At 38.0% G+C, this 57671-nt stretch carries 51 protein-coding genes (1 of these 51 running past the window's edge); 32 read left to right on the top strand and 19 right to left on the bottom strand.

The window, feature by feature from the left end:
* The 5 genes from purF to purD form a co-directional block, all read left to right on the top strand.
* On the top strand, positions 1–1029 hold the 3' portion of the coding sequence (gene purF, locus ACERII_RS14050; protein ID WP_373643104.1) for an amidophosphoribosyltransferase. 384 nt of this gene lie to the left of the window's left edge; the window shows 1029 of its 1413 coding nt (coding positions 385–1413); the start codon falls outside the window, past its left edge; its stop codon occupies positions 1027–1029.
* Positions 1030–1044: 15 nt separating this feature from the next.
* The gene (gene purM / locus ACERII_RS14045) at positions 1045–2079 is read left to right on the top strand and encodes a phosphoribosylformylglycinamidine cyclo-ligase (RefSeq protein WP_373643103.1); all 1035 of its coding nucleotides are present in this window, start codon (positions 1045–1047) and stop codon (positions 2077–2079) included.
* On the top strand, positions 2076–2657 hold the full coding sequence (purN, locus tag ACERII_RS14040; protein ID WP_373643102.1) for a phosphoribosylglycinamide formyltransferase: 582 nt from the start codon (positions 2076–2078) through the stop codon (positions 2655–2657). The genes purM and purN overlap by 4 nt, the downstream gene beginning before the upstream one ends.
* A 3-nt stretch (positions 2658–2660) precedes the next feature.
* Positions 2661–4199: a bifunctional phosphoribosylaminoimidazolecarboxamide formyltransferase/IMP cyclohydrolase gene (gene purH, locus ACERII_RS14035; RefSeq protein ID WP_373643101.1), complete on the top strand. Its 1539-nt coding sequence runs from the start codon at positions 2661–2663 to the stop codon at positions 4197–4199.
* A 188-nt stretch (positions 4200–4387) separates the two neighbouring features.
* Positions 4388–5671, top strand: coding sequence for a phosphoribosylamine--glycine ligase (gene purD, locus ACERII_RS14030; RefSeq protein WP_373643100.1), 1284 nt, complete (start codon positions 4388–4390; stop codon positions 5669–5671).
* Positions 5672–5916: 245 nt separating this feature from the next.
* Here the strand turns inward: purD and ACERII_RS14025 are convergent, their stop codons facing one another.
* Positions 5917–6213 carry a YgaP family membrane protein gene (locus ACERII_RS14025; RefSeq protein WP_373643099.1) on the bottom strand — a complete coding sequence of 99 codons (297 nt, stop codon included), beginning with the start codon at positions 6211–6213 and terminating at the stop codon, positions 5917–5919.
* A 109-nt stretch (positions 6214–6322) separates the two neighbouring features.
* On the opposite strand from ACERII_RS14025, the gene ACERII_RS14020 reads away from it, so the two are divergent.
* From ACERII_RS14020 to gatB, 11 genes are all read left to right on the top strand, one after another.
* Entirely contained in the window at positions 6323–8071 is a 1749-nt protein-coding gene (locus tag ACERII_RS14020) for an adenine deaminase C-terminal domain-containing protein (protein ID WP_373643219.1), read from the top strand.
* Between the two features lie 38 nt (positions 8072–8109).
* Positions 8110–9192 carry a DUF3048 domain-containing protein gene (locus ACERII_RS14015; protein ID WP_373643098.1) on the top strand — a complete coding sequence of 361 codons (1083 nt, stop codon included), beginning with the start codon at positions 8110–8112 and terminating at the stop codon, positions 9190–9192.
* A 110-nt stretch (positions 9193–9302) separates the two neighbouring features.
* Positions 9303–9608 (top strand): YerC/YecD family TrpR-related protein, encoded by a 306-nt coding sequence (locus tag ACERII_RS14010; RefSeq protein ID WP_373643097.1) that lies wholly within the window; start codon positions 9303–9305, stop codon positions 9606–9608.
* Between the two features lie 1152 nt (positions 9609–10760).
* The gene (gene pcrB / locus ACERII_RS14005; RefSeq protein WP_373643217.1) at positions 10761–11447 is read left to right on the top strand and encodes a heptaprenylglyceryl phosphate synthase; all 687 of its coding nucleotides are present in this window, start codon (positions 10761–10763) and stop codon (positions 11445–11447) included.
* Positions 11448–11515: 68 nt separating this feature from the next.
* On the top strand, positions 11516–13807 hold the full coding sequence (gene pcrA / locus ACERII_RS14000) for a DNA helicase PcrA (RefSeq protein ID WP_373643096.1): 2292 nt from the start codon (positions 11516–11518) through the stop codon (positions 13805–13807).
* Entirely contained in the window at positions 13776–14009 is a 234-nt protein-coding gene (locus ACERII_RS13995) for a hypothetical protein (RefSeq protein WP_373643094.1), read from the top strand. Before pcrA ends, ACERII_RS13995 begins: the two co-directional genes overlap by 32 nt.
* An 84-nt stretch (positions 14010–14093) precedes the next feature.
* Positions 14094–16094 carry an NAD-dependent DNA ligase LigA gene (gene ligA / locus ACERII_RS13990; protein WP_373643093.1) on the top strand — a complete coding sequence of 667 codons (2001 nt, stop codon included), beginning with the start codon at positions 14094–14096 and terminating at the stop codon, positions 16092–16094.
* Between the two features lie 43 nt (positions 16095–16137).
* Positions 16138–17367 carry a CamS family sex pheromone protein gene (locus ACERII_RS13985; RefSeq protein ID WP_373643091.1) on the top strand — a complete coding sequence of 410 codons (1230 nt, stop codon included), beginning with the start codon at positions 16138–16140 and terminating at the stop codon, positions 17365–17367.
* 236 nt (positions 17368–17603) lie between these two features.
* Positions 17604–17894 (top strand): Asp-tRNA(Asn)/Glu-tRNA(Gln) amidotransferase subunit GatC, encoded by a 291-nt coding sequence (gene gatC, locus ACERII_RS13980; RefSeq protein WP_373643090.1) that lies wholly within the window; start codon positions 17604–17606, stop codon positions 17892–17894.
* Positions 17895–17910: 16 nt separating this feature from the next.
* A complete protein-coding gene (gatA, locus tag ACERII_RS13975) occupies positions 17911–19365 on the top strand; it encodes an Asp-tRNA(Asn)/Glu-tRNA(Gln) amidotransferase subunit GatA (RefSeq protein WP_373643089.1) in 1455 nt (484 codons plus the stop codon).
* Positions 19366–19378: 13 nt separating this feature from the next.
* Positions 19379–20812 carry an Asp-tRNA(Asn)/Glu-tRNA(Gln) amidotransferase subunit GatB gene (gene gatB, locus ACERII_RS13970; protein WP_373643087.1) on the top strand — a complete coding sequence of 478 codons (1434 nt, stop codon included), beginning with the start codon at positions 19379–19381 and terminating at the stop codon, positions 20810–20812.
* Between the two features lie 682 nt (positions 20813–21494).
* On the opposite strand, the gene ACERII_RS13965 is transcribed toward gatB, so the two are convergent.
* Together ACERII_RS13965 and ACERII_RS13960 are read right to left on the bottom strand one after the other, a co-directional pair.
* Entirely contained in the window at positions 21495–21914 is a 420-nt protein-coding gene (locus ACERII_RS13965) for a hypothetical protein (protein ID WP_373643086.1), read from the bottom strand.
* Positions 21915–22027: 113 nt separating this feature from the next.
* Positions 22028–23059: a hypothetical protein gene (locus ACERII_RS13960; RefSeq protein ID WP_373643084.1), complete on the bottom strand. Its 1032-nt coding sequence runs from the start codon at positions 23057–23059 to the stop codon at positions 22028–22030.
* A gap of 816 nt (positions 23060–23875) precedes the next feature.
* Between ACERII_RS13960 and ACERII_RS13955 the strand changes: the two genes are divergently transcribed.
* Positions 23876–24637 (top strand): hypothetical protein, encoded by a 762-nt coding sequence (locus ACERII_RS13955; protein WP_373643082.1) that lies wholly within the window; start codon positions 23876–23878, stop codon positions 24635–24637.
* Positions 24638–25010: 373 nt separating this feature from the next.
* Here ACERII_RS13955 and ACERII_RS13950 read toward each other — a convergent pair whose 3' ends face one another.
* Positions 25011–27119: a peptidoglycan DD-metalloendopeptidase family protein gene (locus ACERII_RS13950; RefSeq protein WP_373643081.1), complete on the bottom strand. Its 2109-nt coding sequence runs from the start codon at positions 27117–27119 to the stop codon at positions 25011–25013.
* Positions 27120–27124: 5 nt separating this feature from the next.
* The gene (locus ACERII_RS13945; protein ID WP_373643079.1) at positions 27125–28108 is read right to left on the bottom strand and encodes a hypothetical protein; all 984 of its coding nucleotides are present in this window, start codon (positions 28106–28108) and stop codon (positions 27125–27127) included.
* A 435-nt stretch (positions 28109–28543) separates the two neighbouring features.
* Between ACERII_RS13945 and ACERII_RS13940 the strand changes: the two genes are divergently transcribed.
* Positions 28544–29053, top strand: coding sequence for a hypothetical protein (locus ACERII_RS13940; protein WP_373643078.1), 510 nt, complete (start codon positions 28544–28546; stop codon positions 29051–29053).
* A gap of 152 nt (positions 29054–29205) precedes the next feature.
* Positions 29206–29559 carry a hypothetical protein gene (locus ACERII_RS13935; RefSeq protein WP_373643076.1) on the top strand — a complete coding sequence of 118 codons (354 nt, stop codon included), beginning with the start codon at positions 29206–29208 and terminating at the stop codon, positions 29557–29559.
* 223 nt (positions 29560–29782) lie between these two features.
* On the opposite strand, the gene ACERII_RS13930 is transcribed toward ACERII_RS13935, so the two are convergent.
* From ACERII_RS13930 to ACERII_RS13915, 4 genes are all read right to left on the bottom strand, one after another.
* Complete coding sequence (locus ACERII_RS13930; protein WP_373643075.1) at positions 29783–30292, bottom strand: GNAT family N-acetyltransferase; 510 nt, start codon at positions 30290–30292, stop codon at positions 29783–29785.
* A 98-nt stretch (positions 30293–30390) separates the two neighbouring features.
* Positions 30391–31539 carry an amidohydrolase gene (locus ACERII_RS13925; RefSeq protein WP_373643074.1) on the bottom strand — a complete coding sequence of 383 codons (1149 nt, stop codon included), beginning with the start codon at positions 31537–31539 and terminating at the stop codon, positions 30391–30393.
* A gap of 161 nt (positions 31540–31700) precedes the next feature.
* The gene (locus ACERII_RS13920; RefSeq protein ID WP_373643073.1) at positions 31701–32558 is read right to left on the bottom strand and encodes a dimethylarginine dimethylaminohydrolase family protein; all 858 of its coding nucleotides are present in this window, start codon (positions 32556–32558) and stop codon (positions 31701–31703) included.
* Between the two features lie 139 nt (positions 32559–32697).
* On the bottom strand, positions 32698–33177 hold the full coding sequence (locus ACERII_RS13915) for a hypothetical protein (protein ID WP_373643072.1): 480 nt from the start codon (positions 33175–33177) through the stop codon (positions 32698–32700).
* A 569-nt stretch (positions 33178–33746) separates the two neighbouring features.
* Here ACERII_RS13915 and ACERII_RS13910 point away from each other — a divergent pair.
* Together ACERII_RS13910 and ACERII_RS13905 are read left to right on the top strand one after the other, a co-directional pair.
* Positions 33747–34661, top strand: coding sequence for a diacylglycerol kinase (locus ACERII_RS13910; protein WP_373643071.1), 915 nt, complete (start codon positions 33747–33749; stop codon positions 34659–34661).
* Positions 34662–35243: 582 nt separating this feature from the next.
* The gene (locus ACERII_RS13905) at positions 35244–35438 is read left to right on the top strand and encodes a hypothetical protein (protein WP_373643070.1); all 195 of its coding nucleotides are present in this window, start codon (positions 35244–35246) and stop codon (positions 35436–35438) included.
* A 320-nt stretch (positions 35439–35758) separates the two neighbouring features.
* Here ACERII_RS13905 and ACERII_RS13900 read toward each other — a convergent pair whose 3' ends face one another.
* Positions 35759–36667, bottom strand: coding sequence for a hypothetical protein (locus ACERII_RS13900; RefSeq protein WP_373643069.1), 909 nt, complete (start codon positions 36665–36667; stop codon positions 35759–35761).
* A gap of 310 nt (positions 36668–36977) precedes the next feature.
* Here ACERII_RS13900 and ACERII_RS13895 point away from each other — a divergent pair, with 310 nt between their 5' ends.
* From ACERII_RS13895 to solA, 5 genes are all read left to right on the top strand, one after another.
* The gene (locus ACERII_RS13895) at positions 36978–37931 is read left to right on the top strand and encodes an ABC transporter ATP-binding protein (protein ID WP_373643068.1); all 954 of its coding nucleotides are present in this window, start codon (positions 36978–36980) and stop codon (positions 37929–37931) included.
* Between the two features lies 1 nt (position 37932).
* Positions 37933–38892: an ABC transporter permease gene (locus tag ACERII_RS13890; protein ID WP_373643066.1), complete on the top strand. Its 960-nt coding sequence runs from the start codon at positions 37933–37935 to the stop codon at positions 38890–38892.
* Positions 38893–39090: 198 nt separating this feature from the next.
* Positions 39091–39300 (top strand): hypothetical protein, encoded by a 210-nt coding sequence (locus ACERII_RS13885; protein WP_373643065.1) that lies wholly within the window; start codon positions 39091–39093, stop codon positions 39298–39300.
* Between the two features lie 9 nt (positions 39301–39309).
* On the top strand, positions 39310–40569 hold the full coding sequence (locus tag ACERII_RS13880; RefSeq protein WP_373643064.1) for an ATP-binding protein: 1260 nt from the start codon (positions 39310–39312) through the stop codon (positions 40567–40569).
* Between the two features lie 194 nt (positions 40570–40763).
* Positions 40764–41897 carry an N-methyl-L-tryptophan oxidase gene (gene solA / locus ACERII_RS13875; RefSeq protein WP_373643062.1) on the top strand — a complete coding sequence of 378 codons (1134 nt, stop codon included), beginning with the start codon at positions 40764–40766 and terminating at the stop codon, positions 41895–41897.
* An 85-nt stretch (positions 41898–41982) separates the two neighbouring features.
* Here the strand turns inward: solA and ACERII_RS13870 are convergent, their stop codons facing one another.
* The 5 genes from ACERII_RS13870 to ACERII_RS13850 all read right to left on the bottom strand — a co-directional run bounded on the left by ACERII_RS13870 (position 41983) and on the right by ACERII_RS13850 (position 47037).
* Positions 41983–42531, bottom strand: coding sequence for a hypothetical protein (locus ACERII_RS13870; protein ID WP_373643060.1), 549 nt, complete (start codon positions 42529–42531; stop codon positions 41983–41985).
* A gap of 69 nt (positions 42532–42600) precedes the next feature.
* Entirely contained in the window at positions 42601–43845 is a 1245-nt protein-coding gene (locus tag ACERII_RS13865) for a DUF418 domain-containing protein (protein WP_373643058.1), read from the bottom strand.
* Between the two features lie 299 nt (positions 43846–44144).
* Positions 44145–44597 carry a DUF948 domain-containing protein gene (locus tag ACERII_RS13860; RefSeq protein ID WP_373643057.1) on the bottom strand — a complete coding sequence of 151 codons (453 nt, stop codon included), beginning with the start codon at positions 44595–44597 and terminating at the stop codon, positions 44145–44147.
* 201 nt (positions 44598–44798) lie between these two features.
* On the bottom strand, positions 44799–45143 hold the full coding sequence (locus tag ACERII_RS13855; RefSeq protein ID WP_373643055.1) for a DUF5665 domain-containing protein: 345 nt from the start codon (positions 45141–45143) through the stop codon (positions 44799–44801).
* Between the two features lie 526 nt (positions 45144–45669).
* The gene (locus ACERII_RS13850; RefSeq protein WP_373643053.1) at positions 45670–47037 is read right to left on the bottom strand and encodes an MATE family efflux transporter; all 1368 of its coding nucleotides are present in this window, start codon (positions 47035–47037) and stop codon (positions 45670–45672) included.
* Positions 47038–47339: 302 nt separating this feature from the next.
* Here ACERII_RS13850 and ACERII_RS13845 point away from each other — a divergent pair, with 302 nt between their 5' ends.
* Positions 47340–47801, top strand: a complete 462-nt coding sequence (locus ACERII_RS13845; RefSeq protein WP_373643051.1) for a helix-turn-helix transcriptional regulator — start codon at positions 47340–47342, stop codon at positions 47799–47801.
* Between the two features lie 36 nt (positions 47802–47837).
* Positions 47838–48272: a hypothetical protein gene (locus tag ACERII_RS13840; protein ID WP_373643050.1), complete on the top strand. Its 435-nt coding sequence runs from the start codon at positions 47838–47840 to the stop codon at positions 48270–48272.
* An 82-nt stretch (positions 48273–48354) separates the two neighbouring features.
* On the opposite strand, the gene ACERII_RS13835 is transcribed toward ACERII_RS13840, so the two are convergent.
* The 3 genes from ACERII_RS13835 to ACERII_RS13825 form a co-directional block, all read right to left on the bottom strand.
* On the bottom strand, positions 48355–49308 hold the full coding sequence (locus tag ACERII_RS13835) for an ArsA family ATPase (RefSeq protein ID WP_373643049.1): 954 nt from the start codon (positions 49306–49308) through the stop codon (positions 48355–48357).
* 17 nt (positions 49309–49325) lie between these two features.
* Entirely contained in the window at positions 49326–49577 is a 252-nt protein-coding gene (locus tag ACERII_RS13830; protein WP_373643047.1) for a cory-CC-star protein, read from the bottom strand.
* Between the two features lie 114 nt (positions 49578–49691).
* Positions 49692–51437 carry a carbon starvation CstA family protein gene (locus ACERII_RS13825; protein ID WP_373643046.1) on the bottom strand — a complete coding sequence of 582 codons (1746 nt, stop codon included), beginning with the start codon at positions 51435–51437 and terminating at the stop codon, positions 49692–49694.
* Between the two features lie 203 nt (positions 51438–51640).
* Here ACERII_RS13825 and ACERII_RS13820 point away from each other — a divergent pair, with 203 nt between their 5' ends.
* The 3 genes from ACERII_RS13820 to ACERII_RS13810 all read left to right on the top strand — a co-directional run bounded on the left by ACERII_RS13820 (position 51641) and on the right by ACERII_RS13810 (position 54428).
* A complete protein-coding gene (locus ACERII_RS13820; protein ID WP_373643045.1) occupies positions 51641–52198 on the top strand; it encodes a hypothetical protein in 558 nt (185 codons plus the stop codon).
* A gap of 102 nt (positions 52199–52300) precedes the next feature.
* Positions 52301–53677, top strand: coding sequence for a 23S rRNA (uracil(1939)-C(5))-methyltransferase RlmD (gene rlmD / locus ACERII_RS13815; RefSeq protein WP_373643044.1), 1377 nt, complete (start codon positions 52301–52303; stop codon positions 53675–53677).
* A 148-nt stretch (positions 53678–53825) separates the two neighbouring features.
* Positions 53826–54428, top strand: coding sequence for a transglutaminase-like domain-containing protein (locus ACERII_RS13810; protein WP_373643215.1), 603 nt, complete (start codon positions 53826–53828; stop codon positions 54426–54428).
* Between the two features lie 339 nt (positions 54429–54767).
* Here ACERII_RS13810 and ACERII_RS13805 read toward each other — a convergent pair whose 3' ends face one another.
* Entirely contained in the window at positions 54768–55997 is a 1230-nt protein-coding gene (locus ACERII_RS13805; protein ID WP_373643043.1) for an AraC family transcriptional regulator, read from the bottom strand.
* A 674-nt stretch (positions 55998–56671) separates the two neighbouring features.
* Here ACERII_RS13805 and ACERII_RS13800 point away from each other — a divergent pair.
* A partial coding sequence (locus ACERII_RS13800) for a cadherin repeat domain-containing protein (protein ID WP_373643042.1) occupies positions 56672–57671 on the top strand: 1000 nt, incomplete at its 3' end.

Here is a 57671-nt window from a genome sequence, read left to right as displayed (position 1 = left end):
GGAAGTATTTTTCAAACCACTTCCGACACAGAGGTAGTTGCACATCTTATCAAGCGTAGTGGCTTTGAGGATGTTGTGGATCAAATTAAAAATGCATTAACAATGGTAAAAGGTGCGTATGCGTTCATGTTTATGGTTGAGGATAAGCTCATTGCTGCTCTTGATCCAAACGGACTTCGCCCATTATCCATCGGTCGTTTAGGGGATGGATATGTACTGTCTTCTGAAACGTGCGCGTTTGACATTATTGGTGCGACATATGAGCGAGAAGTAGAGCCTGGTGAGTTAGTTATCATTGATGACGAAGGACTTCGTAGCGAACGTTTTTCATCTTCACCAAAACGTGCCATCTGTTCTATGGAGTATGTGTATTTCGCAAGACCAGACAGTAATGTAGATCAAATTAATGTGCACCAAGCACGTAAGAGTCTAGGAAAACAGTTAGCACAAGAGCATCCGATTGAAGCGGACGTTGTAACAGGGGTACCTGATTCCAGTATCTCCGCAGCTATTGGTTATGCAGAGCAATCTGGGATTCCATATGAGCTTGGTTTAATTAAAAACCGTTACGTTGGAAGAACATTTATTCAGCCTTCTCAAGAGCTACGTGAGCAAGGGGTTAAAATGAAGCTTTCGGCAGTACGTGGTGTAGTAGAGGGCAAACGTGTTGTCATGATCGATGATTCTATCGTTCGTGGTACAACAAGCCGTCGTATTGTAAAACTATTGCGTGAAGCCGGTGCGAAAGAGGTTCACGTTCGAATCAGTGCACCACCTATTAAGAATCCTTGTTTTTACGGAATTGATACTTCTACGAGCAGCGAACTAATTGCTTCTGTGAAAACAGTAGAGGAAATCCGTGAGGAAATAGGTGCAGATACGTTAGAATTTTTATCAGTTGAAGGATTAATGGACGGAATCGGTCGTTCAAAGGAAATGGAAAACTGCGGCCAATGTCTTGCTTGTTTTACGGGCCAATATCCAACAGAGATTTACCCAGATACAGATCATCCACAAGAGAAATGTTAAGGAGAGGGATAAAACATGTCAAAAGCTTATGAATCAGCCGGTGTAAATATTGAAGCAGGCTACGAAGGGGTTCGTCGTATAAAGAAGCATGTAGAATCCACAAGACGCCCGGAAGTGTTAGGGGCACTTGGAAGCTTTGGAGGATTGTTTGACCTTTCTTCCTTTTCTTATAAAGAGCCAGTTCTTGTTTCTGGAACAGATGGAGTTGGAACGAAGCTATTAATCGCACAAGAAATGGGCAAACATGACACGATTGGTATTGATGCCGTTGCTATGTGTGTGAATGATATTGTTGTTCAAGGTGCTTCTCCATTATTTTTTCTAGATTATTTAGCGCTAGGGGTAAATGATCCGGAAGTAGTGGAGCAAGTAGTTTCTGGTATTGCAGAAGGCTGTCGTCAATCCGGTGCTGCATTAATAGGTGGAGAAACAGCGGAGATGCCAGGTCTATACAAACCAGAAGAGTATGATGTTGCTGGATTTGTTGTAGGAATAGCTGAAAAAAGTGAGTTATTTGATCCTGCAAACGTGTCGGAAGGTGACGTGTTGATTGGGGTTTCATCAAGTGGGGTCCATAGTAACGGTTTCTCACTTGTGAGAAAAATCGTTTCTGAACACGGTCTGAAGTGGTCTGATACGTTTGAAGGAACAAACAAAACAGTTGGGGAAGTCTTCATCGAGCCTACCCGCATTTATGTAAATACATTAAAACCATTTTTTCCCACAAAGAAAGTGAAGGCTGCGGCGCATATCACAGGTGGGGGTCTGATCGAGAACGTGCCACGTATGCTGCCTGATGGGTTAGGTGCGGAAATTAATGTGGATGCATGGGAAGTTCCAGCGGTGTTCCAATGGTTAGTAGAGAAAGGAAACTTAACTCAGACTGACTTGTATGAAACGTTTAATGCGGGTATCGGACTTGTGTTAACGGTGAAGTCGGAGGATGTGGAAGAGGTTCTTGCTACGCTTCGTGAAAACGGAGAGGAACCTGCTGTAATCGGTGAAGTGGTTGCGGGTTCTGGTGTTAGCTTTCGAGGAGCGGGTGTATGATGAATCTTGCAGTCTTTGCTTCTGGAAATGGTAGTAATTTTGAAGCGGTGATGGAGGCTGTGAAAAGTGGTGCTGTCCAAGGCGAGGTGAAGCTTCTTGTTTGTGATAAGGAGCAGGCCTTTGCTATTGAGCGCGCGAAGAATCACGGAATTCCAACGTTTGTTGCTAGCCCAAAGAAGTATTCTTCCAAGGAAGCGTATGAAACAAATGTGTTGAAGCAATTACATGAAAATAATGTGGAGCTTATTGTATTAGCTGGCTATATGCGGCTCATCGGCTCCACCCTTTTACATGCGTTTGAACATAGAATTTTAAATATTCACCCTTCTTTATTACCTGCGTTTCCTGGACTTGATGCGATCGGTCAAGCGTTTGATGCGAAGGTGAAGGTGAGTGGGGTAACGGTACATTATGTGGATGCAGGGATGGATACTGGTCCGATTATCGCGCAAGAGTCGATTTATATAGAAGATGGGGATACAAGAGAAGACGTGCAGCGTAAAATTCAGCAAGTAGAGCATCAACTGTATCCAGCAACGATACAAAAAGTTATCGAACAAATAACAAGGGGCGTGTAACTAGTGAAAAAGCGTGCATTAGTAAGTGTTTCAGACAAAACAGGGATTATTCCTTTCGTACAGAAGTTGGAAGCATTAGGTGTGGAGATTATTTCTACTGGGGGTACGAAAAATGCATTAGCGGAAGCTGGTGTGAAGGTAATTGGTATCGAAGAAGTGACTCAATTTCCTGAAATGATGGATGGACGTGTGAAAACATTGCACCCGAATATTCATGGTGGATTATTGGCTCGTCGTGACCTGGAATCACATATGGAAGCTGCAAAGGAACATGGAATTGAAATGATCGATTATGTAATCGTAAATCTATATCCGTTCCAGCAAACGATTGAAAATCCTGAGTCTACGTTTGCAGATGCGATAGAGAATATCGACATCGGTGGACCTTCTATGATTCGTTCAGCTGCGAAAAATCATGCGTCTGTAGCGATCATTGTGGATGCTGCTGATTATGATGTGTTGGCAGAAGAGTTAGCGGCTAATGGGGAATTGTCTGAAGATACAAAGCGCAAGCTAGCTGCAAAAGCGTTCCGTCACACAGCAGCTTATGATGCTCTCATTGCTGAATATTTAACGAAGCAAGTTGGCGAAGAAACTCCTGAAAAGCTGACTGTTACGTATAATTTAAAACAAACACTTCGTTATGGGGAGAATCCTCACCAAAAAGCGAGCTTTTATGAAAAGCCGTTAGGAAATCCTACATCTGTGGCACGTGCAACCCAGCTTCATGGAAAAGAGCTTTCTTATAATAATATTAACGATGCGGACGCTGCTCTTGCTGTCATTCGTGATTTTGTTGAGCCAGCTGTATGTGCAGTGAAGCATATGAATCCTTGTGGAGTTGGCGTTGGGGAAACAGTGTATGATGCTTACATGAAGGCGTTTGAAGCAGATCCTGTATCAATTTTCGGTGGAATTGTTGCATCGAATCGTACTGTTGATGCTGCAACGGCAGAAAAAATGAGTGGTATTTTCCTTGAGATCGTTATTGCTCCTAGTTTTACAGAGGAAGCATTAGAAATCTTGACCCAGAAAAAGAATATTCGTTTGTTAACAGTAGAGATGGATGTGACTGGACAACCTGTTGAGCAGTACGTGAAAAGTGTTGCTGGTGGTGCATTGTTGCAAGACGAAGATACATTAAGCTTTGAAGATGTAGAGATTAAGGTTGCAACAAAACGTGAGCCAACGGAAGATGAATTAAAGCAATTGAAAATGGCGTGGAAAGTTGTTAAGCACGTGAAGTCAAACGCAATTGTATTAGGAAAAGCAGATCAAACGATTGGTATCGGTGCTGGTCAAATGAACCGTGTAGGTGCTGCGAAGATCGCTCTCGAGCAAGCTGGTGACCAAGCTGTAGGTGCTGTGTTGGCTTCTGACGCGTTCTTCCCAATGAATGATACGGTAGAAGCTGCTGCAAAAGCGGGAATTACAGCAATCATTCAACCAGGTGGATCTGTAAAGGACCAAGACTCCATCGATAAAGCCGACGAATACGGAATCGCTATGGTATTCACAGGAGTAAGACACTTTAAACATTAATTAGTTGGTTTTTTGGATTTGATGGACTTGGTAAGGGTGGTTTAGCAATAAGAGAGGTTGTTTCAGAGGGAAGATAGTAGTTTGATCCCGGCTGTTGAGACAGCCTTTTCTTCATAAGGACGAAAACAGGTTGAAACCGAGGTAGAATGTCCTTATGAGGCAGAAAACAAACAAGAGGAGCGATCGTTTTGAAAGTATTAGTCATTGGTAGCGGTGGCCGTGAACACGCATTGTGCTGGAAACTAAAGCAATCAAAAAAGGTAACTGAAGTTTTTGCAGCTCCTGGTAGTGACGCAATGGTTGATGACGGCATCACTACTGTAAACATAGCTGAAAGTGATCATTCAGGTTTAATTCACTTCGCAAAAGAAAATGGTGTTGGATTAACAGTTGTTGGACCAGAAGCACCATTAGTAGCAGGTGTTGTGGATGCATTTCAAGCTGAGGGATTGAAAGTCTTTGGTCCAACAAAAGCAGCAGCAACTCTTGAGGGAAGTAAGCAATTTGCAAAAGAAATTATGAAGAAATACAACATTCCAACTGCAGCATACGAAGTTTTTACAGAGCTAGAAGCAGCAAAAGCATATGTAGAGAAACAAGGTGCCCCTATCGTTGTAAAAGCAGACGGTCTTGCTGCTGGTAAAGGGGTAATTGTTGCAGAAACAGTAGATGAGGCGTTAACTGCGTTAGACGATATTATAGGTGCTCGTGCATTTGGTGATGCAGGCTCATCTGTTGTTATTGAAGATTGCTTACGAGGAGAAGAGCTTTCTTTAATGGCGTTCGTTCATGGTGAAACGGTAATCTCAATGGTGCCAGCGCAAGATCATAAACGTGCTTTTGACGGTGACGAAGGTCCAAACACAGGAGGAATGGGTGCTTACTCTCCAGTTCCGCATATTAGCAGTGATTTAGTGGCGGAAGCAGAGGAGACGATTCTTCGGCTTATGGCGAAAGCGATGGTTGCAGAGGGCGTTCCGTTTACTGGTATATTATATGCCGGGTTAATGATGACAGAAGAAGGACCGAAAGTAATCGAATTCAATGCTCGTTTCGGTGATCCAGAAACACAGGTTGTTTTACCACGTTTGGAGACGGATTTAGTACAAGTACTTGAGTCTGTAATGGCAGGAGAAGAACTTGATTTGTCTTGGACAGAGCAGGCTTGCGCTGGAGTAGTCTTAGCTTCAGAAGGCTATCCAGGCTCTTATCCAAAAGGGGTAGCTATGTCTGTTCCTACTGTGGATGAGAGTACAGGTTTGAAGTGGTTCCACGCTGGTACGAAGAAGGATCAAGAAGGTCACCTTGTAACAAACGGTGGTCGTGTTATCCTATTATCTACGCTAGGTGACGACTTAGGAACTGCATTAGGAAGCACGTATGAGGTTTTAGATGCTAGTGAGTGGCCAGGATTGTTCTATCGATCCGATATTGGGCATCGAGCAGTGAAGTTGTCTGGCGGGGAAAAATAAAGTACGATTATAATCACCTTGGGATTTCCTTTTCTGGAAGTTTCAAGGTTTTTTATGTGGATTCGCTTGTTCAAGAGAGGTGTGTGTTTCTAATTAATTTGATAATCTAACAAATGATAATGGGAACCTTACAATTTTTCGGTGAATTTGTTTCAATTGAAGGTTGAAATCTAACAATTGGACACTTGGCACGTGATAATGAAAAATCCCCGCTCAAAGGCGGGGATCAAAGCAAATAATATCATTTATGACGGATTCACTGTAACATCCACTTCATAACCATCGTCACCTTCCCCATAATCCAAAGGTACTTCGGCTGTATTGTTGTTATTTTTAATTAAATGTTTGTTCTCATCATACAAATAAGTTATAGGACAAAAACGGGTAATACCTTCTGCAACTTTCAAGGCACCCATGATTGCTGCGAAGATTGGTAATGGTTCATTACGGTGTCGAACGAGCTTAGATGTTGACCAAGCTAGTATTGTAAACCCACATGTGATACGAATTAATGCATTTAATGTTCCAATATTTGATCTCATTTCAATTGTACCTCCAAAATTTAATAATTTTGTAATATAATCTTTTAACGATGTAAAGGAGAAATATGATACCATAGTAAAAAGACACAGAAAGAATTAGGTGATGAGTATGGTAAAGGGTTTTTCACATTATTGGACGAAAAGTCAAATTCGTCAGCAACTAGAAGTCATTCGTGGAAATATTGCTCCTACGAAGGTTATTACCAATGCTCAATGGTTGAATAGTATAAGGAAATGTTGGATGCAAGGGAATATTTGGATATACCGCGATCGCATAGTGTACGTTGGTGATCAATTACCAACTAAAACGACAAGTGAGACGGAAATAATTGATGCTTCAAATAAGTTTGCAGTTCCAGGGTATATAGAGCACCACGCTCACCCATTTCAATTATATAATCCCCTAACGTTAGCTCAATATGCATCTGAACGGGGAACGACAACGTTGATCAATGACAACTTGCTATTTCTTTTACATTTGAACAAAAAGAAAGCGCTTACTTTGTTAGATAATCTACAAAAGACTCCCGCAACGATGCTTTGGTGGGCAAGATATGATTGTCAAACCGAGCTGAAGAATGAAGATGAGATATTATCTTACAGCACGATGAAGGAATGGTTAGACCATCCTTATGTCGTTCAAGGCGGAGAGTTAACAGACTGGCCTGGTGTGTTGCAGGGGGATGATACGATTCTGCATTGGATGCAAGAAACAAAGGATATTCGCAAGCCAATCGAAGGTCACTTCCCTGGTGCTGGTGAAAAAACGCTAACACAAATGGCTTTATTAGGTGTGAATGGAGACCATGAATCCATGACGGGGAAAGATGTGTTACGCCGCTTAGATATGGGAATGACAGCATCCTTACGTCATTCGTCGATTCGACCAGACCTACCGAAGCTGCTTCAGGAATTACAAAAAGAAGGATTTAACTCATATGATAAGCTTTTGATGACAACAGATGGTTCTACTCCTGATTTTATGGAAAAAGGTGTTATGGACTATTTAATTAAGATCGCAGTTGATAATGGAGTACCGTTTATCGATGCTGTTAATATGTGTACTTATAACGTTGCGAAACACTATCACATGGATGATGTTTTGGGAATGATTGCACCAGGTCGCATAGCTAACATAAATCTTCTATCTTCCTTGGAGCGGCCGTTGCCTGAGAGTGTTTTAGGAAAAGGACAGTGGCTAAGAAAAGAGGATAAACCTTGTTTTCCAAAAATGGAGTTTGACTGGGGAAACTATGATTTACAGCCTATGCAAATAGATTGGAACATTACAAAAGAGGATCTTCATTTCTCTATTCCTGTTGGACTTGAAATGACAAATGAAGTTATTTTAAAACCGTATCGAATTGATCAAGACTTAACATTAGATAGCTTACGTGAAGATACGGACGAGTGCTTTTTCATGCTGCTGGATCGCAAAGGGAAATGGTCATTCACTACAGCTATAAAAGGGTTTGCAAGAAACATTTATGGAATGGCAAGTACTTTTACTAGTTCTGGGGACATCATTTTAATGGGGAAAAATAAGCAGGGGTTATTGCATGCGTTTGAAGCTTTAAAGAAGCAACAAGGTGGAATTGTGTTAATTGACAAGGGTGGACCTGTTGTATCTATTCCGCTAGAACTTTCCGGTCTCATGTCTGATAAGCCATTAGAGTTAATGGCTGAAAAAGAAAGAGAATTAAAGACAGCTTTAAGAGAACGCGGATACGGGTACGAGGATCCTATCTATAGTTTGCTATTTTTTACAGCTACTCACTTGCCGTATATCCGTGTAACTCAAAAAGGTATTTTTGATGTGAAAAATAAAAAGGTACTCTTTCCCTCTATTATGCGTTAAACTAGTAAAGAGGTAAGGAAAAGAAAGGTGCGCTTAATATGAAAAGAACGATGGCATTGTTCGTTGGTTCAATGATGCTAATGTTCACACTCGTCGCTTGTAGTTCTTCTAACGAGGAAGTTGACATGGCGGGGGAGGAAGTAGAACCCTTAGCAGAACCCAATCTTCCTGAGAAAGATTCTGCTGAAATTGAAGAACCGGAACCATACGGATTTTTCCCATTAACGGGTGTTGAAATCGAGGAAGGTACCGACATTGATTACAGGGCATTCGGTGTGATGGTAGAAAACTCTCTCTCTGCAAGACCTCAATCAGGATTGTATCAGGCGGATGTTGTTTATGAAGTATTAGCCGAGGGTACTATTACAAGATTGTTGGCTTTCTATCATAGTCAAAAAGCAGATCGAATTGGACCAGTAAGAAGTGCACGAGACTATAATGTTTACTTAAATAAAGGGTATGATGCAATCTATGTTTCTGCTGGAGGAAGTCCTGCTGCTTTTTCCTTAGTAAATAGTGGATATGTAGATTATATAAATGGTTTAACATACGATGGTAGATTTCTGCATAGGTCTTCGGATCGCGTAGCTCCTCATAACTTATATACTAGTTATGAAGATCTAGCTGCTGCAGTGGAAGCTATCGGGTTTGAATTTGAGAGGGCAGTTCCTGATGCTCTTATATTTAAAAATCAATTGGATGAGATAGAGGGAAAATCGGCCATTCATTTTGAAGTGAAATACGGAAGTACGAACAATAATGTTCAATTCGAATATGACGAAGAGTTAAAGAAATATAGACGCTCTAATGGAGGAATTCCCACGGAAGATTTGGAAACGGGAGAACTAGTTACTCCGAAAAATGTCTTTATTGTAGAAGCACCCCATCAAGTTATCCCTGGTGATAATGCTGGAAGACGAGATATTGACATTGAAGCTGGGGGAAGAGCTTATTTAATTCAAGAAGGTATGTTACAGGAAGTAATGTGGCAAAATGTTGATGGTATTATCTTACCTTTTCGCAATGACAAACAGCTTCCATTCTTACCTGGACAAACATGGATAAATCTCGTGCCATCAGGAAATGGTGGACTCGATTCATATGTAGAAATTTTTAATTAGTGGTATCTCTACTAAAATAAATTCGGTGTATATATAGGAGTAGACAAAATTATAACGTGTTTTTCTGTCATACTCAGACCTAATTGTAAGTGATAGGAAGGATGAATGGAATGCAGATTGATAAATTACGTGGAAAAGAATTGGATCAATTATTCAAATCAATTTTAAGTCTTAAAGATTTAGAAGAATGCTATCTATTCTTTGATGACCTTTGTACAATGAATGAAATACAATCCCTAGCTCAACGCTTAGAGGTTGCTAGAATGCTCATGGAAGGCTACACATATCAACGTATTGAGAAAGACACAGGAGCAAGTACTGCTACCATTTCCCGAGTGAAACGTTGTATTAACTACGGAAATGATGGGTATCAAATGACGTTGGAGCGAGTGAAAGAGGATAAAGCTAGCTTGTAATTTTATTATGATGTTGAATATGTTCGTGTTTCATACAAAAATTGCATCTTCTCACAATGTTGAGAGAGGATGCGATTTTTTTTGTGGTTGTTGGGATAACGGTATTTCCGTAACAAATTGGGAAGTGCACATAAAATTTGTAGAATTCGCACATATAAGTGGAAATTTCGCACATATAATTGCGGAACTCGCACATATAAGTGGAAATTTCGCACATATATTTGTTGATTTCGCACATATAATCGGGAAACTCGCACATATAATTGCTCAACCCGCACATATATTTTTTGAAAAAAAGAAAAAAGTAAATTTTGTTTTTTAAGGAAGGACAGTACATAGATAGGGAACACAGATTGAGGTAAGAAATCATGATCTCAGTAGAAATCTTGAGAAATAGTATAGAACGAGCAAGGTAGAGCGCACTTCTCCCCTTCAAATCGAGAAAGTGCACATATACTTGCGCAATTCGCACATATAAGTGGAAATTTCGCACATATATTTGTTGATTTCGCACATATAATCGGGAAACTCGCACATATAATTGCTCAACCCGCACATATATTTTTTGAAAAAAAGAAAAAAGCAAATTTTGTTTTTTAAGGAAGGACAGTACATAGATAGGGAACACAGATTGAGGGAAGAAACCATGATCTTGGTAAAAATCTTGAGAAATAGTATAGAACGAGCAAGGTAGAGCGCACTTCTCCCCTTCAAATCGAGAAAGTGCACATATACTTGCGCAATTCGCACATATAAGTGGAAATTTCGCACATATATTTGTTGATTTCGCACATATAATCGGGAAACTCGCACATATAATTGCTCAACCCGCACATATATTTTTTGAAAAAAAGAAAAAAGCAAATTTTGTTTTTTAAGGAAGGACAGTACATAGATAGGGAACACAGATTGAGGTAAGAAATCATGATCTCAGTAGAAATCTTCCGATATTCAGTGAAGAAACACGAAGCCACACTTAAAATACATTAAGCAGTGGAAAAAAACTGCACCGAGCAGGAAAGACTAATCCTCCTCTTACGTCAATCTAAGCAAAAAATTGGTTATAGTCATTTAATGAGGAAGTTGTCATTTTTTGATATACTATTCAGCAGAGCAAACTAGTTGAAGTTAATAGAAAAGTTGGTGAATGCCATGCTTGAGTATCAAGAATGGAAACATGTTTTTAAAATAGATCCAAATAAGGAACTTTCAGATGAAAACCTAGAGTTACTTTGTGAGTCAGGGACAGATGCAATTATTGTTGGTGGTAGTGACGGGGTGACGGAAGAAAATACAATTGATTTATTAATGAGGATCCGTCGTTTTTCGGTAGCCTGCGCACTGGAAGTCTCGAATTTATACTCTATTGTGCCAGGTTACGATTATTATTTAATTCCCTCTGTCATCAACACGGACAATGCAACGTGGATAAAAGGATTGCATCATCGTGCATTAAAAGACTATGGAGCAATTATGAATTGGGATGAAGTTCTTTCAGAAGGATATTGTGTTCTAAACGAGGACTCAAAGGTTGCGCAGCTAACAGATGCAAATACAAATATTGATGAAGAAGATATCATTGCCTATGCAAGAATGATAGACAAGCTTTTTCCAATGCCAATTTTTTACTTGGAGTACAGTGGTAAATACGGAGATCCAAGCATCGTTCGAGCTGTGAACCATGTTTTAGAAGATGCACAATTGTTTTACGGTGGTGGAATTAAGACGGTAGAGCAAGCAGAAGAAATGGCGGCATATGCAGATACGGTTGTCGTTGGGAACATTATTTATGAAGATATAACAAAAGCTATCGATACAGTAAAAGCTGTAAAGGAGTAATTGTGCAGAAACAAATAATGAGATAAAATAGATATAAATAGAACGTACGTTTGGATGGTGGTTATATAATGAGGAATGATTTATTAAGTGGATTAAATAAAGAGCAAGGGGAAGCAGTAAAGCACGGAGACGGTCCATTATTAATTATGGCTGGTGCGGGAAGTGGAAAAACAAGGGTACTTACACATCGAATTGCCTATCTAATTGGTGAAAAGGGCGTGCCCCCATGGTCCATATTAGCGATTACTTTTACAAACAAAGCTTCACGTGAGATGAAGGACCGTGTAGCTAAGATCGTTGGCACTACAGCGAATGATATTTGGATTTCCACGTTTCACTCCATGTGTGTAAGGATTTTACGACGTGACATCGATCGAATTGGTGTGAGCCGTAATTTTACAATTCTTGATTCTGGGGATCAACTGACTGTTATTAAGAGAATGATGAAAGAATTAAATATTGATGTGAAAAAATTTGAGCCACGCTCTATTCAAGGAACTATTAGTTCGGCAAAAAATGAATTGAAAACTCCGAAGCAATATGAAAAAACGGCAGCTGGACCATATGAAAACACGGTTTTAAAAGTATATGAAGCATATCAGAAAGAACTAAAACGAAATGATGCTCTTGATTTTGATGACTTAATTATGATGACAATTCGACTATTTAATGACGTACCAGAGGTGTTGGAGTACTACCAACGTCGTTTTCGCTATGTCATGGTGGACGAGTATCAAGATACGAACCGAGCCCAATATACGTTAGTTAAAATGATTGCTGACCGCCATCACAATATTTGTGTGGTAGGGGATTCAGATCAATCCATATACCGTTGGCGAGGAGCAGATATTCAAAACATTTTATCCTTTGAGAATGACTATCCTAATGTAAATGTGATTATGCTCGAGCAAAATTATCGTTCTACGAAAACAATATTGCAAGCCGCAAACCAAGTGATTGAAAATAACATGAATCGTAAGCCGAAGAAGCTTTGGACTGAAAACGATGAAGGAGACAAAATCGTTTATTATGAAGCGGATTCCGAGCATGATGAGGGACGTTTTGTTATCGGTAAAGTAAAGGACGCAATAGACTCAGGACGTCATCGCCCATCAGAAATTGCCGTTCTTTATCGTACGAATGCTCAATCCCGTGTCATTGAGGAAATGTTTGTGAAGTCATCCTTACCATACACAATTGTTGGAGGAACAAAGTTCTACGATCGTAAAGAGATTAAAGACTTACTAGCGTATTTACGACTTGTAGCGAATCCAAACGATGACATAAGTTTACGACGAATTATTAATGTACCTCGTCGTGGAATTGGTGCGACTACATTGGAAAAAATAGAGTCATATGCGGGGCTGCGTGATTTATCTCTTTATGAAGCTTTATTGGAAGTTCGCCAAGTAGGTTTAAGTGCACGGTTTGAAAAATCGTTAGCAGAGTTTGGGGAGCAAATCAAAGGCTGGACACAAATGCAAGACTACTTGTCTGTAACCGAGTTAGTGGAAGAGCTTTTGGAGAAAACAGGCTACCGCGAGATGTTGAAAAATGAAAAAAGTTTAGAAGCAGAAGGTCGTTTAGAAAACATCGACGAGTTTTTATCCGTAACAAAGGAATTTGAAGAAACAAGTGAAGATAAAACACTTATTGCGTTTTTAACTGATTTAGCTTTAATCGCAGATATTGATAAGGTTGGCGACGATGGAGAAGTGGAAGATCAAGTGTTGCTTATGACGCTCCATTCTGCAAAAGGTTTGGAGTTTCCACTCGTATTTTTAATTGGACTAGAAGAAGGGGTATTCCCACATAGTCGTTCTCTTATGGAGCCAGAAGAAATGGAAGAAGAACGACGTCTTGCTTACGTAGGTATCACTCGTGCGGAAAAACAATTACATGTAACACGAGCCAAGATGAGAACATTATTTGGACGTACAAATATGAATCCACCTTCTAGATTTTTAAGTGAAATACCTGAAGACTGCTTAGATTGTATCAATAAGCCAAATACAGATTCCATGCCAGCGTGGATGAAACCATCCCACGGTGGAGGCGGTGGTTTTGGTTCTTCATCACCAGCTTCAAGACGAGGTGGAAGAAGCGCTGCTACTACAGGGGCGGGAATTACTGCTATGAAGCCGCCAACTAGAACGGTAACTGCACGATCTAGCACAACGGTAACAGGTGGCCAATCCTTCGACTGGGCAGTTGGTGACAAGGCTGCACATAAAAAATGGGGTGTGGGAACGGTTGTAAGTATGAAGGGTAACGGAGAAAACGTTGAATTAGACATCGCCTTTCCGGAAGTAGGAATTAAACGATTGTTTGCGAAGTTTGCCCCAATCACGAAACAGTAGAATAGATAGCATAGCGATAGGCTACCATGCTAATGGGTTAATTGATAAAGTCAGAGGGAAAGCGAACCTTTCAGAAGCGTTTTTGCTTGTGAAAGGTACGATCAGAGGGAAAGCGAGCCTTTTAGAAGCATTTTTGCTTGTGAAAGGTGCGATCAGAGCGAGAGCGAATGGTCCGAAACGAAAGGGGCAGCAATCAAAGTAATACTAGATTAGTTTGGCTACCATTAAAACGAGAATAAATCTTCAGGGCTGACAACGTAATAATGAAAAATAAGGTGGGAAGAACATGGCCGAAGCGAAACACGAAATTGATCGCTTAACAGACATGCTAAATGATTACGCATATCACTATTATGTATTAGATCAACCGAAGGTGTCCGATGCAGAATATGACATGCTATTAAAGGAACTAATTGCACTAGAAGAAGCAAATCCTGAATTAAAACGAGAAGACTCTCCTAGCGAAAGAGTGGGGGGGCAACCACTCGAGCATTTCAGTAAAGTACAGCACGACACTCCGATGTTGAGCTTATCTAATGCGTTTAACGAAGACGATTTACGTGATTTTGACCGACGTGTAAATCAAAATCTAGGACACGAGGCAACGTATAGTTGTGAGTTGAAAATAGATGGTCTGGCAGTAACATTAAAGTACGAAGAAGGTAGATTCGTTTTAGGTGCAACACGTGGAGATGGTACAACAGGGGAGGATATTACGAGCAATTTAAAAACGATTCCGTCTATCCCTTTACGATTGAAAGAGCCTGTAACTATTGAAGTCCGTGGAGAAGCATTCATGCCGAAACGCTCCTTTACTAGATTGAATGATGCTAGGGAGAAAAATGGAGAAGCATTGTTTGCAAATCCGAGGAATGCTGCAGCAGGTTCGCTTCGGCAATTAGATCCTAAAATAGCTGCAAAGCGTAATTTAGATATCTATATTTACTCTGTGGGCAGCATTTTGGATCGCCAAATTCCTTCCCACCATGAGGCACTAGAATATGTTAATAAACTTGGATTTAAAACCAATGACCAGCATAAGCATTGTAAAAACATAGATGAAGTGATTGACTATTGTAATAGCTGGCTAAGTAAACGAGCTGACCTTCCATATGATATTGATGGCATTGTAATTAAAGTGGATAGCTTGGCAGATCAGCAAGAACTAGGTTTCACAGCAAAAAGTCCTCGATGGGCTACTGCCTTTAAGTTTCCGGCAGAAGAAGTTGTTACAACCCTTCGTGACATAGAATTAAGCATTGGTAGAACAGGGGTTGTAACACCAACAGCCATTTTAGACCCTGTTTCGGTTGCGGGCACAACGGTACAACGTGCATCCCTGCACAACGAAGATTTAATTCGTGAAAAAGATATTAAACTTGGTGATAAAGTTACGATTAAGAAAGCAGGAGACATCATTCCTGAAGTGGTCAATGTGTTAGTAGAACACCGAACAGGAGCCGAACGTGATTTTTCCATGCCAACAGAGTGTCCTTCTTGTGTAAGTGAATTAGTTCGAATTGAAGGTGAAGTAGCGTTACGTTGTGTAAATCCGAAATGTCCTGCCCAAATCGTGGAAGGACTCATCCATTTTGTTTCGCGAAATGCGATGAATATTGATGGGTTAGGAGAACGTGTTATTAAACAACTGTTTGAAAATGAGCTTATTGAGGATGTGGCTGACTTATATAAGCTTGAACGTGAGGAACTGCTGAAGCTTGAGCGTATGGGAGAAAAATCAGTAGACAATCTACTGAAAGCAATAGATACTAGTAAGGATAATTCTCTTGAAAAACTTTTATTTGGGTTAGGAATTCGATATGTTGGTTCGAAGGCTGCGAAAACATTAGCCCAACATTTTGAAACAATAGATAAGCTTCAAGTAGCGAATAGAGAAGAATTAGAAGCCATTGATGAAATCGGGGAAAAAATGGCGGATTCTATTGCTACTTATTTTGAAATGCCGGAAGTGACAGAATTGATTGAAGAACTAAAGGATTTAGGTGTAAACACTTCATATAAAGGACCGAAGCCTGTTGCTGTTACGGAATCCTCTTCCTATTTATTTGGGAAAACAATTGTATTAACTGGTACAATGGAAGAAATGTCTCGTGGTGATGCAAAAACGGAAATCGAAGCGAGAGGTGGAAATGTCACAGGAAGTGTTAGTAAGAAAACAGATCTACTTATCGCTGGTGAGAAGGCTGGATCGAAGCTTACGAAAGCCCAAGACTTAAATATTGAAGTGTGGGATGAAGCACGTTTTCTTCAAGAGTTAGAAAAATAATGTAGATTTTTTATGGGAAAATGGTGAGGAGTGTGATGGAAGAATGAAACTAAAACTAAGTCTTGTTTTTGTTTCTTTATTGCTAGTTTTTACTGGGTGTATCCCTTCCCTTGAGCGGGGAGAGGAAGAAATTATTATTGTGGAAGAAACAGAGGAAACCGAAGAACAGCAATTTATTCTTACTCCGACCATTGATACCCCTGAAAACTTTTATCGGAATGTCTTGAAAGATGGAAGCTATTATCGAAGTGATACTAGGGGAAACGTTAGGCATTGGATGAGCAATAGAATTGATATTAACCAATTTGAACTAGGCTTAATGGAAATTGCGACAACAAGGTTCAACCAAGACCAGTTTTATTTTCGAGAAGGTGATACATTAAGTGCACAACGAACGATGAGCTGGTTAAGAAGATACGACCGTTTTAGTAATACAGAGGGTTTGAATCCTGAATTAAACAATGATGATGATGATGTCGTAGAAATTACACAAGGTAGAAAAAAATTTGCAGAACTTGCTTACGACGAACTGTTAGAAAGAATGAGAGAAAGACCTCAAGTCTTTGCCCATATGATTGAGCATCAATATTTTCACGTTACAGATGAAGAAAGAGTTGAATTAGGTGGAATTGTCATTGGTGTAGCATTAAACTCTGTCTATTCTTTTAGACTAGAAGACGAACAAGGTCGCTATACTTTCTATGAACAACCTATAAGTGACGAAGTGCTGGAAACACAAGGAAGAGAAATTGCTCAAGAAATAGCACTGCGGTTTAGAAATCGTGAAGGGTTAGAAGAAGTTCCAATCACATTGGCACTGTATCGTGAAGAAAGAAGAGGAGCAATTGTACCAGGATCGTTCTTTGCTATGACGCATCTAGATGAGGGAGAATCAACAATCCAAAACTGGGAAGCAATAAATGAAGCATTTCACTTTTTCCCTTCTAGTCAAGCGAGGAGAGAATTTCCTAATGAATCTAATAACTTTAACCAATTTAAAACAGAGGTCATCGAGTTTTTTGGTAGAAATATTGGCGTCGTTGGGAAAGGTCGATATAAAAATGGAGATTTAGAAGAAATGACGATAGAACTGAATTTACAGTCACATGGTAAACCAGAAATTATCGCATTGACTCAATATGTGAGAGGGAAGATAGGGAATTTATTTTCCACACAAACTCCAACATATGTGTATATTAACTCCATAAACGGACCTGAAAGCATTATCATTCATAATCCAGGGCAAGAGCCGTATATCCATATTTATAAGTAATGTACTTTTCGGATGGGAAAATAGAGTTGCTGGGTTGAACATTGAAAGTAATGAAATAGGAATGGCGTAAGTGAACCTAGTTGATCTGGGTTCTCTTTTATTTTTGTATCTAAAGCAAATGAAAAGCAAACAAATTCGCTTCTCTCATTGCTTGTCCTTCGGTTCTTTGGTATCATCATACTATTGTAATGTACAGTGGTAAAATACGGGTATAAAGTAAATTTGGAGGTGGAAGAATGGCACGTATTTCTAAAGAACAGGTAACACATGTGGCAAATTTAGCTCGTCTTGAGTTTTCAGAAGACGAAATTGAAATGTTTGCAAAGCAACTTGATGATATTATTTCGTATGCGGAACAGCTAAATGAGCTTGATACAACAAATGTAGAGCCAACATCGCACGTGTTAGACATTAAGAATGTACTCCGCGAAGATAAAGTTCGACCTTCGCTTGATCAGAAGGATGTAATGAAAAATGCACCAGATCATAGTGATGGACAATTTAAAGTTCCATCCGTACTAGAGTAGAGGGGAGGAAAAAGAAGTGAGTTTGTTTGATCATAAAATTTCTGATATTCATGAATTATTACATAAAAAAGAAATCAAGGTCTCTGATTTAGTTGATGAATCTTACAAGCGTATTCAGCAGGTGGAAGGAAAAGTCGATGCATTCCTTCATTTAACGGAAGAAGCAGCACGAACTGCAGCGGATCAGTTGGATGATCGATTAAGTGCGAACGATATGCCTGGCAGTCTTTTTGGGATTCCTGTTGGGATAAAGGACAATATTGTAACAAAAGGTGTTCGTACAACGTGTGCGAGTAAGTTGCTGGAAAACTTCGTACCAGTTCATAATGCAACAGTGGTGGAACACTTGCAACAAGCACAAACAATAACCATCGGTAAGTTAAACATGGATGAGTTTGCGATGGGATCCTCGAATGAAAACTCTGGTTTTAAAGTTACAAGAAATCCATGGGATCTTGATCGTGTTCCTGGTGGTTCAAGTGGGGGTTCTGCAGCGTCCGTTGCTGCGGGAGAAGTTTTCTTTTCGTTAGGTTCGGATACGGGTGGATCCATTCGTGAACCTGCTGCTTTTTGTGGGGTTGTTGGAATGAAGCCAACTTATGGACGAGTTTCTCGTTTTGGTTTAGTTGCTTTTGCTTCTTCTTTAGACCAAATTGGGCCCATTACACGCACTGTGGAAGATAACGCATACGTGCTTCAAGCCATTGCTGGCCATGATAAGATGGATTCCACTAGCGCGAATGTCCAAGTTCCTAATTTTTCCGAAAAGTTGAATGGAGATATTAAGGGATTGAAGATAGCTGTGCCGAAGGAGTATTTAGGCGAGGGTGTTAGTGATGAGGTTCGTGAGCAGGTTATGCAGTCGTTGAAAACGTTAGAGGGTCTTGGTGCTACGTGGGAGGAAGTGTCGCTTCCGCATTCGAAGTATGCTACTGCTGCGTACTATTTGTTAGCTTCATCAGAGGCTTCTGCGAACTTGGCTCGTTTTGATGGAATTCGTTATGGTGTTCGTGTGGAAGAGGATAATTTAATTGAAACGTATCGGAAAACTCGTAGCCAAGGGTTTGGTGACGAGGTGAAGCGTCGTATCATGCTTGGCACGTTTGCTTTGAGTTCTGGTTATTATGATGCGTATTATAAAAAGGCGCAAAAGGTTCGCACGTTAATTAAGCAGGATTTTGAAGCTGTTTTTGCGAACTATGATGTGATTATTGGGCCAACTGCACCGACAACGGCATTTAAGATTGGTGAGAAAACAGATGATCCATTGACGATGTATGCGACGGATATTTTAACAATTCCAGTGAACTTGGCTGGTGTTCCTGCGATCAGTGTACCGAGTGGTTTAGCAGGTGGGTTACCTGTTGGGCTACAAATTATCGGGAAGTACTTTGATGAAAATACTGTGTATCGTGTTGCCCATGCGTTTGAGCAAGCGACAAACTTCAATCAGTTAAAACCGAATCTATAAGGGGGGAACAAATGTGAGCTTTGAAACAATTATCGGACTTGAGGTCCATGTGGAATTAAAAACGAAATCGAAAATCTTTTGTGGTTGCTCTACGGAATTCGGTGCGCCACCAAATACACATACTTGTCCAATCTGTCTTGGTCACCCAGGTGTTCTCCCTGTGTTGAATCGTCAAGCTGTTGAGTTTGCGATGCGTGCTGCGATGGCGCTTAACTGTGAAGTGGCAGAAGTGACAAAGTTTGATCGTAAAAACTATTTTTATCCTGACAATCCAAAGGCATATCAAATTTCTCAGTTTGATAAGCCGGTTGGAGAGCATGGCTGGATTGATATTGAGGTTAATGGGGAGTCGAAGCGTATCGGGATTACTCGTCTTCATTTAGAGGAGGATGCTGGAAAGCTTACGCATGTGGATGGACAAGGCCATTCGTTAGTAGACTTTAACCGTGTTGGTACTCCGTTGATTGAGATCGTATCAGAGCCGGATATTCGAACTCCGGAGGAAGCATACGCTTATTTGGAAAAACTAAAGGCGATTATGCAATATATTGATGTTTCTGATTGTAAGATGGAGGAAGGTTCTCTTCGTTGTGATGCGAATGTCTCCTTGCGTCCTGTTGGTCAAGAAGAATTCGGTACGAAAACAGAGTTGAAGAACTTAAACTCGTTTGCGTTCGTGCAAAAGGGCTTAGCATATGAAGAGGTTCGTCAAGCGGAAGTGTTATCTGGTGGTGGCGAGATTCTTCAAGAGACTCGTCGATGGGATGAGAATGGAAATAAGACATTGCTTATGCGTGTGAAAGAGGGATCCGATGATTATCGTTATTTCCCAGATCCTGATTTAGTTGATTTTGTGATTGACGAGGAGTGGCGAGCAGAGGTAGAGAAGTCGATTCCAGAGCTTCCAGATGCGCGTCGTAAGCGTTACGTGGAGGACCTTGACCTTCCGCCGTATGATGCTTCTGTGTTAACGCAGCAAAAATCGATGAGTGACTTCTTTGAAAGCTGTTTGAAACAAGGTGGCCCTGCGAAACCAGTGTCGAACTGGTTAATGGGTGAAGTAAATCGTTATTTAAATGCGAATGATAAGGAAATTGAAGAGGTGCCAATGACACCTGAATCATTGGTGAAAATGATTAATTTGATTGAGAAGGGTACCATTTCGTCGAAGATTGCCAAGACAGTTTTCAATGAGTTGATTGAAAATGGTGGAGATCCTGAGAAAATTGTAGAAGACAAAGGTCTTGTGCAAATCTCGGATGAGGGAGCTATTTTGACAATGGTTAATGAGGTGCTTGATCAGAATCCTCAATCAATTGCTGACTTTAAGGAAGGAAAGAAAAAAGCAATTGGTTTCTTGGTGGGGCAGATTATGAAGGCATCCAAAGGGAAAGCAAATCCTCAGCTAGTGAATCAGATGCTAGTGCAAGAAATGAATAAGAGATAATTTGTTTTGATTTGATTGGAAAGAGACACTCTTGTAGCTTTTGTTGGTGAAGCTGCGGGGGTGTTTTTTTATCAAAGGTAAGATTAAGTATAAAATTTTGTCACAAGCACACGTCCTAGACGTGTGCTATTTTCGAATTATGGGTACAAGGATACTTCGACGTAAATACTTCTATCATAATAATTATACAGAGCCGTTGAAACTAGAAGCGGCTCTTTTTTGAATTTTGTCTAGTTCGTAAGGTCGTAAAGCAATTCCTATGAACCGAATACTTGTGAACAGTGTCACTAACAGAAGCTTATGTTGTAGAAGAATAACTAACATAATAAACTCATTAACTGTGTAGTACAAGGATACGGATCTATAGAAAACGATATTTCTCAATTTGGTGCGATGGAGGAAGATTCGAAAGTTTTCTGGAAAGTTTAGATGTACTGTTTTTAACCCGAGCTCGTTGTAATCTTTTCTTGTGCATTACCTTAAAACTGATTTTTTTAAAACTATCTATTTAAAGTAATTGAGCATAAACAAATCGCTTCGTAAAGGTAAGTCAGTCAGACTATTTCATTTATTGGGTGGAGGTATTCCTTTTAACTGTTAGCGTGGTATCCTTCTACCTATATATAAGGTTTTTTTATATTCAAATGCTTAATTTAATTTTTTTATAATAAATATTGATATATTATAAAAATAGTTGAATATAATCTACATGTTCAGGAACTGAACCAACATTAATTTCATGCCAATTTTCATTATGTAATGTATCGACTTTTACACCAACTTCCATGATTATATCATGGTTGGATGTATAAAATTTTATTGTTATATAATCTATATTTTTTTTGATGAGATTTGCATATTGTGTTTTCAAATGTTCCAATGTAACTTTTAAATTGAGTAAAATCAATTTTTCTTGGACATATGCTGGATCATCATATACGGAAAATTCGTATATTAATTCTCCATTTTCTTGAATAGCCGAGGTAATATCATACGGCATATCTTCATTAATGAGTTTTTTATATTCATTATCCTGTTTAAAAAGAACAAAAGAAAATACTATAATTACAATAACCCCTAAAATTATTAAGTATTTTTTCATTCCAAAACCCCCAGATCTTTTTTAATTCCTCTCTAAATATATTTACATTTAACATGAGTATGTATGTTTTCAAAAATCATACATACTCATGTTATACTTTAAAATGTTATGATTTACCTGACCCAATCAAAACTATTGGGGGCCTGTCTTAAATCATAGCTAGTACTGTTAGTAATACTTATTGATGGTCCGCCTGGTGACATACTTATTGTACCGTTAAGACCAACCTTTTTGTGATAATAATTTGCAACAAGATCTGTTCGATCTAGTTCTCCTGACTGGTTAACATGGTTTCCTATGAATAAATTTACCCACCCGTTATGATTTATTGTAGGTTCATCATTATAAACGTTTTTAAGCGGTATATTATAGTCCATTCCAACTTGTGGATGGAACTCACCATTATAATCGTAATATTCATAACGAGTTCCCGAGAGATCACCGGTAGCGTGGTATGCTAAACCACCACGTTCATAATCTATATTCCAAAAATCTCCTACCGCAATACCTATTTTATCTGTCAATCTCCAAAATGGACTATCTAACCAGTTAAAAGTGGCTGTAACTCTTCTAGTATTGAAATTATTAGAGTCAGTGCCACGATTGTAAACTGAGGTCGTTAATGAAAATTGATTTTCGGGGATTTGACTTGTTGTATATTCTTCTTCAGTTATTTCCTCTCCGTTAGTATCCATTACTGTGAAACTCTCAAGTTCAATACCTTTGTCAGCTTCTGATGCAATTTCATATTTATATCCTTCTGGTAAGAATTGAATTTGTTCTTTTGTATATCCAATCTGTAACAATTTTTCTTCTAAACTATCATTTTCATAATTTTGACTACCTATTGAGTCATTGTGTTCTCCTTTTTGATTATTTGCTTCTTGGACAGCTAAAGTAAAGCTTACCTTTTCTGTTTCTTCATCGTATTCGACGTCCATTAATTCTGCACCAGATTCAAATCTCTTTAAAATATTTGGTATTTCTTTATTGGGAATTGAATCAATATGTTTACTTTCAAACCCTAAATCTAATAATTGTTTTTTGATATCAATATCAATTTTTTCTTCAGATGAAGCATGCACAGAAACAGAAATGAACAAAATTAACACAACAGTAAACACTTTAAGTATTCCTTTAGACAATATATACACTCCTTATTCAAAATATATTTATTCTAAGGGTCTAGTAATTACATTCGTTTCAATCGCAGCAACCAAATGAATTAAGTAGCATTTTTTGTGTAATAATATTTATATATTTTTATATATTGGATTTCTTAACATCACCTTCTGTTAATTATTGGTACATGTACATTTAAATCTATCAACTAGCAAAAATAAACACAAATTTAGTATATTTGTTTTATAGACTATATAAGTCCGTGAGTGCTACTAAAAAGAGGTTATTTTATTCCATCTTAACTTTAGTTCCAAATACTACCAATAAGTCTGATTTAATCCATTAACAAACCATCTTGACAAGTCCTGTTCTTAAAATAATTAATCCATCCTTTTCTATTGCCTTATATAGTAATCAATGAAGATTTTGAAAAACTATCATTCGGATTTAATGAGTAAATTTTTTTTACTGTAGAAATTCAAGGATATGATTTAGTAGATTAAAATATAGCAAATAGATAATAAAATCATAGATGTAATTCCAAAATTTAAGTGGGTACCCCAATGACTTGACTATTTTTTTATTTACCTAGTCTCTAAATTTTAGTAGAATAGACTTATGATTACTTTATACTATTTTTTTATTGACAGCTCATTGCTTGTCGGGATCTATATTTAACTTATACGCGATCTTTCGGATTGTACTTGCTTATACACTTATTTAGTGTGTAAATACGAGACACTCCGGAGGTCTTTTTTTGTGTGTTCAAAAAAAGTTTGGTTTTAATAAAAACAATCAAGTAGTTAAACGAAATTAATTATTAGAGAGGAGATAGTATTATGTTTGAGAGATTATTTGGGGATATTTTAGATGCGGCTATTAATCTAGTAAAACCCATTCTTGATTATGAAATAACCTTATTTTTTTCATTTTCAGTTAGAGTGGTTTTATTTGTACTGGTATCGATATTTTTAGCTGCAGGTTTCTTTACGTGGTTCAAAAAGAACTTTATCCATATAAGAAGTTTTATGGATAGAATTTCAAGGGAATACGATATTTTAAGTTTGTACCTTTATAAGTACAAAAAGGACTTTATAAGCAGGAAGATTCTTATTCGCCAAGAAGAAGTTGGTATAAATCGGTATGAGGATACTGATGGTGGAGTGGAAGGAAGAAGTCTTAAGGTGAATATCACCGAGAACTTTAATTCTTTTGAGGAAGCACTGGAAGATTTTAAAAGAAACCAATCTTTCTGGAAAAAAGTAAGTGGAGTAAATACATTTGAAACACATGCTTTAGAACGATTTGTTGAGGATAATATTGATTATTTAAATCAAATTCCAGAAGGTAGTATTACTGCTGAGGATATTTTGCTCTTTACTATGGTTACAGTAGCTGTTAATCATATTAATTTTGCGAGAGTTCATAACAGCAATCTTAGGCCATTAGACTTCTTTTTTAGGAGGTACAAGCCTAGTCAAGTAGAAAGTGCCCCTAGATATACGTTCCATCATATCATAAATGACCTTGGTTTTATCTGGTGTTTCCATTTTAAACAAATCTTCACTTATTGTTCCTGGCATGAACATACTAGGGAATAAATTGGCGTCATTATTTATAATAGCAGTAAATAGCATTCGTACTAAATTGCTTGCATCCCTTTGATATTCTAGCCATTCTTCTGTAGGTAACTCTAGGAACCCTGTTTCTACCCCTGAATTAAATATCCATTTTAAGCTTCTCTCTTCTTGCTTTCGATATGACTCCAATTGTTGTTCAATATGAATGCTTGATTCTTCTAAATCTAATGCTATACCTTCTCTTGGAAAGTGATAACTATATATGAAATATACCATAATGAATGTAACAATTGTAACAGAATAAAAAATTGGTCGTCTCATTTTCCTTCCTCACCTCCATTAAAAATGAAGGAGCGGGTAATATAATATATCCCGTTCCTTCCAATCAAATTATTTACCAGAATACATCTCCGTCTTTTCTGTATAAAGGAGGTAAGAATAGCAATGGATCTACTACGTTTGTCCTTAAATCCCAACATCCACCACGGTGTATTTCGAAGTGAAGATGTGTTCCTGCTCTAGGATTACTAGGGCTTGGTGTTGGTTGAACAGAACCAGTATTACCCATGTATCCTAAAAAGGATCCCATTGTCACATAATCCCCTATCTTTACAGCTCTGTTTTGAAGATGAGCATATAAGCTATGATACAGTTCTCCGTCTAGTGTATGTTCAATTACAACCATATTCCCAAAGTCGTTCATATATTTAGATTCAATTACTTTTCCCTCTGCAAAAGCGACTATCGGTATATCTCCACTTCTTCCCCCTAACCCAATATCGACTCCTCTATGCATCCTACCCCACCTTTCTCCAAAGCCCGAAGTTATTCTTCCTGTTGTAGGATACATTACTTGTCCTAAAGTAACATAAGGAGCATGTGGATTATCAGGTATATAGGTTGCGTTAAGTTTATATTTTTCTGCGGTATCCAAAATATTTCTTACGTACACATCAGAGTGATTGTACGCTCTAATAGCATTGTACCTATCCCTTGAATAACCATTACTTGCTAAATAGTGCGCTGCTGTATGAACAGCATCTTCCAAATCCCAAGGATCAGCTTTTCCATTACCGTTTCCATCTCTGCCATATCCTCGATATTGAGAGATTAAACTTACATTTGTAATGTCTATAGGACCAATGATATTCCCTAATCTTGTAACTGTATTATAGGGGTCACCGCTGAAACTCCAACCTAACCATGTTCTCGGCATAAATTGATAGTGACCGACTGCTCCTACATTAGATATCATTGTTGGATGAGTACTAAATGATGTTTCATGATAGTGGATTGCGGCTAGTGTGTACCAATTAACTCCATATGTTTCTCCTGCTTCCTGATAATAAGGCATATATTCAATTGGTACCCCTTCTCCCGGAATTATAGTTCCTATAAAACCATTACCTGGTCTCCAATCTCCAATTCCCCTCATTTCCATCCAATGAAGATAATTCATAACAGGATATTTGTTTCCTGATTCTTCATTTGCGAATTGGTATTGTCCATCTATAAACATTTTATCTTCTGATCCATATCCAAAAGAGTTAAGTATATTGTCTAAACGACTGTAGTCTTCTTCATGGTTTCTATTGGTCTCAATGATTCTTTTTTCCCTTGTCTTGGTAGTTATTTTGACCTTATATTCTACCTCAATCTCTTTCGTACCATGCTTTAAAACACGATCATAAACAGGAACGCCATTGGAATCTATGGGATTGGGTAATAGGTAGTTAACTGGTTCAGAACTATAACTAATTACTTCCTCTTCATACCAACTATATGCTACTTCTTGTACCATTGTTCTAGTTGTGTGCTCTACTTGATAGTTCCACTGTGTTAATTTTTCTTCATAGGTTATATCCATCCATTCATTCCATGCATCCACAAATGTTAACATATCTACATAGTTATCGGTTCTTATGATTTCTCCTTCATCTATTCCAAGCTCTTCATCCTCTACTATTACCTGTTTCTCAGTATAAGCATTAAAAGTTTCTCGCTCAAAATGAGGAGCTAAAGCGGAAGCCGTTTCACTGATAATAGTGTAATCATAATCCTTCTCGGACTGAAGTAGTTTTACTAGAGAAACAGATGTTAATAATATCTCTGGAACTCGATAAGGTACTTCTTCTGCTAGAGACATATTTACTGTTTTGTCAGCTTCTGCCACAACATGGTTATAGAATTCTATGTCATCTGGCTCTTCTAAACCTTTACCAAGAGAAAATACAGTGGTTATTGCAACACCAACAAGAACGACACAAACAAATATTAATAGTACCTTCGCTCCCAATATACCCCCTATAGCAATTAGTTTAGTTATTAAGAACTTAATTAGCATTCCAATAGCTTTAACAGCAGCTTTTTGGGTTGCAACCATTGCTTTTTTCGCTAATTTTTTAAATACTTTATTTCTTGCTTGCTTTGCTTTTCTTTCTGCAAGTTTGCTTGGTATAGATTTCTCTTTTTTTTCTTTTTGAGGATGTAATAACATACTCATCGTTATTACACCCCTATTCTTGCTCTGTTCTCTTCATTTTGTCTTCTTCGTTCAATTCTCCTGTTTGGCCTTCTTGGAATAAGGTTATTGGGATCAATAATTTCTTCTACACTCTCAACATTCCCTTGGGATGTATGAAGTTTGCTTTCTTCAACTACAATTCTGTTAGCACTGGATACAGAACATCTTGTTCTTCTCACTTCTCCTGGATTAAGAGAAGGATCACCTTTAGAATAGCTGGAAAAGCGATACTCTTTTCCTTTTCCTGTCGTACCAACTACATAGCTTCGATCTCTTTCAACAATCATTTCAATATTGTTATTATCAGAATGTGCCTTTAAATCATTAGCGTAGAAAGTTCCTTGCTCTACCTGTTGGTTATAAGGAATATAGTCTTTTGATATTGATGGTATTACTGGTTTCTGAGCTACAAGTTCATTAGCATCAATGTTAATTTGTCTATTAACTAGTACCTTACCGCCACTAGCATCTTGCTTATAAAAACCAATATCTTGACCATTTGTTTGTCTACTACTTAAAGAACCGTTGCTAACAGTTAAATCTTGATAAAGGACTTCTCCTTTTTTAAGAGAACTATCTCCCGAACCATATTTACTGACAATTTGCATCTCACCTGTTTTATCTCGAACTTGAACGTATGAAGTATCCGCAGTAACGACTTGTTGAATGGCTCCATTTGCAATCACTTCTCTACCATCATCCGTAACCTGTGTTTGAGCCATTTGAGCAATTTCATTTATTTCTTTTGCTTGTAAGTTAGCCCCACTGTTAAATGGATTTACATTGGCATTTCCCACAAAAGGATTCAAGCGTTTATTATCACTAGTTAAATCAGCAACTTTTTGATATCCATTTACACCAGTGACGGATCCAACTACATAAGCAACCCCTTTACTAAAATTATTACTAGCTGTTACTTGGTCTCCATCACCTACTAACTGTGTAGCCCCTGGATATTTTTTGAACATACATGGAAAGCGAATCCAACCAATCGTTTTAAAAGAGGTGAAGAAACTTGGGAGAGTAACATCTGGTGATATATAGAGTTACTTACATTTGGTTCAAAAATAAACTGTTAAATTCCCATGTCCATTTTTTAAAGATTTGGATACACTGTAATGGGTATGGGTGAGGTATTTAACACCTAGTGTTATTACATAAATCTGATGTCTATATTTTTAAAAAATCTAATAAGATATTTAAATCGTATCTATACTGATACGATTTTTGTTATTTTTTATATAGGGCAAAAACGGCATATATGAAAAACTAAAAAGGTAGTAAAAGTATTCATTTCAATAAAAAGTATAATTAGTGAAAAATTATATATTTTAGTAGATTATGGATTTTTTCATAGTATTATTTAGTTGTAATAAAATATCTAAAAAAAGAGGAATGGTATTATGAAAAAGAAAGTATCGAGGTTGTTAACAGCATTTTTGGTAACGTTTTGTTTTATTTTAGGATTTTCACAATTAGGTTATGCTAGTGATTTTCAAACTCAAGCAATCCCTGGAAATCCAGTATATCCAGGGACTAATATTAAGATGAAAGCTGGGGATGTATTGTATTCGTCTAAAGGCCTTGATACTTACTTAGTTGGTCATGTTGGAATTGTAGATGCCAACGGTCAAGTAATACACATGATGAAAAATGGTGGCATGAAAAGGGAATCAATTTCTGCTTATTCATCAAATTTTAAATACACTATCTATCAAGCAAAAGTAGAGAATAATGGTTATAAAGCAGCGCAAAATGCTACTAGTTTGTATAACAATTACAGAAGTAGTGCTTCTTATACTCTTACAACTACATTAACAAGGCCAAAAGATAAACAATATTGTACAAAACTTGTATGGCAAGCATATTATTATGGTTCAAATATTAATTTAGGAGATAATTCATTTACATAAACTTCGGTACCTCCAAGTTGGATAATAGATACAACTTACTTATCACGAAGATAATCTTGGTATTGCCTTGCTTTAAAGACGAATTTTGAAATATTATTGTTCTTTTTTATGTGGTAAAATTATACATACTTTACATGGTGGAGGAATTTTATATGAGAGATTTTGTAGTAGGATTAGTAATGATCTTAATAGCTATTAGTCCATTTGTACTTTATCAATTAGGCCGGAAAAGAATATCCATTGTTAATTTTGTTATAGTTATTTCTTATTTTTTTAGTTGGTTCTATATTTTGTTTACTGGTGTATCATATGGTTTTAATACTCTTACTTTAATATGGTTAATTTCTCTCTTTTTAGCTCTAATTTTTTTAGTTTTAAGTGCTGTTCAGCTGTTTTTTAAGATTCATCCTGATTTTAACAAATATATTTTAGGTATCACTTTATTAGTTATTATGGCTTTAAGTTTTATTGTTTTTTTAATAATAATGATTTACTATCAATCGTAGATTTAACAATGATTTATATTGTGCCATTCTTTTTAATTGCAATATTGATAATTGGATCTATTCGGCACAATTAGAGGAGCAACAAATCCATATGTATGCAATGGGACATATACAAAATTTTAGGATGTTACTTAAGAGATTGGGCATCTAGTCATAGATTATATGCTTCTTAGCTAATAAAAATCGTGTGTTGTAATTTAAAAAAACTATAACATACGATTTTTCATTCTTTATTCAAACCTGCGTTCTTTATATCTAACTTCATCTGCAAAAACTCAACATTTTTCCCATCAACCGGACTATAAAATTGCTTCATCGGAACGAAACCAGCTTTTTCATATACACTAATTGCTCGTTCATTGAAAGAAGCAACTACTAATTGAAGTGTGGTAGGAGCATAGTTTTCCGAAAAACGAATTCCCTCTTGAACCAACGTTGTTCCGTATCCCTGACCGGTTAGATCCGGGTGAAGTCCAAGACCAATATCTAATGTTGAGTGGTCTTCGTAGATTCCAGCCTTATATCCACCAGGTACTCTTGCCCCGTCGCCAAAACAAAGATATCCTACTAACTCATTTTGTTCATTCAAAGCTAAGTAGTAATGTTCTCCCAGTAACTCATGTATTGTGTCCTCAGATCCATCCATACTATAAATTTCATATGGCGATGGGTATTTCCAATGGGAAATTGCCACCGCATGATCAAACTCCATTTTAGAAAGTGTTATGTTCATTGTTTTATCTCCTTATGAAAGTTCAGTTATGAAAAGTATACCATCCACTGAACTGAAAAAAGAAGTTTCCCAAAGAAACTTCCTTTCCAGCAAAAACATCAGTCACTTCGTTTATGCACCGTAGCCCCATTCACGACTGTTTCTACTACCTTCGTATAAGCGTGAAATGGGTGCTCGGACCATACGACTAAGTCGGCATCCTTGCCTTTTTCGAGACTTCCTACTCGTTTTTCCACGCCAAGGTGTCGGGCGGCTTGACTAGTCAACGCTTTGAATGCGGAAGATTCTCTCAGTCCAAATTTCACTGCATTTGCTGCAGACGTTGTCAAATATTCAATCCCAATAACAGGATGATCTGTTGTGATAGAGAATGGTACTTTGTATTTTTCAAGCTCTATTAAAGTGTGGTACCCTTTGTCAGCAAGCTCTACCTTTGAGCGAGTGGACATTGTGGGCCCTACAGAAACCATTACGCCAGATTCTGCGATATATTCTGCTATTTGATGCCCCTCTGTACAGTGTTCAATCGTTACTTCAATATCAAATTCCCTGGCAATTCGTAGGGATGTTAAGATGTCATCTGCACGGTGTGCGTGAGTACGTAGGGGCATTTCTTTTCGTAAAACTGGTAAAAGTTGCTCCATCCGTAGATTCCGTTCCTTCAGTTCGCCTGACTCTTTTTTTGCTAAGTAATCTTGTGCTTGCATGAACGTTTGGCGCATTAATGCTGCGACACCCATACGAGTGACAGGTGATACTTTTTTTGCGCTATATACACGTTTTGGATTTTCCCCGTAAGCGCCCTTCATCCCAGATGGGGAACGGAGCAGCATGTCGTCCACAATATTACCTACAGTCTTCAATACGACCATTTCGCCACCAATAACATTGGCACTCCCTGGCATAATCTGGACAGTAGTTACTCCATGTTCTCGTGCATCTTGAAAACCCCGTTCCGTTGGGTTGATACCGTCCAACGCTCGGATGTGTGGAGTGGTTGGTTCGGATGTTTCATTGAAATCCTGCCCTTCTACGCCAAAACCAGATTCGTGGACGCCTAAGTGTGTATGTACGTCAATAATTCCAGGAGTAACAAATTTTCCTTTGCAGTCAATGGATTCTGTGCCGGACGGAATCTCAATGTTATGACCAACAGCGACAATTTTATCACCGTCGATTAACACCGTTCCATTTTCGAATATCTCACCGTTTCCATCTAAAACAGTTCCGTTCACGTAAGCTTTCATCAAACCCCTCCTGAAATTCAATATGTACTAGTATTTCTACTATCGAAGTATTTTTTCCTGCAAAAAACTAAGAAAAGACAGCTTTGCGCCTTTAATGAAACGAGGAACAAAGCTGCCTTTACATAAGTTACAAGGACACAATACTAATGGCTATATTGCCACTATTTTTTTCTCAAGAAAGGTAGGGTACAGCATCGGAATGAGCCGCCTGATTTGATGATTTCTGTAATGTCTACTTCGATAACTTCATATCCACGTATGCGTAATTGTTGGTTTACTTCTCTATTAATTGGGAGACTGAGGATCTTTTTATCTCCAATGGATAGTACGTTTGTACCTAATGTGAATTGTTCTTCTTTGTTTACTTCAATGAGATCGAAATATTGAGATAGTACTTTCTCTTCTCTTTTATCGAAGGCTCCTGGGTAATAGAGGGCTTCGTCTTTCGATATGATATTGAATACACAATCTAGGTGTAAGTATTTCTCCGTGAATGGAATTGTGATTACTTCATATTCGTGCAATAGCTTTTGTAGGTGATCGATGGAGTTTTGATTTGTTCGGTTACTGAGACCGACAAATATTTGGTGTCCGTTTATGATTACATCTCCGCCTTCGATCATGTCACCGACAAGATTATAGTAAGATATTTCTTCTTGTTCAAGCCATTCTTTAAGTACATTTTCTTCACCGATACGTACATCGTGCGCCATTTCCGCAACGAATATGGTTTGTCCTAACGTGAAGCCGATGTCTCTTGTAAAAACTTGTTCGGGGAATTTTTCGTTAGCTGGGAGAAGAACTACGTCTACACCATGCTTTTTTAATGTATCTACTAAGTTTTTATGCTGTTCTAATGCTTTTTCTATATGGAACCCTTGATCTTTAAAGTGTTTTTGAGTTTCATTTATTTCAGAACGAATGGTCATATGGTGTGGTTCACACAAGATAACGCGTTCAAGTTTGTCATATTCGGTACGGCAGTATGTTTTTTCACTTTGTTTTGATAATAAACCCATAATTACCTCCTTGGAACGTTTTTTATAGTTTTTCCTCAGTTGTATAAGATATGAGTAAAAGATGAAAAAAGAGAGTAAGACACCAGGCTATACATGATGACTTACTCTCTTTTTAAAAATGTGTTTTATGGGGAAAATATTAGTAAGTTTGATTTGCTTGCTCTTGTTGGCGATGTTGTTCTTTCAGTTTTTCCCAATTTATTTGTAAAAGTAAGTTAATGTGATAGTATACAAGCGCAGCAGCAAGGCCGATGAAAATGCTGCTAATGGATTCCATCATTGTAAAGAAATACTGACCGTTCGCTAAGGAGGTTATAGCAGAATACGTCATAGCAACTACAATACCAGCAATTCCGTACATCATAGTAGAGCGCAAGTATGTTTGAAGCTTAGTTGCGAGCTCTTTCTTATCTTTTTTCAATAATGCATCTACGGCATAGGATGCTGGAATTCCACCAAGAATAAATACTGGTGCAGTGTAAAATACATAAATTCCTAAGAGCATACCGAAGCCTAGTTGGCCAACATCACTAAAATGATATTGGAAACCTGCAATTAGCGCACTGAAAATAACGACAGACAAGATAGATATGAACAATCTGTGAAGAAATTTTGACATTTTTGTGAACCTCCTTTTGATATAATCATATCGTATTTTATTTAAGAGTGGAATGATTTTGCTCACAGTTTGGGAAATTTTATTTGAAGATAATACAGTGTGATTGAATATATATATACATTTACTTTTGGATGAGTTGGATTCCGAGTAAGGTGTAGTAACATGGGGGATGAACATACGTTAGGTAGTACATTTAACTGTATATGCAATGAGCGAATGCCCACGGAACTCCAGTGGGAAGTAGAGTAGAGGCGAGACACCGCAGAGCGGAGACAGGATGTCGACATGACGCCGTTGCCCACAGGACGTGGGCACGTACTTAGGCAGAATTCCTCGAGGAGGCTTGCCAACTCCCCACAGGAAAGGGAGTGGGCAGTAGCGAATGGAATACAAACAACAAAGTTAGTATTCCATATTAGTCTGATACAGGTATTTTCAGGGGAGACTATGGTAAACTGTTTTCCTTTTTTTAGTGAAAATAAATCATTTTCGTTCTTTTTCCTAACAAGGAGTGATATACTGTCCATAAAAATGCGATAGAATTTGACCTTGGCCTTGGAGGTATGTAGATGAAACGGGCGAGATTAATTTATAACCCTTCTTCTGGAAGAGAACAAATAAAAAAACATTTGCCCATTATCCTTGAGCGGTTAGAAAAAGCAGGATATGAAGCATCCACCCATGCAACAACGGGGAAAGACTGTGCAAAACGAGCTGCTATTAAAGCTTGTGAACGTGATTTTGATTTAATAGTGGCAGCAGGTGGAGATGGTACAATTAATGAGGTAATTAATGGTGTAGCGGAGCAAAAGAAGCGCCCTATGATAGGTGTTATTCCTGCTGGTACCACAAATGATTTCGCGAGAGCGCTTCATATACCAAAAGATATTAATGAAATATGTGATGTTCTATGTAATGGAGAAGTGCAATCAGTGGATATTGGTAAGGTAGGTTCTCAATATTTTATTAACATCGCTGGTGCGGGTACGTTAACAGAATTAACATATGAAGTTCCGAGTAAATTGAAAACAATGATCGGACAAGTTGCTTATTATGTAAAAGGTTTTGAGAAGCTACCACGCATTAAGCCTAGTGAAGTAACGATCGAGTATGACGGGAAATGGTTTGAAGGAGAAATTATGTTATTTCTTGTTTCAAATACCAACTCAGTTGGTGGTTTTGAAAAGCTTGCTCCAAATGCGTATTTAAATGATGGGTTGTTTGATTTGCTTATTTTAAAGAAAACGAACTTAGCGGATGTGGTTAGAGTTGTGAGTAATGCTCTCCGCGGAGAACATATTCATGACGAGCGTGTTGTATATGTACAAGCAAGCCGAATTAAAGTTCACAGCAAAAATAATTTACAGCTTAATTTGGACGGAGAATATGGCGGAGAGCTTCCAGGAGAATTTGTAAATCTACACAATCATATTCAAATACTTGTTCCTGATAAAAATTTAAGGTGTTTCCAACAATTATATTAAATGAAGGTTGTTTACTTGAATTTTGGGATCTGAGTTATGTTGCCAAATGAAAAAAGAGAACAGGGAATTGTAATTGTAACTGGTATACTTCAGAGGTGTAGACAAGTCATTCAAAAGTAAAATCACATGCGATTTCACAACAGAAATCACATGTGATTTTTTGTTGTTATATCGGTGTTCTATCGTTAAATAGATATGAAATCACAAAGTAATTCACAGCACTATTCACATGGGTGGAAAAAAATATATCCTTCTTATGAAATAGATGTGATTTGCCATGTGAATTTTAATGTTAAGGGAAGGTATTTGGATATTTATGTAAAATAGAATAGGAGTATAAAAACAACACTTTCAAATAGGGAAAAGTGAAAAAGTATTAAACAAGGCAGAAATAGAATATTGCGTAACAAAGTTATTTGGAATAGATAAAGCCATATATTATAAAGCACTGGAGATATAGGAAAACAAAATGAAAATCTGAGTCCTTAAATTTCTTATTGAACAAAGTGTTGCGATCGTTGTCGTTGTTGTGAACGGGGAGGATAGTATATTTTCTCCAGTAACCCGAAAGGAGGTAGTTGTATGAATAATTATAAATTTTTATTCCCGATTTTGATTGGTGTTATTTTCTTTGTCCTTGCTGTTCTGTTGTTTAGTTTTATTGAGTCACCTTTCCCTTATTTTGCTGGTTTGTTCGTAGCTTTTGCCACATTTGAGATTATCTTTTTTAGTAGGATTATAAAAAATAATAAAAATCAGACTAGAAACCAATTATAAATGGCTAACGAAAGTGGATATTATAAGAATGCCTTCTTTAACAAACGGGAGTTTCGTGGAACTAGTTGTTAGGGTAATCATGCAAACGGGATGGGATAGTGCAAAAAGTTGTAGGTACTATTGTGTTGCTAAAGGAGAGAGTTAGTGAGCAAACATAAAAACAATGGCACGAAGGTTCCTCGTGCCATTTTAATATTCGTATTATACTGTGATTTTAGTAGTTGTAATAGATGTGTGATCTAGCGTATGAATTCATCTGTGATTTGACGTTTCGCACCTCTCGAGTAAACCTGTGAATTGTAATCTCTCTGTCTCTTTTTTTATATGTAGTCTATTCGTTCGTAGTCCTTCAAAACTTTCAGTGTTTTTACAGTAAGGTATCCTTGCCACTCTTGTTTTGCAGTACTTTCCCAAAAAGATCTATATTTCCCCCATTCCCAGTTCGGCACCCAAGATCCGTCCTCTTGCTGTTGATTAATCTCGTAATCTAAGTTTAAGCAAATAACGTCCTCTAACGCATTATATAAAGGTGAGTATGGATGTGGTGCAAGCCAAATGGGTTTAGCGGAATAATTATCCCAACGATTAGGGTCTAAAGTTACTATATTACGTGCCCACTCTCTTAAAAATTCGATAATCATCGTTTTCCCGGGATCAGGAATTTCATTGGCTAATCGTAAAAAACATAATGCTTCATGGTATTCAACACAGGATGTTTGCGATTCTAAGTGTTGAAAGATTTGATCATGGAATAAAGGAAGTAGATCAACAGGAATTGTTTGAGGATAGGCATGATAATATCCTATTATTTCTGCACCAGGGTTTACCTGGAACTTGTCTCCTTCTTGTGTATAATGCCACCAGTCAGCATGTGGTTCTGTGTTCATATGAACCTGCTTTAATGGCCATTTTTTGTTAGGCTCATATATTTCTGTGAAGTAGTTCATAACTGATTTTATAAGTGGTTCGCGCCAAGAAAGATTTGCTTCTCTTGCATACTGCATTGCAACAGATGTAGCAATAGGACTAGATTGGCTCGAACGAATATCTGGCTCTAACCCATGTCCAATTCCCCCATCCTCATTTTGAAATGCTTCTAGATTTTTTACTACTTTCTTGTTAGATCCATTCTCAAAATGATATTCAAATAAGGACTGATCAATAGGGCGAGCATATTGTTTAATATATTCGCAAGCACGGTGATATTGCTCCGGAGATAGCTTTTTCATACTAACGCTCCTTTCCTTTAAGTCACTTCATTGATGTTATTATTAGTGAAAAATGAAAAATATTTAAAAAATTGAAACTATGTGTAGCTTAAACCCGTAGAAATCTACTAGGTCCTAACTTCCTGGAAATACGTGATTGAAAAGTGTTGGAGTAAGGAAAAGAACGAAAGTAGGTTATGGAATAATTTTACCATATTTAATACAGAATTTTGCTGATTTTTAAAATTATTTGTCTAATAATTGTGCAAAATTTTTGCGGAATCAGACCCGTGGAGGTTTTGTGAATCTAATGTAAAAGGAGTGGAAGACATTGAGTGAATTTGCGTTGGAAGTAAAAGGATTGACAAAAAAAATAGGAAAGCAGAAAAAGATAGTGAACGCTGCTTCTTTCCAAGTGAAGCACGGTGAAATATTAGGGCTACTAGGTCCAAATGGAGCCGGGAAGACAACAACGATTCGAATGATTGTTGGTCTTATTGCCAAAACAGAAGGAAAGGTTTTCGTAAATGGGAAGGATGTAGATGAAGAAGGACAGCAATGTAAGAAGGATATGGGTGCGATTATTGAAAATCCTGCCTTTTACGATCATATGTCAGGGTATAAAAACCTTCAGCAATATAAAAGAATGGCAAAGGAGGAAATTCCAACCTCAAGAATTGAAGAAGTTGTAAAGTTAGTTAAATTAGAACATGCCATTCAGGATAAAGTAAAAACATATTCTCTAGGAATGAAGCAACGTTTAGGGGTGGCACAAGCAATTTTGCACAAACCTACGTTATTGATTCTAGATGAACCAACAAATGGTTTAGATCCTCAAGGAATCCGTGAGCTACGAGACTACTTAAAAATACTAGCAAACCAAGGGACTTCTACATTAGTATCTTCCCATTTATTAAGTGAGATGCAGTTAATGTGCGATCGAGTTGCCATTATGGAGCATGGAAAAATAATTGATATATCACCTATTTCTGCTCTTAACGATGTGGGAGAAAGTTCAAATGTTACATCATTTACCGTTAGTTCAACCGACCAAGCAATAACATTGATAGAACAAGGTGACCTAGAAATAGAAATTATGAAAACAGCGGATCAATCTATTATCTTAAAGACTAAAAGAGAAAATATTCCAATCGTAAATCGCCTTTTAGTTGAGAATAATGTAGACGTTTATGCCATCGAAACTGTGAAAACGACGTTAGAGGATCGCTTCCTACAATTAACAGCAGTTGGTGCAGAGAATAAAGGTACGGGGGGAGAGGAATAAAATGGGTTCTTTATTTATTAATGAATGGATAAAGCTATGGACAAAAAAAATGCCGTGGATTTTTCTAATCCTTATTGTAGTATTTATGGGGATTGTGAGCTTCATGTATCATTCTTTTGAAGCAGATACAGCGCTAGATTCAGAGAATTGGAGAGTTCAGTTAGAATCAGAAATTGAGCAAGACCGTGAGTTGCTTCAAGAAGAGGGTGTTAGTGATTGGGAGAGAGATTTTGCACAACAAGACATAGAAAGAAATGAAGCTTTTCTGGCAGCTGATATCAACCCTAGACAAGTAAACAATGTCACATTTATGAATGATACTATTTTAGGAGTGGCGTCATTTGTAACTTTGTTTAGTGTAATCGTAGCTAGTACAATCGTATCATCTGAATTCACAACAGGAACCATTAAGCAATTAGTCATTAGACCGTATGAACGTTGGCAGTTTCTCTTATCCAAATTTCTAACAGTTGTTGCGTTTGCATTTGTGTTAGTAGGAACGCTATTTGTCTCAAATTATCTTTTAGGAATGATTCTTTTTGATACAGTTAGCTGGAGTACACCAATTATGGAACAGACATTCAATGGAGTAGGAGCACAAGAATCAGCTACCATCCTTATTTTCTCGAAATTAGGGTTGTACTCATTAAATATGCTTGTTTTCGTGGTAATATCCTTTGCTCTATCAACGTTATTTAAAAGTCAGGCACTAGCAGTGGGGGTAGGTATTTTTGCACTATTTTTTACTTCCATGTCTCAAGCGTTAACGATGGTACTTGGAGACACAGTGTGGTATAAATTTATCATTCTTCCACACTTAAGTTTAACTCAGTACGTTTCACAGGATACGTTAATGGATGGTGTAACCTTACCGTTTTCACTAGCAATTCTTGCGTTTTATGTAATCATCATGCTAGGATTAACCACTTTTATTTTTCAGAAAAAAGATATTGCGTATTAATGCTAGTTAGTATTTTGGATAGCTACTACAAGCAAGAACCATTCTTGTAGTGGCTATTTACTTTGTTAGGAAAACTATTCAATGACAGTTATTAATGAGAAAATTGTCTGTTTTTAGCTAACTAGTTTAATATGCTAATTTTTCCTGTATAATAATTGTGTTAATGTTACAAATGTTGATTAAAAGGGGGTGTTTTGAATGATGGACCTCAATAAATACAATCAGTTTTATCCAAATTTGAAGGCAGCAGCGGATAACATTCTAGAGGTAGTAAGCAATCAAATTGGTGTTAATACCTTTTGTGTTGCTAGCAATGATGAAGTGACGAGCTTTATATTTAGTGCATTTCATAGGGAAGAGCATTTGTTTGATCCAGGAGTTAATTTAGGCTTTTTAGATGCCTACTGAAGCATTATCGTGAAAGCAGGACGGGATCCTGTTCTAATTGAAGACACATCAAAACACCCTGTTGCTTCAAAGTTAGAAGTAACTAGCACGCTAAATATAAAGAGTTTTTTAGGTGTACCTATCGTTCTAAAAAATGGTGTGATGTATGCTACTTTATGTGCCATTCATACATCCGTATATAAGTTTAAAGAAAAAGATATTATGTTGATGCAATCTATGGCTTCCTTTCTTGCATATGTTATTGAACTGGAGAATTCAGAAAACTTATACCATCAAATAGTAGAGAATTCCCCAGACGGTATTATGGTTGAAAAAGATGGACAGCTCATTTATGCAAATAAGGCTACGGCCGATCTTTATGGGAAAGCAAATAAGGAGGATCTCATTGGGGAGGAAGTTTCTGATATTTTTATCCAACAAGAAGATTCTTTAATAAAAGATCCAGTTCTAGAACAGGAAGAAGATAGTACGGCGGAAGAAAAGAGTATAGAAAAAAAAGACGGCTCTATTGTTAGTATAGAAACGATAGAAAAACCTCTCCTTTATAAAGGGGAGCCAGCAACACAAATAATGGTTCGTGATATTACATATCGTAAACAAGTGGAAGAGCTAATTAATAATTCAGAGAAGCTATCAGTGGCAGGACAATTAGCCGCTGGGGTAGCACATGAAATTAGAAATCCTTTAACGGGAATAAAAGGGTTTATCCAATTATTAAAAAGTTCTGCAACAGAAAACATACAATACTATGACATTGTTTTGTCAGAAGTAGAACGTATCAGTGAAATAGTGAGCGAATTTCTTTACTTAGCAAAGCCGGAGATCCCCGTAGTAACGAAGAGTGATATTCTCGTCATGGTGAATGAAGTAATCGTTCTCTTGAACACACAGGCTATCATGAATAATGTGGAAATAAAGACAGAGTATAGTATGGATATTCCAACGATACAGTGTGAGAGCAATCAAATTAAGCAAGTGTTAATTAATATTCTAAAAAATGCGATTGAGGTTATGCCGAATGGTGGAGAAATTCACGTCTCTATTGATAAGATTGATAACAACGTGATGATTGTAATTGCCGATCAAGGGAAAGGGATACCGAAAGAACGTCTTCGAAGATTAGGAGAACCTTTCTATACAACGAAAGAAAAAGGTACTGGCTTAGGTCTAATGGTTTCTCGAAAAATAATGGAGGAACATAACGGCAGAATCATGTTTGATAGTGTGGTAAATGAAGGAACAACGGTAACGATGATTCTACCTATATAACAAGGACAAGATTAAAAGCCGCTAAAAAGGTACAAACAACTTTTTCAGTGGCTAGTTTTGTATTTATTGAATGGGTGTGTAGTTCACGTATGGAGTATTCCTGCGTTATTTTCGCCATCTCCTCCTTTAATAGATTAGATTTCATACACTTTTAACGTTATTGTATAAATAGATGGAGTGAGGAGGTCAGTAATTTGAAACATGATGTAATTATTATTGGGGCAGGTTCCATGGGAATGGCTGCTGGATATTTTTTATCTAAACAAGGAAAAAAGGTATTATTAGTAGATTCCTTTGATCCCCCTCATGCCAATGGAAGTCATCACGGCGAAACGAGGATTATCCGTTATGCATATGGAGAAGGGGAAGCCTATTTGCCTTTGGCATTAAGAGCAAAGGCACTATGGGCAGAATTGGAACGAGAATCTGGAAGAGAAATATTCTTGGAAACGGGAGTGCTAAACGTAGGGAACCATGAGTCTCGCTTTATCAAAAATGTAGTTTCTAGTTCCGAAAAATATTCTTTACCATTGGAAGTGATGTCGAGTGACGAGGTAAATCATAAATGGCCAGGTTTATCTTTGGCTGAAGATCTCATTGGATGTTTTGAACCTACTTCAGGAGTGTTAAAAAGTGAGGAATGTATTGTTGCATACCGGGAGCTTGCAGGCTCAGCTGGAGCGACGCTACAAACCAATACGAAGGTTCATAATATAACAGTTGAAAATGATGGTGAAACAGTAATTGTAAAAACAGATAAAGGGGTCTTCCAATCTGAATCACTCATTGTTAGTGCTGGTGCATGGTCAAAGGATGTACTTCGCATGCTAGATGTGGACTTGCCACTTCAACCTGTGAGAAAAACATTTACTTGGTTTGATGTAGATAAAGAGTTGTATAAGGAAGGCAACTTTCCAGCCTTTTCATTTGAAACTTCTTTCGGAATGTACTATGGATTTCCAAGTATTGATGGAGCAGGGCTAAAGGTAGGAAGACATGATACAGGGGAGGAACAATCCGTAGAAGATCCTATTGTTCCTTTTGGTGAGTATCCCCATGATGCTGGTGATGTGACTCATTTTGTCGAGCAGTTTATGACATGTAAACATGAGTTGAGGCAAGGAAGAACATGTATGTACACACTCACCCCTGATGAGGACTTTATAATTGACCTTCATCCGAAGTATAAAAATATAGCCATCGCAGCGGGATTCTCTGGTCACGGATTTAAATTCAGTAGTGTGGTAGGAGAAATTTTGACCGAACTAATTACCGACGGAAAAACCCATTTACCAATATCACCATTTTCAATCAAAAGGTTCACATAAAGTTCAGGGACCTGGTCCCCGAACTTTATGTGAACAGTATTGACAAATGAAAACCCAGGGCCTCCAATAGGAGAGCCCTGGGTTTTCATTTGTTATTTTTGATAAACTCTTTATACTCTGGCAAGGTATATTCGTCTGTTTTTATTAGCACCCATTCATTATCCTCGTACCTGAAATGAAGCTCAATTAAAATCTCTCCTCCGGTTACATCAAAATCGTGTGTCACATACTCGATCCCACTATTAGCTAAAAGGATAAGTTCTTGTTCGGAAACCTGATTGGCGCGTAAACGACCAAAGCCTTCCATAGCAACATTTGCATCAATTAGTTCAAAGACATCGATTAGGGATGTTACTTCATAGCTTTCACTGTTCACACCAGTTTCGACGCTTGACCCGGTACTTAAGTGAGGGTATCTGTTCCAAAGTACATCAATATCGTTGTGTAAAACAGCCTGGGTTCGATAGTAAAAATATTCTTGAACGAGCGGCGTGTACTCTACCCAAGCAGATGGTTCTAGTTCTTGGAATTCATTATGTACAGAAGCTCCTGTAATATTTTCTTCGATGAGACTGCATCCGTGCATAGCTAAAAGGAAAAGAACCATAATTGCACTAAACATTTTCTTTTTCATTTAATCGCCTCCAATGATAAGACGAATTGAATATGTTGAAAGGTTTCGTTATTGAACCAAATAGCCCTTTTATTTTTTCATTTTTTGAACGTTCAAGTAAGTACCTGTTCTCCAAAAGGCTTCCATTGGTCCGTGGTTGTAGCGGCGCAACCACCATTTACTCATAAAGATTTGGACTACAAACAAAGCAATCGCTAAAATTGTCCCCAGGAAAGTACCGAGTTTTCCAAGTAAACCTAAACCATATCCATAGAAGAAGGTAGTCATAACAATGGATTGAGTTAAATAATTGGTTAACGCCATTCTTCCAACGAAGGCAAACCCATCAAAGATCTGCTTATGGTTGGCGAGCTTTTGATAAAGTACGGCAAATGTAGAGATATATCCGATGGAGAGAATTGGTCCACCTACAAGATAACTGAACTGGGTAACGTTAATGTTATCGGATAAAACAAAGCCAAGTTTGATCACAACACCTGTAACCGTTGCGATAATCGCTGTTTTTACTAGAAAAGAAGTGCTTTGATTCAGTTGATGTAACCAACGTTTTTTCGCAATAATCCCGCCGAGTAAAAAGAGAACGAATGCTTGGACAATAGTCATAATAGTATTTACTGCAGACATTACAAAAAGAATTGCTGTTAGTTCCACTTCACTTACATTTTCTGCTAATTCTGCTTTCTGAAATGGATTTGCTGTTAATCGGTGTGTAAAAATTTCTTGGTAAGAACCTTCTGCTAAAATGGACTGTTCATACTCCCCGTACTTGTCTAGATGTAAGTAATCGGTACCTTCCTCATCGGGAATTAGCATGGGGGCGTTCATTAATAGTACGAGAGAAATGAACCAGATGGCAATCGTCTTCACATGTCGTTTTATAAAAAATATAAATAAAAATCCCGCTATCGCGTATGTCATTAAAATATCTCCATCCCATATGAAATACAGGTGGAAAAAACCAATGACCAGTAATATGAGCAATCGTCGGATGAAAACTAGGTTAAAAGGACGTTGTTTCGCTGTAGCTCGTTCCCACATGATAACAGCTCCGAACCCAAACATTATAGAAAAAATAGGGTAGAAGCTTCCTTGCAGTAGCCATTGAATAATGAAGTATGTACCTTGATCATGGGCTATAAGGTCAGGATATATGAACTCCTGTCCAAAAATTCCATATTGAAAAGCTAACATATTAACCAGTAATATGCCAAGCAGTGCGAATCCACGAAGGCTGTCGATGTGATTCAATCTTGATTCACTATCGATGGGGGTTAAATCATTAACTTTAGTGTTTTTGGAATTCTTTTGGCTCATATAAAGTTCTCCTATATCATGATTATTATTTTAATGTTTGTAAATAGTGCAAGTTTTTAAGGGAATGTAAGTAGAATTACGTGTCCTAACATAAAATGGTCAAACCCCAGCATAGAGAGTGGTAATAACCAATTCACAAACCGTCTTTTTCTACAAACTCTCAGCTGAAAAATTCGTTCAAGACCACCAAAACACAGTCAAAATCGGAGGGAATATTGATAGTTTTCATAATAAAAACCAGGATTCACTAACAAAATCCTGGTAAGACATTTTAAAAATGTAAAAGTGTATAAGTCACACTAAGAAGTCTTAGCTTTTCGTTTATCAAATACTTTTTTAGCTTCCCTCAAGTAGTAGATGAATGCAGCACCACGCACGAGTCCTTCTAGCTTTCGTCGGTCAAGTATTTCGTCGACCCCTTCGCTATTTCCATTCTTGTTCTCATTAATCTTTGTTACCTTCGCTATTGACGATGCTAAGTGGTGAGCAGATTCACCTGTATCGTGAACAATCTGAAATAGTGGATCAAGTTTCGTAAGTTTATTATTAACATCTAAAATCGTTTCGTTCGTATTAAATAGCATAAGCGTCGTTTCGCTAGTAAGTTCCTCCATGCTCTTTTGAGTTTTTTCAATCGTTTCCGCAGTAGCTCCAAGTGTCTTTTCTAATCTTTTCAATACTGGGATTAAGAAAATGACTAACACCATAAACCCTATTGCTAAAACGAGGACACCAATTCCTAACCAATCCATTTGGTCCACCCCTTTATTCGAAGTATTGTTTAACGTAAGTCTGGTTAATGTAATGCTACTCTAAAACCGTTACACTGCCATATCTCGCCTTTACATCATCTAGAAGATTGAGTCATATGGGTTTTCGTTATTTTAAATAAAGTAATGATTTTATTACTTCAAAACCTACAATTATGAAAAATAATGTATTAACGCCATCACTCAATCTTGACGGTACACATCAATCATATCCAACAGTGATGCGATATGCTCCCCTATTAACGGTAGCGATAAAAATTGATTAAGTATGAGAATTAAAAGACCGATAAAGATAGCTGTACCAAGTGTTAACCCAACACCACGGGCTAAACCAGCTAACAAATTAACTTTGATCACTTCTTTTTTATTTGTAAAATGGAAGGCCATATCTTTCAAACGACCATTCGTTGTAATTTCTTCTAGTTGGTTAAGAAGCTTCTCAAATCGTTCATTTTCTTCATGTCGTTTTTCATCTGAACGGTGCTTCAAAGGAACTTTGCGTTGTTCCTGATCCCTAGATAAACCCATGTATATAACCCCTTCATTACGACAAGTTTCGATTTTATCATATACCAAATTCTTCCTAACTGGCAAGTGAAACGAACCGTTGATGTACTATTCTTTTCCCGTTTTATTACTATATAAACAAGAAAGAACAGGAAGGGATTAATTTATATATAAAACAAACGTTTCTATATTATATGGAGTCTATGGTATATATGATGACTATAATAAATTGTCTAGTTTTGTTTTAAAGAGTCTACCCTGAAAATAGGCCTGTCAGTAAGAAGTCAAACTATCTAGAATTATTAATATTGTTGGTTTGTATTCCATTCGCTTCGATCCACTCCTTTCCTGTGGGGAGCTGGCAAGCCTCTTCGATCTCAAGCGATCTGCGGGGCTCAGCGTATTCTCATTCTCCTGTGAAAATCATCACTTTCATGGATGTCAACCTCGAAAATACGCGAGATTATTCGAGTAAACGTAACCATACTTGTTATCATTACCTTAAAAATGTGACTTAATCGCAAAAACAGGAAGAAGCCTCACAACGTTAGGAGGCTCCTTTTGATTTTTCTGAAACAAACGACATCTCCCGCCATTTCCCTTGCTTCCAGCGCCGTAGCATGCAGAGACCTCGAAACCATTCATCGACTGCAAAGGCAATCCAAATTCCTATCAATCCTAACCCGAAGTAGATTCCGAGAATATACGCTATGGGTACACAAATGAGCCACATAGAAAATATCCCGATATACACAGGAAATTTCACATCTCCTGCAGCTCGTAACGAGTTAATACAGATGACGTTGAATGTACGACCTGGTTCAATGATCACCGCCAATAAAAGTAACGTACTACCAAGCGTTATAATATCGGTATTATCAGTAAAAATTCCGAGGAGCGGTTTACTCAAAAGATAGAATCCAATTGCTACGGAAATGGAGAGGCAGACCGCTACCTTCAAACTGGAAATGCAGCGTTTATAGGCAGATTCAAGTTGTTTTGCCCCTACGTGGTATCCGATAATAATTTGGGTTCCTTGACCTATGGCTAATGCACATAATAAGATAAGCATCATTAAATTTTGAGTATAAACCTTGGTGGTCAACGCTTCTGTACCAATAGCAACTACAAACGATGTAATGAGTAATTGCATGGTATTAAAAGAAAAATGCTCTCCCGCAGTGGGAACTCCAATTTTTAATAAATTTTTCAACTCCAAGCGTGGAAACCCTTGAAACAAGTAACTAAATGGCAAGGAACCATTCAAACGTTTTAATAAAACAAGAAAGATGATGACTAGACCTATCAATCGACAGACAGAAGTTACAACAGCTACACCTGTTACACCGTAAACGGGTAATCCGAATGGACCGAAGATAACAAAATAGTTTCCAATAATGTTTAGGATGTTCATTCCTACTGTCACATACATTACATCTCTAGTAAAACGGTGACTCCGTAAGATAGCTCCACAGGTCATCAATAGTGCTTGAACGAATGCGAAGCCCCCGACAATGGATAAATAGAGGGATGCTTCCCCAAGTAATGCCTCATCTAGACCCATAAAACCAAATATTCCCGTGCTTCCGAAAATAAGAAATGCACTCAACACTAACCCTGATACGAGATTGGCGGCTAAGGCAACAACAGCTACTTCACGCGCCTTCCGCTCTTTTCCGGCTCCAAGTTGCTGTGCAATCAGGACACTTGTACCTGTGGCAATAAATCCAAACATAACAACAATAAATCGCATTACTTCATTGGAAACGCCAACAGCAGCCACGGCATCATCCGAGTATTGGCTGAGCATTAGCGTATCAGCATTTCCCATAAGCATATGTAAAAGAGATTCTATAAAAATTGGCCATGTTAAAGCAAACAAGCTTAAATTGCGGATTTTTTTGTCTTTACTCATGACGTACGCCGCCCCCTCATGAAAACTGAACTTAGTATACATCCATTAGCGAAAAAATGTAAGGGATTTCACGTATTTTATAAGAAATAGTGTTTTATTAAAAGTAATAAGGTTGTTATTGGCGGAATGTTCATAGATGTGAGAGGCTATGATTGACTTCAGGTATACGGGAGTAGCTTAGTTTGTAATCAATCAGTGGAGCACACTTATTTTTGGAAATAATACTAAACTAACCTTGTAAAGTTACACTTATGGGTGTAAAATTACACTAAAAGAGAAATGTTTACATAGGGGTTGAATGTGTGAATAGAGAGCAAGTTATCGAGATAGTATCTCAAAAAATAAGGTTAATTCGATTAGAACAAGATTTTTCACAAGAAAAAATGTCGAAAATCATTGGTGTTTCTAAAAAAACGTTAGTGCAAATAGAAAAAGGTCGGATAGAACCGAATTGGAACATTGTTGTCACGGTCATTGCACTTTTTGGGCATAGTGAAGTGTTACAAAATGTACTAGGGGATGAGCCACTCGAAGTGATCAAGCTAATAGCACATGATAATACTGAACCGAGAACGCTGAAAAGTCTTGGTGGAAAAGTATGGTGGAAAGAAATGGAACAAAAAGGAAAATATCGACTACAACAAAATCTCATCAGTCACCACTTCCGTATTATTGATGAATTGAATTTTCGTTATTTCTGTTCTTTCGATAAAGAGGAATCTCTGAAACGATTAAATGAATTACATTCACAAGAAGAAAAGTAAATAAGAAATAGATGCCTTAACATTTAGGAGGATCATATGAATAGTTTCTTAACGATTTCAATTATATGTACCTTAGCGAGTCCTTTATTATTTTTTCACCAAAGACTCCGGACACTAGCACTAATGAATACAACTGTTGTCATTACTTTATTTATAGTCTGGATCAGTTTAATCGCCGGTTGGTTAACAGGGAATGGATGGAGTATCACCTGGTACATAGCCCAGATTTTTAGCGTACTATTTTTAATTGTTGGATTGTCCAGATTGTTTTGGAGATTATCGCGTAGCAATAAATACATTTTAGCTGCACTAGTGGTTCTCGTTGCAGGGGGGAGTCTTCTTATATCAGGTATATCACTCGTTTCCCTTCGAGGAGTTAGCATCTATTTGTTTTTTTACTTTGCTCCCATCTTTGTTTTAGTGATTTCCATTATAGGTGTTTCACAGTATTTTAACAGAACTTACGCATAAACAGCAAAGAGCTTGAGGAGTGGAAAAACCATTCCCAAGCTCTTCTATCTATTAGTAGGCTCCCCCGAACCCCTCAACTACCTTATTCCATCAAACTAGACCATCTACCAGCAACCATCTCCAAATGTGCTAACGTGGAAATATCCTCTTCCAAAAGCTCCATCCGCACCATAGGTAGTTTTCTAAACGAACGTTTAATTTCTTCTATATATACCAGCTGCTGCTCTTTTCGCTTCTGAAAAAACGTACCATCCACAGAATCAGGCAAAATTTTATTAATGATTATTCCTAGTACAGGAATATCATGCTGTCGCAACGTCTCCACACCACGCTTCGCTTCTTCAATAGGAAGTCGCTCCGGATTTAACACGAACAAAAATCCCGTCATAGACGAATCTAGCAATATTTCCCGAACTCTCCGAAACTTATCCCGACGAGCCTGTAACGTTTGATAGATGGGATCCTCCACAGGTTCACCATCATTCAAAAGCTGCGTATAATGCTCATTGGTTTTCCGCCGACGCTCTAGCATCCCGTCCATCCAAACACCCATCATCTCCGGCAAGGAGACAAGGCGCAACGTATGGCCTGTTGGAGCCGTATCAAAAATCAATAAATCAAACCTGTCCAATTCCTCCAAAACCAACGAAGTAACTCTATCAAACAATGCCGCCTCATCCGCACCAGGACTCGTTTTCGCCATATCAATTTGCCGATGCACCTCTTCGATCATCGTCGCACGAACCTGCCCCTCCAGATTCTTCTTCACATTGGCAATGTACCGCTCACTCTCTTTTTCCGGATTAATCTCCATAACAAAAAGGTTTCGCACCACTTCCTTCGGTTCCCCCTTAAGCCGGGTATGGAACAAATCACTTAAGTTATGAGCAGGGTCTGTAGAAACGAGCAGCACACGTTTTCCAAGCTTACTAGCCGCCATGGCAATCGCCGAAGCGGAAGTAGACTTCCCAACGCCACCCTTGCCACCAACAAACAACACCCGCTTGTCTAAAATCTTTACTCTATCTATTGTCATAACGAAAACCTCCCACTCTAGCAGCACCGAAACCCCGTCAACGGCGACTTATCCATCCCCATCCGCAAATGCCAATCATGAAACTTCTCCAACATATGAGGGTACAACTCCAACGTGTAATAAAACGCCGGATTCGGAATCCCAAGCATATCAGAGTATAAGAGCAACATGAACAAATCATCCTCATCCCTCAACTCCCGCACAATCTCCGTCCGATGCCCCGTCCGCAACACCTCATCATACAGCTCCAAAATTCGCTTCAAGTTCATCCCGATCAACCCCCTACGAAACAACAAATCTCTCTATCTTTTTGGAAAAACAAAGTGTGGCTCCCCTTCGGCAATTAAGAGGAGCCATATTAGTAAACTGATAAATACCTTTCCCTACATTGCCTTATCCTTTGGCTCAGCCGGTGGCTTTTTCCCTAAAGCAAACACAGCTTCAAGTAAAATCCAGAACGCAAAGACAAAGATGATCGATCCTAACACAAACAGAAGTAAATTAGGTTTGTCACCTGCGAAGAAGGACCACTCCGTTACTAGCTGTAAAATCATGGCATACAACGTCATCCCTAATAAGAACACCATTGGAATGAGAGTAACAAAGTAATTTCTACCAAGACGTTTTAACCAAACCGTTATCAGTAACAAAGTAATAGCGGCTAATAACTGGTTTGATGTACCGAATAAAGGCCATAGCACATAACCACCAGAACCGAACCCATTCGGACCTTCTGGAATAAGAACAAGCGCAGCACTAGAACCAACCGCAATCGTTGTAGCAACATGTGTTTTTGTTAAAGCCTTAAAGTTATACTCTTTTCCGAGCTCGGCAATGATATAACGCATTAAACGAACAGAAGTATCTAATGTTGTCGCAGCAAAACTAACTACAATAACCGCAACGATAGTAGAAGCTACATCAGCTGGGATAAAGAGACCTGTTGCAAGTTGACCAGCACCTTGAACAAAGTTTCCTAACCCCCCGGAGCTTGCAGCACCAAAACTACTGTATGCACTAAGGAATCCATCTGTATTACTAAACAGCGTAGCAACAGCAATAATAGATGCTAGAGCAAGCATACCTTCCCCAACAGCTCCACCATAACCTACCATTCGTGCATGTGGTTCACGATCTAATTGTTTGCTAGACGTACCAGAAGCAACAAGTCCATGGAACCCAGATATGGCACCGCAGGCTATGGTAATAAAGAGAATTGGTAACCACGGTGTATCCGTTGCAGCACTGTTTGTCATCGGTGCTGTCATGGAAGGATTCGAGAATAACAAACCTAAATAGAGGATTGCTAGACCAACCACTAGTTGGTGAGAGTTAATATAATCACGTGGCTGTAGTAGCTTCCATACTGGTAACGTGGAAGCAATATACACATACACCATAAGAATGACAATCCATACGAAGAAGGAGAATGCTACCCCATTTAATCCAAAGGCAACGATATTTTCCTCACCACCGAAGTATCTTGGTAAATCAATTTGTAATGCTGGAACTTTTGAAGCAACAACAGCAGCAATATACATTGTTGCGAGTGCTGCTAACGATGGCCAAAGCATACCACCTTTTTTTCGATACACTACATACCCAATCCAAATTGCCAATGGAATTTGGATAAAGACAGATAATACAGAAGATGGGAAGTTAATAAATAGATTCGCAATTACCCATGCAAACACTGCATTAACCATAAGTACAAGAATTAAAATGATAAATAAAAACAAAACTTTTGCACGTTGCCCAACAAGTTTGTTCGCTAACGTACCTACTGATTGACCTTTATTTCTGACTGACAAGACGAGAGCACCAAAATCATGAACACCTGCAGCAAAAACAGTTCCTAGTAACACCCAAACCAAGGCAGGACCCCAACCCCAATAAACCGCAATGGCAGGACCAACAATCGGTGCTGCACCTGCAACGGATGTAAAGTGGTGACCCCATAAAACCCATTTGTTCGTAGGAACGAAGTCGACTCCATCCTTAAATTGATGTGCTGGAGTAACGTAATTAGGATCAAGCTTGTAAATCTTTTCGGCTACAAATTTAGAATAATAACGGTAACCAAGGAAAAAGACCAACATACCAACTACTGCTACTAATATTGCGTTCAAACAGACCCCTCCTATCATAATGTAATACACATATATTATGGCACTTTGTCCATTTAAAGGAAAAAGTTATTTGAGTTCAAAAACGGCCACAAATAAAGCGCTTACATTTAATTTTGAGTGTTTTCTCTTTATTTCTAAATATTTTAAATAATTTGTATTTAGTTACTTACTTATTTAATAACTATTATAAGTGGGTAGTGTGAATGGGGAAAAACATGATTAGAGGGGGGAGAGAGTGCCTTTCAGAAACGTTTTTGCTCGTGAAAGGAACGATCAGAGCGAGAGCGAGCCTTTCAGAAGCGTTTTTGCTCGTGAAAGGAACGATCAGAGCGGAAGCGAGCCTTTCAGAAGCGTTTTTGCTCGTGAAAGGAACGATCAGAGCGGAAGCGAGCCTTTCAGAAGCGTTTTTGCTCGTGAAAGGAACGATTAGAGCGAGAGCGAGCCTTTCAGAAACGTTTTCGCTCGTGAAAGGCACGATTAGAGCGAGAGCGTTCCTTTCAGAAGTGTTTTCACTCGTGAAAGGAACGATCAGAGCGAGAGCGAGCCTTTCAGAAACGTTTTTGCTCGTGAAAGGAACGATCAGAGTGGAAGCGAGCCTTTCAGAAACGTTTTTGCTCGTGAAAGGCACGATCAGAGCGAGAGCGAGCCTTTCAGAAACGTTTTTGCTCGTGAAAGGAACGATCAGAGTGGAAGCGAGCCTTTCAGAAGACATTATGCTCGTGAAGGGAACGATCAGGCACCTGAACGAGACCAGTATTTAAATCCCATCATAGTTTTACAGAAACAACCACCAAGTTTTTGCGAAAAAAGCCCGATATGGTACAATTACTAGCAGGAAAATCGTCATTCGAAAGGAACTTGAGATGAAACAAGAGAGTGTACCAGTTCAAAAAAATCAAATTGTTGATGTTACCTTTGAGGATTTAACACATGATGGTGCAGGGGTAGCGAAAATAAATGGATTTCCTATCTTTGTTCAGCGGGCATTGCCTGGTGAAGCGAGCAAAGTGAAAATAATAAAAGTGAAGAAAAATTACGCATTTGGGCGACTAATGGAAACGGTGAAAGAAAGTCCGTTCCGAGTTGCAGCTCCATGCCCTATTTTTGAGCAATGCGGCGGTTGTCAGATGCAGCACATGAGTTACGGGGGACAGCTGAAGTTTAAGCAAAAACAGGTTCAGGATGTATTAGAGAGAATCGGTGGAATTACGAATGTGAAAGTTCATCCAACTTTTGGAATGGACGAACCGTGGCGTTATCGAAACAAAGCGCAAGTACCGTTTGGCGAAGAGGAAGGTGGACTCATCGCTGGTTTTTATGCGGAGCGAAGTCATCGAATCATTGATATGGAAGCCTGTATGATCCAAAATGAGAAAAACGATGAAGTAATCAAAGTCGTTAAGGATATTGCGAAAAAATATGGAGTTCGAGGATATGATGATCAAAAACATAAGGGAACCCTTCGTCACGTAGTTACTCGTCATGGAAAGAAAACCGATGAACTCATGGTTGTTATCATAACAAAGGGCAAAGAGCTTCCTAATAAAAAGAATATTGTCCACGAGATTCGTGAAGCGATCCCTAATGTGAAATCGATCGTTCAAAACATTAATCCGAAGCGGACTAACGTTATTTTTGGCGATCAAACAGAGGTGCTATGGGGCGAGGAAGTCATTTATGATTTCATTGGTGACATTAAGTTTGCTATATCTGCTCGCTCGTTTTACCAAGTGAACCCAACACAAACGGAAATTCTCTATAATAAAACGTTAGAATATGCTGGACTCACAGGTCATGAAACCGTGATTGATGCCTATTGTGGTATTGGAACAATCAGCTTGTTTCTAGCTCAAAAGGCAAAGCATGTGTACGGGGTGGAAATTGTTCCCGAAGCAATTACCGATGCGAAAAATAACGCAAAGCTTAACAACATGGACAATGTAGACTTTGCAGTTGGAGAAGCGGAAAAGGTGATACCATGGTGGTACTCTCAAGGAATTCGAGCCGATGTTATCGTAGTAGATCCTCCGCGAAAAGGTTGTGACGAAGCTTTACTAGAAACGATCGCAAAAATGAAGCCAGAGCGAGTTGTCTATGTGTCTTGTAATCCAGCCACTTTGGCAAGGGACCTAAAATACCTTGAGGGAAATGGATTTGAGACAAAGGAAGTACAGCCGGTAGATATGTTTCCGCATACGACACATGTTGAAAACGTCGCATTGCTAGAAATAAAGAATTGATTAAATGAGCCCGAGATTGGGCTCATTTTTGAATTTTTTAACGGGGAGAGAGTTAAACAATTTCTCCTATAATCTCCTCTTTTTTAGTTGTATAATAATACTTATATATAAATATTTATACACGGGAGGAGTTGGGTACTAATTGAAGATGATTTGTGAGTCCGAAAAATTAGATGATTACTTAATTGAATTAGTTGAAGTAAATTATTCACATCCTAAAATTAAAGCAAAAGTGGATGAACTTTTTAACCCATCACAAACGGAAATTGAAAAAGCAAAAGTAGCTTTTGAATTTGTTCGTGATGAAATATCTCATTCTTGGGATATTCAAGGAAAACGAGTTACTTGTAAAGCAACAGATGTATTACAGTATAAAGAAGGAATTTGCTATGCAAAATCAAATCTATTGGCATCACTATTGCGTTCGCAAGGAATACCAACAGGCTTCTGCTATCAACGATTGATGTTGTTTGATACCCCAGAAAAAGGATATTCTCTTCATGCTTTAAATGCTGTTTATTTAAAATCTCTTAATAAATGGATACGATTAGATGCTCGTGGAAACAAAACTGGTGTAGATGCCCAATTTTCAATAGATGGAGAAAAGTTAGCTTTTTCAGTAAATGAGAAATTTGATGAAAAAGACTATTCTGTTATTTTTGTAAAGCCCAATTTAAAAACTATAGTTGTTTTAAATGAGCATACAGATGCATTAGAAATGTATAAACAGCATTTACCTGAAAGTATATAGTTACGAAAGTGAGACTAACTTCACTACAATACTTATTACTTTGTAAAGTCTGTATGACAATACCTAAGATTATACAGCTTTTTAGTCCCACAGAATATGATATTTATGATGAATAACTTGTAAATAAACCAAATGGTATAAATATTAAAGTTGATTCCATGAATGTGAGGTCTAAAAATGTAGATTATTTCCATTTGTTAAAGAGAAATATAATATTTTTGGGCAGAGGGATTTTTGATTGTGATTGTTAACGGCTGATGAAGATGGTGAAGAAGGACTTGCGGATGATAATAAGTAAACAAACGGTCTCCCCTGAAAACAGATTCAGGGGAGATTTTACTATTCACCCTTTCCGTCAAGTGCCTTGTGGTCTTTACTTTCCCTGTACTGTTTTGGAGTAACGCCAACTGATTTTTTGAATACCTGGGTGAAGTAGCTCTGGTCGTTATAGCCGATATTATGCGCAATATCGACCAATTGCTCCCGTGTATATTTAAGCAAGTGCTTTGCAATATGAATTCTTTCCGATGTGATAAAGGAGAAAACCGTCATACCTGTTTCGGATTTGAATCTGCCTGCGAAATAACGGGGATTAAAACCGGTTTGCCCTGCGATCTGTTCAAGGGTCAGCTGCTCTGACATATGCGTCCTTATGTAGGTAATCGCCTGCTTAACAGATGAGGAATATACTTCCTTTTTTTTCGATTCAATTATGTCGAACAAATCGATAAAAAACGAGTGAAAAAGTGACGTCAGATCAGTTAAAACCGATGTCTGTTCCACTTTGTTAATGTATTGATCAGAAAAACGCTGAAGAAGCATAAAATCTGGAACGACATCCGTGACTTCACGAATCGAAACAGCCACGGCAGAAATGATCACATTCTTATAGGATCGGACTGGATCACCGTCACCCAGGTTCGGAATAGGAAACTTGTCGAATTGAATGAGCTGGTCTAATGCCGATCTTTCCCCTTTCTTCAGTGCCTGAAGAAATTCTAGTTCCATCGTAAAAGGATGATGTGGCGAAGTTTCTTCATCCCCTGGCATTCTCGGTGATGATATAACAGGTGCTGATTCCGTTAACTCGGGTGGCAAAGAGACATCATACTTAAACCTATTAAGGTTTTGGAGCAATAGTTTCATATATTTAAATTGATTCATGTTCAGCCTTGGAGATTCGGCAAAATGTTGGCGCAATGCTGCGCGCTCATCCGAGGTGTGTTCCTGCCTTGTAAGGATATAATTCATTTTTTCAAAGGTTAGATCAGTTATCTGCACCGGCCCGACAAGCAATATGCCACCAATGGATTTCACTACCATAAAATGCTGAAAATAATTATCTTCAAAGGACACACACGTCCACTCTGAGATGTCGTGAACAGCATGTAGCGCTTGCACCTCAATTGACGTTCCCTTTTTGAAACCACCTCTCAAATATGTTCGGTCAGGCAGACGGTGAATGGTGTCGCCGTCACGAGTCAAATAGGACAAAGGAATACCCGTAGTATGGTAAAAAATGTTGAGTTTATATAGTCTGTCTGACTGCGACTCTGACTGATATGTCATAAGATCCCATCCTTTCAGAATGCCTGTTAATTATAGTGTACGATTATTTTCGAGCTTGTGCCAGTAGGAGGGTTTCTAATAAAGTGACCAGACTTATCGAATTTGTCAATGTAAAAGTTAAGGGGCGGCAATCCGGTTTAGCTTTTTGAGATGACTAATCCATCTGGTCTTGGCTCTAGGAGATCGTACCTATTATAAAACCTATGACAATCTTCTGACCTACATAGAATCGTTCTCAGTAAATTGTGTCATAATATTGAATTACTAGAATTATCTAGATGTAATTGTTGTGGAGAGGCCTTTGAGTCACGATTTTTTGAAAAAAAATGACTAATAACATAAAAATATGACTTTTTTTATATAAAATAAGGACTGTTTTCATTATAGTGAACGTAATAATGTGATAAAAGTCCAGCTAGTCGAATTGCTAGGAATGAATTTAGTTTAAATGTATAAGAGTTAGATAGTTTATAAGTACTTGCAACCAGCTTTGTTTTCAGATAAAAAACAATATGTTAATCAATTTCATAATACTGACTTACTGTGATCGGGATATCACATACGGTAAGATTGATTCTTTTTTCGCTATATGTAATAGCTATATCCCTGATTTTAGATATTGTGAAATCGATATATGTACTTGCAAAAAAGCATAGAATTGGAGGGAATATAATATGAAAAAAAAGGTATCTATTATTTTAATTATGACATTGCTTTTTGGATTATTAAATCCTATGGTGAGTGATCCGATTGTGAAAGCGAATGAGACAGTCACCCTTAATGTTACGCACAATTTAGAGGATAGAAATGGAAGCACCTCGTCAGTAGGGTTAAATAATACCTTGCTAGTTGGTAGGGGGAGCGAGAGTGCGCTTAAGTTTGATTTATCTACAGTAGATGTTGACAGGATCAAAGATGTTGAACTAGGGGTTAGAATAGGACAGAGAAATTATGTTCCAGGCAGTAATCCATTTATTAATGTATGGGGCACTTATGATGATGATTGGAATGAAAATTCCGGCTCGATCCCGAATAAAGAAGAATTGCTTGTGGAAGGCAATGCTATCACCTCTTTTGGATGGGTAACTTACCAGAGTGAAATGGATTTAACCAACTTTATCAAAGATTCAGCTCATGAAAATGGATTAGTTACGTTTGTATTATCTGGACATAGCAATAATTCTGCAGGCTTCAGTCATCGCGATACATCGAATCCACCGTATCTCGAGATTACCTATTATAAGCCACCAACAGATATTTTTCTATCAAGTCACGAAATAGAGGAATTCCTACCAAGCGGGACAGTAGTTGGTTCGTTGAGTGCAGATGCTGATGATGATCAGATCTCATATTCATTACAAAGTGGTGATGTTTCTGATTTTGTCATTGAAGGAAACCAATTGAGGACGGCTTCTGAGTTGGATTATGAGGATCAAACCTCCTATGATATGACCATTAGAGCAACGGATTCATCTGGACAATATTTTGATAAGATCTTTCAGATTGAAGTGAAATATACTAGAAGTGCAAACTTAAAGAATTTAGAATTAAGTGATGGGTCTTTAGATCCTGATTTTGTCGGCGATACTCTAAACTATACAGCTCATGTTGAAAATGAAATTGATTCCTTTCAAGTAATACCGACACTAAGAGATACGACTTCATCATTAGAAG

This window comes from Evansella sp. AB-rgal1, assembly GCF_041820985.1.
In the GTDB taxonomy this organism is placed as follows: Bacteria; Bacillota; Bacilli; order Bacillales; family Salisediminibacteriaceae; genus Evansella.
Note: the sequence above shows the minus strand (reverse complement) of the source record. Positions and strands in the feature narration are given on the sequence as shown.

Excerpts from the sequence above, each read along its gene's own strand:
- purM (WP_373643103.1), top strand. The coding sequence starts at position 1,045 with ATGTCAAAAGCTTATGAATCAGCCGGTGTAAATATTGAAGCAGGCTAC.
- purN (WP_373643102.1), top strand. The coding sequence starts at position 2,076 with ATGATGAATCTTGCAGTCTTTGCTTCTGGAAATGGTAGTAATTTTGAA.
- ACERII_RS14025 (WP_373643099.1), bottom strand. The coding sequence starts at position 6,213 with ATGAGATCAAATATTGGAACATTAAATGCATTAATTCGTATCACATGT.
- ACERII_RS14020 (WP_373643219.1), top strand. The coding sequence starts at position 6,323 with ATGGTAAAGGGTTTTTCACATTATTGGACGAAAAGTCAAATTCGTCAG.
- ACERII_RS14015 (WP_373643098.1), top strand. The coding sequence starts at position 8,110 with ATGAAAAGAACGATGGCATTGTTCGTTGGTTCAATGATGCTAATGTTC.
- ACERII_RS14010 (WP_373643097.1), top strand. The coding sequence starts at position 9,303 with ATGCAGATTGATAAATTACGTGGAAAAGAATTGGATCAATTATTCAAA.
- pcrB (WP_373643217.1), top strand. The coding sequence starts at position 10,761 with ATGCTTGAGTATCAAGAATGGAAACATGTTTTTAAAATAGATCCAAAT.
- pcrA (WP_373643096.1), top strand. The coding sequence starts at position 11,516 with ATGAGGAATGATTTATTAAGTGGATTAAATAAAGAGCAAGGGGAAGCA.
- ligA (WP_373643093.1), top strand. The coding sequence starts at position 14,094 with ATGGCCGAAGCGAAACACGAAATTGATCGCTTAACAGACATGCTAAAT.
- ACERII_RS13985 (WP_373643091.1), top strand. The coding sequence starts at position 16,138 with ATGAAACTAAAACTAAGTCTTGTTTTTGTTTCTTTATTGCTAGTTTTT.
- gatC (WP_373643090.1), top strand. The coding sequence starts at position 17,604 with ATGGCACGTATTTCTAAAGAACAGGTAACACATGTGGCAAATTTAGCT.
- ACERII_RS13965 (WP_373643086.1), bottom strand. The coding sequence starts at position 21,914 with ATGAAAAAATACTTAATAATTTTAGGGGTTATTGTAATTATAGTATTT.
- ACERII_RS13955 (WP_373643082.1), top strand. The coding sequence starts at position 23,876 with ATGTTTGAGAGATTATTTGGGGATATTTTAGATGCGGCTATTAATCTA.
- ACERII_RS13950 (WP_373643081.1), bottom strand. The coding sequence starts at position 27,119 with ATGAGTATGTTATTACATCCTCAAAAAGAAAAAAAAGAGAAATCTATA.
- ACERII_RS13945 (WP_373643079.1), bottom strand. The coding sequence starts at position 28,108 with ATGTTCAAAAAATATCCAGGGGCTACACAGTTAGTAGGTGATGGAGAC.
- ACERII_RS13940 (WP_373643078.1), top strand. The coding sequence starts at position 28,544 with ATGAAAAAGAAAGTATCGAGGTTGTTAACAGCATTTTTGGTAACGTTT.
- ACERII_RS13935 (WP_373643076.1), top strand. The coding sequence starts at position 29,206 with ATGAGAGATTTTGTAGTAGGATTAGTAATGATCTTAATAGCTATTAGT.
- ACERII_RS13930 (WP_373643075.1), bottom strand. The coding sequence starts at position 30,292 with ATGAACATAACACTTTCTAAAATGGAGTTTGATCATGCGGTGGCAATT.
- ACERII_RS13925 (WP_373643074.1), bottom strand. The coding sequence starts at position 31,539 with ATGAAAGCTTACGTGAACGGAACTGTTTTAGATGGAAACGGTGAGATA.
- ACERII_RS13920 (WP_373643073.1), bottom strand. The coding sequence starts at position 32,558 with ATGGGTTTATTATCAAAACAAAGTGAAAAAACATACTGCCGTACCGAA.
- ACERII_RS13915 (WP_373643072.1), bottom strand. The coding sequence starts at position 33,177 with ATGTCAAAATTTCTTCACAGATTGTTCATATCTATCTTGTCTGTCGTT.
- ACERII_RS13910 (WP_373643071.1), top strand. The coding sequence starts at position 33,747 with ATGAAACGGGCGAGATTAATTTATAACCCTTCTTCTGGAAGAGAACAA.
- ACERII_RS13905 (WP_373643070.1), top strand. The coding sequence starts at position 35,244 with ATGAATAATTATAAATTTTTATTCCCGATTTTGATTGGTGTTATTTTC.
- ACERII_RS13900 (WP_373643069.1), bottom strand. The coding sequence starts at position 36,667 with ATGAAAAAGCTATCTCCGGAGCAATATCACCGTGCTTGCGAATATATT.
- ACERII_RS13890 (WP_373643066.1), top strand. The coding sequence starts at position 37,933 with ATGGGTTCTTTATTTATTAATGAATGGATAAAGCTATGGACAAAAAAA.
- ACERII_RS13885 (WP_373643065.1), top strand. The coding sequence starts at position 39,091 with ATGATGGACCTCAATAAATACAATCAGTTTTATCCAAATTTGAAGGCA.
- ACERII_RS13870 (WP_373643060.1), bottom strand. The coding sequence starts at position 42,531 with ATGAAAAAGAAAATGTTTAGTGCAATTATGGTTCTTTTCCTTTTAGCT.
- ACERII_RS13865 (WP_373643058.1), bottom strand. The coding sequence starts at position 43,845 with ATGAGCCAAAAGAATTCCAAAAACACTAAAGTTAATGATTTAACCCCC.
- ACERII_RS13860 (WP_373643057.1), bottom strand. The coding sequence starts at position 44,597 with ATGGATTGGTTAGGAATTGGTGTCCTCGTTTTAGCAATAGGGTTTATG.
- ACERII_RS13855 (WP_373643055.1), bottom strand. The coding sequence starts at position 45,143 with ATGGGTTTATCTAGGGATCAGGAACAACGCAAAGTTCCTTTGAAGCAC.
- ACERII_RS13850 (WP_373643053.1), bottom strand. The coding sequence starts at position 47,037 with ATGAGTAAAGACAAAAAAATCCGCAATTTAAGCTTGTTTGCTTTAACA.
- ACERII_RS13840 (WP_373643050.1), top strand. The coding sequence starts at position 47,838 with ATGAATAGTTTCTTAACGATTTCAATTATATGTACCTTAGCGAGTCCT.
- ACERII_RS13835 (WP_373643049.1), bottom strand. The coding sequence starts at position 49,308 with ATGACAATAGATAGAGTAAAGATTTTAGACAAGCGGGTGTTGTTTGTT.
- ACERII_RS13830 (WP_373643047.1), bottom strand. The coding sequence starts at position 49,577 with ATGAACTTGAAGCGAATTTTGGAGCTGTATGATGAGGTGTTGCGGACG.
- ACERII_RS13820 (WP_373643045.1), top strand. The coding sequence starts at position 51,641 with ATGGGGAAAAACATGATTAGAGGGGGGAGAGAGTGCCTTTCAGAAACG.
- rlmD (WP_373643044.1), top strand. The coding sequence starts at position 52,301 with ATGAAACAAGAGAGTGTACCAGTTCAAAAAAATCAAATTGTTGATGTT.
- ACERII_RS13810 (WP_373643215.1), top strand. The coding sequence starts at position 53,826 with ATGATTTGTGAGTCCGAAAAATTAGATGATTACTTAATTGAATTAGTT.
- ACERII_RS13805 (WP_373643043.1), bottom strand. The coding sequence starts at position 55,997 with ATGACATATCAGTCAGAGTCGCAGTCAGACAGACTATATAAACTCAAC.